At 63.7% G+C, this 56,662-nt stretch carries 53 protein-coding genes and 1 pseudogene (1 of these 54 cut by a window edge); 23 read left to right on the top strand and 31 right to left on the bottom strand.

Translation table 11 applies throughout. From position 1 onward, the window contains the following. A protein-coding gene (locus tag ACGLHR_RS17200) for a TetR/AcrR family transcriptional regulator (protein ID WP_400095430.1) crosses the window boundary here: on the top strand, positions 1 to 1,229 show its 3' portion. Its footprint begins 46 nt before the window's first position; only the last 1,229 of its 1,275 coding nucleotides appear in the window; its start codon lies beyond the left edge, outside the window; its stop codon occupies positions 1,227 to 1,229. Between the two features lie 924 nt (positions 1,230 to 2,153). Here the strand turns inward: ACGLHR_RS17200 and ACGLHR_RS17195 are convergent. The 7 genes from ACGLHR_RS17195 to ACGLHR_RS17165 form a co-directional block, all read right to left on the bottom strand. Continuing rightward, a complete protein-coding gene (locus ACGLHR_RS17195) occupies positions 2,154 to 3,134 on the bottom strand; it encodes an ABC transporter ATP-binding protein (protein ID WP_400095456.1) in 981 nt (326 codons plus the stop codon). 55 nt (positions 3,135 to 3,189) lie between these two features. Continuing rightward, entirely contained in the window at positions 3,190 to 4,173 is a 984-nt protein-coding gene (locus ACGLHR_RS17190; protein ID WP_400095428.1) for an ABC transporter ATP-binding protein, read from the bottom strand. A gap of 28 nt (positions 4,174 to 4,201) precedes the next feature. Next, positions 4,202 to 5,857, bottom strand: a complete 1,656-nt coding sequence (locus ACGLHR_RS17185; protein ID WP_400095455.1) for an ABC transporter substrate-binding protein — start codon at positions 5,855 to 5,857, stop codon at positions 4,202 to 4,204. 67 nt (positions 5,858 to 5,924) lie between these two features. After that, positions 5,925 to 6,869, bottom strand: a complete 945-nt coding sequence (locus ACGLHR_RS17180) for an ABC transporter permease (protein WP_400095426.1) — start codon at positions 6,867 to 6,869, stop codon at positions 5,925 to 5,927. Next, on the bottom strand, positions 6,869 to 7,825 hold the full coding sequence (locus tag ACGLHR_RS17175; RefSeq protein ID WP_400095424.1) for an ABC transporter permease: 957 nt from the start codon (positions 7,823 to 7,825) through the stop codon (positions 6,869 to 6,871). Before ACGLHR_RS17175 ends, ACGLHR_RS17180 begins: the two co-directional genes overlap by 1 nt. Positions 7,826 to 8,257: 432 nt before the next feature. Next, a complete protein-coding gene (locus tag ACGLHR_RS17170) occupies positions 8,258 to 9,397 on the bottom strand; it encodes an acyl-CoA dehydrogenase family protein (RefSeq protein WP_400095422.1) in 1,140 nt (379 codons plus the stop codon). A gap of 62 nt (positions 9,398 to 9,459) precedes the next feature. After that, entirely contained in the window at positions 9,460 to 10,644 is a 1,185-nt protein-coding gene (locus ACGLHR_RS17165; RefSeq protein ID WP_400095420.1) for an acyl-CoA dehydrogenase family protein, read from the bottom strand. A 238-nt stretch (positions 10,645 to 10,882) separates the two neighbouring features. On the opposite strand from ACGLHR_RS17165, the gene ACGLHR_RS17160 reads away from it, so the two are divergent. The 7 genes and pseudogenes from ACGLHR_RS17160 to ACGLHR_RS17130 form a co-directional block, all read left to right on the top strand. Further along, on the top strand, positions 10,883 to 11,818 hold the full coding sequence (locus ACGLHR_RS17160) for an alpha/beta fold hydrolase (protein WP_400095419.1): 936 nt from the start codon (positions 10,883 to 10,885) through the stop codon (positions 11,816 to 11,818). Beyond that, complete coding sequence (locus tag ACGLHR_RS17155; RefSeq protein WP_318234562.1) at positions 11,815 to 12,489, top strand: alpha/beta hydrolase; 675 nt, start codon at positions 11,815 to 11,817, stop codon at positions 12,487 to 12,489. The genes ACGLHR_RS17160 and ACGLHR_RS17155 overlap by 4 nt, the downstream gene beginning before the upstream one ends. Beyond that, the gene (locus ACGLHR_RS17150; RefSeq protein ID WP_400095416.1) at positions 12,486 to 13,823 is read left to right on the top strand and encodes an MFS transporter; all 1,338 of its coding nucleotides are present in this window, start codon (positions 12,486 to 12,488) and stop codon (positions 13,821 to 13,823) included. Before ACGLHR_RS17155 ends, ACGLHR_RS17150 begins: the two co-directional genes overlap by 4 nt. 55 nt (positions 13,824 to 13,878) lie before the next feature. Further along, positions 13,879 to 15,636, top strand: a complete 1,758-nt coding sequence (locus ACGLHR_RS17145) for a long-chain-fatty-acid--CoA ligase (protein ID WP_400095415.1) — start codon at positions 13,879 to 13,881, stop codon at positions 15,634 to 15,636. Between the two features lie 32 nt (positions 15,637 to 15,668). Further along, entirely contained in the window at positions 15,669 to 16,871 is a 1,203-nt protein-coding gene (locus tag ACGLHR_RS17140; RefSeq protein WP_400095413.1) for an acetyl-CoA C-acyltransferase, read from the top strand. Positions 16,872 to 16,936: 65 nt separating this feature from the next. Further along, a complete protein-coding gene (locus ACGLHR_RS17135; protein ID WP_400095412.1) occupies positions 16,937 to 19,018 on the top strand; it encodes a 3-hydroxyacyl-CoA dehydrogenase NAD-binding domain-containing protein in 2,082 nt (693 codons plus the stop codon). A 36-nt stretch (positions 19,019 to 19,054) separates the two neighbouring features. Then, positions 19,055 to 19,177, top strand: a pseudogene (locus ACGLHR_RS17130) (SDR family oxidoreductase); the annotation flags it as partial. 134 nt (positions 19,178 to 19,311) lie between these two features. Here ACGLHR_RS17130 and ACGLHR_RS17125 read toward each other — a convergent pair. The 7 genes from ACGLHR_RS17125 to ACGLHR_RS17095 all read right to left on the bottom strand — a co-directional run bounded on the left by ACGLHR_RS17125 (position 19,312) and on the right by ACGLHR_RS17095 (position 27,043). Then, positions 19,312 to 20,301, bottom strand: coding sequence for a lysylphosphatidylglycerol synthase domain-containing protein (locus tag ACGLHR_RS17125; protein WP_400095410.1), 990 nt, complete (start codon positions 20,299 to 20,301; stop codon positions 19,312 to 19,314). Then, entirely contained in the window at positions 20,298 to 21,122 is an 825-nt protein-coding gene (gene hpnK, locus ACGLHR_RS17120; RefSeq protein ID WP_400095454.1) for a hopanoid biosynthesis-associated protein HpnK, read from the bottom strand. The genes ACGLHR_RS17125 and hpnK overlap by 4 nt, the downstream gene beginning before the upstream one ends. Positions 21,123 to 21,169: 47 nt before the next feature. Beyond that, the gene (gene hpnJ, locus ACGLHR_RS17115) at positions 21,170 to 22,591 is read right to left on the bottom strand and encodes a hopanoid biosynthesis associated radical SAM protein HpnJ (protein ID WP_400095409.1); all 1,422 of its coding nucleotides are present in this window, start codon (positions 22,589 to 22,591) and stop codon (positions 21,170 to 21,172) included. Between the two features lie 41 nt (positions 22,592 to 22,632). Further along, entirely contained in the window at positions 22,633 to 23,865 is a 1,233-nt protein-coding gene (hpnI, locus tag ACGLHR_RS17110) for a bacteriohopanetetrol glucosamine biosynthesis glycosyltransferase HpnI (RefSeq protein ID WP_400095407.1), read from the bottom strand. 244 nt (positions 23,866 to 24,109) lie between these two features. Next, complete coding sequence (locus ACGLHR_RS17105) at positions 24,110 to 24,808, bottom strand: RraA family protein (protein WP_400095406.1); 699 nt, start codon at positions 24,806 to 24,808, stop codon at positions 24,110 to 24,112. A 12-nt stretch (positions 24,809 to 24,820) separates the two neighbouring features. Then, positions 24,821 to 25,795 (bottom strand): tripartite tricarboxylate transporter substrate binding protein, encoded by a 975-nt coding sequence (locus tag ACGLHR_RS17100; protein WP_318234550.1) that lies wholly within the window; start codon positions 25,793 to 25,795, stop codon positions 24,821 to 24,823. Between the two features lie 42 nt (positions 25,796 to 25,837). Continuing rightward, positions 25,838 to 27,043, bottom strand: coding sequence for a pyridoxal phosphate-dependent aminotransferase (locus ACGLHR_RS17095; protein ID WP_400095404.1), 1,206 nt, complete (start codon positions 27,041 to 27,043; stop codon positions 25,838 to 25,840). Positions 27,044 to 27,199: 156 nt separating this feature from the next. Here ACGLHR_RS17095 and ACGLHR_RS17090 point away from each other — a divergent pair, with 156 nt between their 5' ends. After that, complete coding sequence (locus ACGLHR_RS17090) at positions 27,200 to 28,117, top strand: LysR family transcriptional regulator (RefSeq protein WP_400095403.1); 918 nt, start codon at positions 27,200 to 27,202, stop codon at positions 28,115 to 28,117. A 90-nt stretch (positions 28,118 to 28,207) separates the two neighbouring features. Here the strand turns inward: ACGLHR_RS17090 and ppc are convergent, their stop codons facing one another. From ppc to nac, 13 genes are all read right to left on the bottom strand, one after another. Beyond that, entirely contained in the window at positions 28,208 to 30,982 is a 2,775-nt protein-coding gene (gene ppc, locus ACGLHR_RS17085; RefSeq protein ID WP_400095401.1) for a phosphoenolpyruvate carboxylase, read from the bottom strand. Between the two features lie 34 nt (positions 30,983 to 31,016). Further along, a complete protein-coding gene (locus ACGLHR_RS17080) occupies positions 31,017 to 31,859 on the bottom strand; it encodes an ABC transporter substrate-binding protein (protein WP_318234546.1) in 843 nt (280 codons plus the stop codon). A gap of 34 nt (positions 31,860 to 31,893) precedes the next feature. Beyond that, on the bottom strand, positions 31,894 to 32,628 hold the full coding sequence (locus ACGLHR_RS17075) for an amino acid ABC transporter ATP-binding protein (protein ID WP_318234545.1): 735 nt from the start codon (positions 32,626 to 32,628) through the stop codon (positions 31,894 to 31,896). A gap of 24 nt (positions 32,629 to 32,652) precedes the next feature. Then, positions 32,653 to 33,399, bottom strand: coding sequence for an amino acid ABC transporter permease (locus ACGLHR_RS17070; protein WP_400095400.1), 747 nt, complete (start codon positions 33,397 to 33,399; stop codon positions 32,653 to 32,655). Positions 33,400 to 33,402: 3 nt separating this feature from the next. After that, positions 33,403 to 34,104, bottom strand: coding sequence for an amino acid ABC transporter permease (locus ACGLHR_RS17065; RefSeq protein ID WP_318234543.1), 702 nt, complete (start codon positions 34,102 to 34,104; stop codon positions 33,403 to 33,405). A 13-nt stretch (positions 34,105 to 34,117) separates the two neighbouring features. Beyond that, positions 34,118 to 34,870: an SDR family oxidoreductase gene (locus tag ACGLHR_RS17060; RefSeq protein ID WP_400095398.1), complete on the bottom strand. Its 753-nt coding sequence runs from the start codon at positions 34,868 to 34,870 to the stop codon at positions 34,118 to 34,120. Between the two features lie 345 nt (positions 34,871 to 35,215). Next, positions 35,216 to 36,016 (bottom strand): LamB/YcsF family protein, encoded by an 801-nt coding sequence (locus ACGLHR_RS17055; protein ID WP_400095397.1) that lies wholly within the window; start codon positions 36,014 to 36,016, stop codon positions 35,216 to 35,218. 12 nt (positions 36,017 to 36,028) lie between these two features. Continuing rightward, positions 36,029 to 36,448: an acetyl-CoA carboxylase biotin carboxyl carrier protein gene (locus tag ACGLHR_RS17050; protein ID WP_400095395.1), complete on the bottom strand. Its 420-nt coding sequence runs from the start codon at positions 36,446 to 36,448 to the stop codon at positions 36,029 to 36,031. Between the two features lies 1 nt (position 36,449). Then, a complete protein-coding gene (locus ACGLHR_RS17045; protein WP_400095394.1) occupies positions 36,450 to 37,442 on the bottom strand; it encodes a biotin-dependent carboxyltransferase family protein in 993 nt (330 codons plus the stop codon). Then, entirely contained in the window at positions 37,439 to 38,098 is a 660-nt protein-coding gene (pxpB, locus tag ACGLHR_RS17040; RefSeq protein ID WP_400095392.1) for a 5-oxoprolinase subunit PxpB, read from the bottom strand. Before pxpB ends, ACGLHR_RS17045 begins: the two co-directional genes overlap by 4 nt. Before the next feature lie 12 nt (positions 38,099 to 38,110). Further along, positions 38,111 to 39,478, bottom strand: a complete 1,368-nt coding sequence (gene accC / locus ACGLHR_RS17035) for an acetyl-CoA carboxylase biotin carboxylase subunit (protein WP_400095390.1) — start codon at positions 39,476 to 39,478, stop codon at positions 38,111 to 38,113. A gap of 15 nt (positions 39,479 to 39,493) precedes the next feature. Then, entirely contained in the window at positions 39,494 to 39,946 is a 453-nt protein-coding gene (locus ACGLHR_RS17030) for an acetyl-CoA carboxylase biotin carboxyl carrier protein (protein WP_400095388.1), read from the bottom strand. A 90-nt stretch (positions 39,947 to 40,036) separates the two neighbouring features. After that, positions 40,037 to 40,978 carry a nitrogen assimilation transcriptional regulator NAC gene (nac, locus tag ACGLHR_RS17025; RefSeq protein ID WP_400095387.1) on the bottom strand — a complete coding sequence of 314 codons (942 nt, stop codon included), beginning with the start codon at positions 40,976 to 40,978 and terminating at the stop codon, positions 40,037 to 40,039. Between the two features lie 194 nt (positions 40,979 to 41,172). Here nac and ACGLHR_RS17020 point away from each other — a divergent pair, with 194 nt between their 5' ends. The 10 genes from ACGLHR_RS17020 to ACGLHR_RS16975 all read left to right on the top strand — a co-directional run bounded on the left by ACGLHR_RS17020 (position 41,173) and on the right by ACGLHR_RS16975 (position 50,915). Further along, complete coding sequence (locus ACGLHR_RS17020; RefSeq protein WP_400095386.1) at positions 41,173 to 42,381, top strand: aspartate transaminase; 1,209 nt, start codon at positions 41,173 to 41,175, stop codon at positions 42,379 to 42,381. 16 nt (positions 42,382 to 42,397) lie between these two features. Further along, positions 42,398 to 43,072 carry an RraA family protein gene (locus ACGLHR_RS17015; protein WP_400095385.1) on the top strand — a complete coding sequence of 225 codons (675 nt, stop codon included), beginning with the start codon at positions 42,398 to 42,400 and terminating at the stop codon, positions 43,070 to 43,072. A gap of 48 nt (positions 43,073 to 43,120) precedes the next feature. After that, a complete protein-coding gene (locus ACGLHR_RS17010) occupies positions 43,121 to 44,116 on the top strand; it encodes a 2-hydroxyacid dehydrogenase (RefSeq protein WP_400095384.1) in 996 nt (331 codons plus the stop codon). A gap of 8 nt (positions 44,117 to 44,124) precedes the next feature. Beyond that, positions 44,125 to 44,640, top strand: coding sequence for a gluconokinase (locus ACGLHR_RS17005; RefSeq protein WP_400095383.1), 516 nt, complete (start codon positions 44,125 to 44,127; stop codon positions 44,638 to 44,640). Next, on the top strand, positions 44,640 to 45,413 hold the full coding sequence (locus tag ACGLHR_RS17000; RefSeq protein ID WP_400095453.1) for a glucose 1-dehydrogenase: 774 nt from the start codon (positions 44,640 to 44,642) through the stop codon (positions 45,411 to 45,413). Before ACGLHR_RS17005 ends, ACGLHR_RS17000 begins: the two co-directional genes overlap by 1 nt. Positions 45,414 to 45,429: 16 nt before the next feature. Further along, positions 45,430 to 46,464, top strand: coding sequence for an L-idonate 5-dehydrogenase (locus tag ACGLHR_RS16995; RefSeq protein ID WP_400095381.1), 1,035 nt, complete (start codon positions 45,430 to 45,432; stop codon positions 46,462 to 46,464). Between the two features lie 59 nt (positions 46,465 to 46,523). Beyond that, positions 46,524 to 47,654: an NAD(P) transhydrogenase subunit alpha gene (locus ACGLHR_RS16990; RefSeq protein WP_400095379.1), complete on the top strand. Its 1,131-nt coding sequence runs from the start codon at positions 46,524 to 46,526 to the stop codon at positions 47,652 to 47,654. Between the two features lie 11 nt (positions 47,655 to 47,665). Further along, positions 47,666 to 47,989, top strand: a complete 324-nt coding sequence (locus tag ACGLHR_RS16985) for an NAD(P) transhydrogenase subunit alpha (RefSeq protein WP_400095377.1) — start codon at positions 47,666 to 47,668, stop codon at positions 47,987 to 47,989. Positions 47,990 to 48,000: 11 nt separating this feature from the next. After that, positions 48,001 to 49,425, top strand: coding sequence for an NAD(P)(+) transhydrogenase (Re/Si-specific) subunit beta (locus ACGLHR_RS16980; protein WP_400095452.1), 1,425 nt, complete (start codon positions 48,001 to 48,003; stop codon positions 49,423 to 49,425). Positions 49,426 to 49,808: 383 nt separating this feature from the next. Beyond that, positions 49,809 to 50,915, top strand: coding sequence for a porin (locus tag ACGLHR_RS16975; protein ID WP_400095375.1), 1,107 nt, complete (start codon positions 49,809 to 49,811; stop codon positions 50,913 to 50,915). Between the two features lie 989 nt (positions 50,916 to 51,904). On the opposite strand, the gene hfq is transcribed toward ACGLHR_RS16975, so the two are convergent. Together hfq and ACGLHR_RS16965 are read right to left on the bottom strand one after the other, a co-directional pair. After that, positions 51,905 to 52,234, bottom strand: coding sequence for an RNA chaperone Hfq (gene hfq, locus ACGLHR_RS16970; protein ID WP_400095373.1), 330 nt, complete (start codon positions 52,232 to 52,234; stop codon positions 51,905 to 51,907). Positions 52,235 to 52,294: 60 nt separating this feature from the next. Continuing rightward, on the bottom strand, positions 52,295 to 52,603 hold the full coding sequence (locus ACGLHR_RS16965; protein ID WP_400095371.1) for an acylphosphatase: 309 nt from the start codon (positions 52,601 to 52,603) through the stop codon (positions 52,295 to 52,297). Positions 52,604 to 52,991: 388 nt separating this feature from the next. Here ACGLHR_RS16965 and ACGLHR_RS16960 point away from each other — a divergent pair, with 388 nt between their 5' ends. Then, the gene (locus tag ACGLHR_RS16960) at positions 52,992 to 53,363 is read left to right on the top strand and encodes a PHA-granule associated protein 4 (RefSeq protein ID WP_400095369.1); all 372 of its coding nucleotides are present in this window, start codon (positions 52,992 to 52,994) and stop codon (positions 53,361 to 53,363) included. A gap of 273 nt (positions 53,364 to 53,636) precedes the next feature. Beyond that, on the top strand, positions 53,637 to 54,065 hold the full coding sequence (locus ACGLHR_RS16955; RefSeq protein WP_400095367.1) for a GNAT family N-acetyltransferase: 429 nt from the start codon (positions 53,637 to 53,639) through the stop codon (positions 54,063 to 54,065). A gap of 200 nt (positions 54,066 to 54,265) precedes the next feature. On the opposite strand, the gene ACGLHR_RS16950 is transcribed toward ACGLHR_RS16955, so the two are convergent. Continuing rightward, positions 54,266 to 54,862, bottom strand: coding sequence for a short chain dehydrogenase (locus ACGLHR_RS16950; protein ID WP_400095365.1), 597 nt, complete (start codon positions 54,860 to 54,862; stop codon positions 54,266 to 54,268). A gap of 291 nt (positions 54,863 to 55,153) precedes the next feature. Continuing rightward, positions 55,154 to 55,519 carry a tetratricopeptide repeat protein gene (locus ACGLHR_RS16945; RefSeq protein WP_400095363.1) on the bottom strand — a complete coding sequence of 122 codons (366 nt, stop codon included), beginning with the start codon at positions 55,517 to 55,519 and terminating at the stop codon, positions 55,154 to 55,156. A 243-nt stretch (positions 55,520 to 55,762) separates the two neighbouring features. Here ACGLHR_RS16945 and ACGLHR_RS16940 point away from each other — a divergent pair, with 243 nt between their 5' ends. Next, complete coding sequence (locus tag ACGLHR_RS16940; protein ID WP_400095361.1) at positions 55,763 to 56,206, top strand: GNAT family N-acetyltransferase; 444 nt, start codon at positions 55,763 to 55,765, stop codon at positions 56,204 to 56,206. A 157-nt stretch (positions 56,207 to 56,363) separates the two neighbouring features. Then, on the top strand, positions 56,364 to 56,662 hold a 299-nt coding region (locus ACGLHR_RS16935; protein ID WP_400095359.1), incomplete at its 3' end, for a transposase.

The raw sequence follows: 56,662 nt of genomic DNA, 5'->3' as shown, positions 1-56,662 counted from the left end.
AGAAACGCGAGGCGATCCTCGACGCCGCTGCCCGGCTGTTCAACCGCAAGGGCTTGCGCGGCGCCACGCTCTCGGACGTGGCGCAGGAAGTCGGCCTGAGCACCAACAGCATCACCTACTACTACCGCAAGAAGGAAGACCTTGTGGTGGCGTGCCTGATGCGCACCATCGACGAAATCGCGGGCATCGCCGACGCCACGGCCGGCGAGCCGCTGCCGCAGGCCAGGGTGCGCCGCTTCATCGCGCTTTTTTTCGAGCGGCTGGCCAAGACGGCAACGGGCGAGCGCCCCGAGCTGATGAGCTTTCGCGAAATCCGCTCGCTGCCCGACACCCACGCGGATGTCGCCTTCGCGGCCTACACGGACATGTTCCGGCGCATCCGCAAGGTGTTGCGCAGCGATACGCCCAAGGACCCCGCGCAACGCAGTGCCCTGAGCGCGGCGGCGCACTTGCTGCTGTCGCTGACCAGCGGCGCGATGACCTGGGTGGAGCGCTACGAGCCGGAGGACTATCCGAAGGTAGCGGACACGGTCGTGGATATCCTGCTCAACGGACTTGCATCGCCGTCAACCAGATGGGACAGCACCACCACCGGAACGCCGCCCCCTGCCGTCGCGGATACCACCCAGGAAGCCTTCCTGCGCGCCGCCACGGAACTGCTCAACGAGCTGGGCTATCGCGGCGCTTCCGCCGACCGCATCTCCGCGCGGCTCAACCTCACCAAGGGATCCTTCTATCACCACAACGAGAACAAGGACGACCTGATCTCCGCCTGCTTCGACCGCATGTTCTCGGTGATCCGGGACGCGCAGACCAAGGTGGAAGAAGGCCCCGGCACCGGCTGGGACAAACTCTGCGCGATCGCGCGCGCGCTGGTCAGCTATCAGTTCTCCAGCCAGGGGCCGCTACTGCGGCTGACCATCTACGGCGCGCTGCCTGAGGAGATGCGCAAGGAGAAGATGCTGACGATGAACCGGCTGTCGGCGCGGTTTGTGCGGTTCCTGGTGCAGGGCATGCAGGATGGGTCGATCCGGGCGTTGGATCAGACGGTTGCAGCGTTGCAGGTGAATGGGATGATCAATGCGGCGGTGGAGTTGAAGAGGTGGGTGCCGGATGCGTCTGGGGAGAATGCGGCGGATTTGTTTGTTCGGCCTTTGTTTATGGGGATAATGGGGGGGATATTGGGGGCTGATGAGTTGGAGGATTTGGTAGGCTTGTGGCCCCGCTGACGCGGGGAGTATCTCTTCTGGGCGGGGTTTTGGTGCTTCTAGCTGCTGTCGCGGCTGGGCGATTTTGATGGTTGATGGGCTGGACGTGTTTTGGCGCTTCTAGCTGCTGTCGCGGCTGGGCGGTGTTGCCGTTTTAGAACGTGTGAGATGTCACTTTTCTTTACTCGTAAAGAAAAGTAACCAAAAGAAAGCGATCCTTGCAGGAGGCTGGCTTATTGGGGTTACGTAGCCCGGTGGTTTCGTCGTCAGGCCCCGGGTTTTAATTGACTCATGCCGTTACCGGTTTGAATGGCCACGATCCTGTCAATGACGCTGGTTTCGTGGTGAGGCCCCCGGTAGCAGCATCCCTGCCCATTCACCCATCTGCCGGTACCGGCGCAAAGCGCCACGATATATCACGCCGTGATGGTTTCGTGGTGGGGTGGGCGCGGTGGTAATCTCCTCGGAATTATTTTTTCGGTGCCACCGCGCCCACGACGCAAACGGGACGCTTGCAACTTCGTGGCCGGTGACTCCGCGAGCGACAGACGGCCTGAAATTCGTGGTGGCCGCTACCGGGGGGACCACCACGAATCTCTGGGCATGGGCAGGGTCGTGGTGATCTAAACTGGTAACGGCACGAGTCCATTAGCACCCAGGGCCGTACGACGAACCCGTACGACGAAATCATTGGGGTCCCCAATGACGCCACGCCAGCCTCCTGCAAGGATCGCTTTCTTTTGGTTACTTTTCTTTACGAGTAAAGAAAAGTGACATCTCACACGTTCTAAAACGGCAACACCGTACAGCCGCGACAGCAGCTAGAAGCGCTAAAACATCACCCACTCACGCTATTCTGCATCAGCAGCTAGAAGCCTCAAAACCCCACCCACAAGCAACACCCCGCGTCAGCGGGGCTAGAAGCGCAAAAAACACTCCCAAACCCTAAACTTCCAAATGACATGCCACCATCCCCCCATCCCCCCTCCCCCTCAACACCGGATCCTCCACCCGGCAACGCCCAACAGCCCGCGCGCAGCGCGGATGAAAACGACACCCGGATGGCGGATTCAAGGGACTGGGCACCTCGCCCTTCAACACGATGCGCTGCCGCTTCTCCTCAGCCTCGACGCTGGCCACCGGCACCGCCGACAACAGCGCTTGAGTATAAGGATGCCGAGGATTGGCATATAGCGCATCGCGGCTCGCGATCTCGACGATGCGGCCGAGGTACATGACGGCGATGCGGTCGCTGATATGCCGCACCACCGCCAGGTCGTGCGCAATGAAGACATAAGTCAATCCGAGGCGCCGCTGCAGCTCCATGAACACATTGACCACCTGCGCCTGGATCGATACGTCCAGCGCGGAAACCGGTTCATCGCAAACGATGAGGCTCGGCTCGACCGCCAATGCGCGCGCAATGCCGATGCGCTGCCTTTGGCCGCCGGAGAACTCGTGCGGATAGCGGTCCGCCATATAGGGCAGCAGGCCGACCATCTGCAGCAGCTCGGCGATGCGGGCGCGATAGCGCTCACGGTCATTGGCCATGCCGTGCACTTCGAGCGGCTCGCCGATGATGTCGCAGACCTTCATGCGCGGATTCAGCGAACCGAACGGATCCTGGTAGACCATCTGCACGCTGCGGCGGAAGTGCTTTTCCTGCGCCTTGCTGAAGGTGGAGAAATCGTCGCCGTCAAAGGCGATCCGCCCGCCGCTGGCGGCCAGCATCTTGATGATGGCGAGGCCGGTCGTGGACTTGCCACAGCCGCTCTCGCCGACCAGGCCCAGTGTCTCCCCGCGCTTGAGCGTGAACGACACGCCGTCCACCGCCTTGACCGAGCCCACCTGCCGTTTGATGAAGACGCCCTTGGTGACGGGGAAATGAACCTTGAGGTTCTCGACGCGCAGGATCTCGTCGCCGATCTTGCCGTGCTGGCGCGCGGCGGAGGCGGTGGAGGCGGCGGACTCGGCCTGCGCCTCAGTGGTGGTCATGGTCATGGAGGAAGCATGCCTTGAAGTGGTTCGGGCGCACGGCGCGCAGCGCGGGGCGCGACTGGCCGCATTGATCGGTTGCGAGCTTGCACCGCGGCATGAAGGCGCAGCCCGGGGGCAGCGCCGTGAGGTCCGGCGGCTGGCCGTCGATGGGCACCAGCGGCTGGTGGGTATCGCCGTCGATGCGCGGCACCGAGGCCATCAGCCCGCGCGTGTACGGGTGCGCGGGATGGCCATAGAGCTCGCGCGCCGTGGCGGTCTCCACCATGCGGCCGCCGTACATCACGGCCACGCGATCGGCATAGCGGGCCACCACGCCCAGGTCGTGCGTAATCAGCACGAGCGCCGTATCGGACTGGCTGGCGAGGTCCTTGAGCAAATCGAGGATCTGCGCCTGCACCGTGACATCGAGCGCGGTGGTGGGTTCGTCGGCGATGATCAGTTGCGGCTTGCAGGCCAGCGCCATGGCGATCATGGCGCGCTGGCGCATGCCGCCGGAGAACTGGTGCGGATAGGCGCCCAGCCGGCTCTGCGGCTCGGGGATCTGTACCTTGCCAAGCAGCTCGCCGGCAATGCCGAGGGCGGTCTTCCACGGCATGCCCTGGTGCAAGTTGATCGGCTCGGCGATCTGCTTGCCAACCGTCAGCGCCGGGTTCATCGACGACATCGGCTCCTGGAAGATCATCGCGATCCGGTTGCCGCGAATCGCCCGCATGCGCGCCGGGCTCAGCTTGAGCAGGTCCTGGCCATCGAAGAGGATCTCGCCCGATTCGATGCGCCCCGCCGGGCTGGGAATCAGGCCCAGGATGGACAGCGCGGTCACGCTCTTGCCCGAGCCGGACTCGCCGACGATGGCCAGCGTCTCACCGGGGGCGACGTCGAACGAGACCTGGTCCACCGCCGTGACCACGCCGCGGTCGGTGCGAAAGCGCGTGGTCAGCTGGTTCACCTGCAGGATGGGTTGCGTCATGCGGGCCTCCTTGTATGGAGCAAGGGAATCAAAATCCCATCTTCTTCTTCATGTCCTGGTCGACCCACATCCGTGCGTAGATCGGGCCGGGACGGACCGCCCCCGCGCGCAGCTCGGCGTTGTAGTTCTTCACCCAGGGCCACCATGCGGTGTACACGTAAGGGGTCGGCAGCCAGATATACGGCGCATCCGCGAGCACATCGCGCGTGAGCGAGCGCAAGGCCTCCTGCCGGCGGCCGAGGTCGCGCATCTGGAAGGCTTCATTCACGCGCTGCTCGTACTTGGGGTCGCCCCACTGCGCGGCGTTCCAGACCTGGCCCTTCACGAAGCTCTTGCGGATCGTGGTGGTCGGGTTGGTATGGCCGTTGCTCATCAGGTAGCCGGGCGCATTGGTCTTGGTGGTCATGGCCGACAGGAACGCACCGTACTCCATCGGCTGGATCTCGATGCGCACGCCAACCTGCTCCAGGTAGGCGCCGATCAGCGGCAGCAGCTCCAGGTGCTCCGGCTGGCAGGCGCATACCTGCACCTTGAAGGTGAAGCCTTTCGCATATCCCGCCTCGGCCAGCAGCTTGCGTGCCTTGTCCGGGTTGTAGGTGAACAGCTCCTTCACCGACTCCGGCATGGCGCTCAGCGGCTCGAAGTAGCCGGCGTAATCCGGATGCTGCGGATAGGCGAACAGTTCGGCATTGCCGCCATAGAACTGCTTGACGATCTCCTGCTTGTTGACCGCCATGTTCAGCGCGCGCCGCACGCGCAGGTCGTTGAACGGCTTGGTATCGACACGCAGCGCCACGTACTGTCCATTGGTCGACAACCAGCGCGACCACTTGAGCGCCGGCGCGTTCTTCTTGAGCTCATCGACCGCGGTCCAGCGGACAGATTCGAGCACATCCAGCTTGCCGGTGCGCAGCATGGTGTTGCGGGTGGACTCGTCCTTGACCGTGCGCAGCACCACCTTGTCGACGAAGGGCAGCTTGTAGTCCTTGCCGCCAACCTTGTCGCTATCCCAGTACTGCTCGTTCTTCGTATACGTGCTGGCGGTGCCCTGGACGAAGTTGCTCAGCAAGAAGGGCCCGCTGCCGTTCACGTTCTTCCAGTTGCCGGCCCCGGCGGTCGCCACTTCCTTGGGCATGATGCCGGAGTAGTAGCCCCAGCCGAAGCGGTAATCCCATTCGGCGTTGAACTCATTGAAGCGGAATACCACGGTGTGCTTGTCCGTTGCCTCCACCTTGGTGAGGTGGTCGTAGTACGTGGGGATCTTCTTCGCGCTGGTGTTCTGGCGGTTGTAGCTGAAGACCACGTCGTCGGCCACCAGTTCGCGCTCGTCCATCACGCCCGTCTTGGCGGGAAATTTCACGCCCTTGCGCAACTTGACTTCGAGCGTCAGCGGGTCGACCCACTTCCAGCTCTCGGCCAGCTCGCCGCGTATGGCATCCTCGGGGAGCCACGCATCGGCCTGAAACGCGTACTTGCCACCATTGCGCTTCGCCTTGGAAAGATCAGCAACGAAGAGCTGCTCGTAGACCTGGCCGGTGTCGTAGTTCTGCTTCCAGTTCCAGTCCGCCAGGTCCCAGGACAGGGCGGAGATGGTGGGATACATCGAGCCGATCTCGAGATTGCCGCCGTACTTCGGCGCTTCGGCCTGCGCGCAGGCCGCGCCGGCGCCAAGCGCCAGTGCCATGCCCGCCACCACTGAAGATATAGTCCGGTTCAAGCCGCGTCCCTCCATCGTTGTCGTCCGTTGTTGGTTATCGCGATCCGCGCATGCGCGGGTCGAGCAGGTCACGTAGCGCGTCGCCGTAGACGTTGATGGCATAGACGACAACGGTGAGGCAGATGCCGGGGGCCAAGGCCAGCCAGGGCCCCTGGAACATGAAGGTGCGGCCGTTGCCCGAGAGCATGCCGCCCCAGGTCGGCGCCGGCGGCGGCACGCCCAGCCCGAGGAAGGACAGGCCGGACTCGGCCAGGATCGCGGTGCCCACGCGCGTGGTGAACAGCACGATGATGGGCGGCAGCACGTTGGGCAGGATGTGGCGCCACAGGATGCGGCCAGTGGATGCGCCCATGGACTGCGCGGCATGCACATACATGTTCTCGCGCACCGAGACCACCGCGCTGCGGATGATGCGCGACCCGCCCACGCCCAGCAGCAGGCCCAGCGTGCCGATGATCTGCCAGCTGCCCGGGCCGAGCACGGACACCACCACGATCAGGATCACCAGGTCGGGAAAGCTCATCCACGCATCCACCATGCGCTGCACGATCAGGTCGAACTTTCCGCCCAGGTAGCCGGTCAGGATGCCGATCAGCACCGAGATGGCGGTGGCCAGCGTGGCGGCCGACAGCCCGATGATGACCGAGAGCTGCGCGCCGTACAGGCAGCGCGAGAGCATGTCGCGTCCGAGGTTGTCGGTGCCGAAGGGGTGCGCCCACGAGGGTGGCTGCAGCCGCTTCATCATACTGATCTCGTTGACGCCATACGGCGCCAGCCAGTCCGCAAAGACACCGCAGAACAGGAAGATCAGGCAGATCACCGCGCCGGCGGCGCCCAGCGGCTTCTCGCGGAACAGGCGGCCCACCAGCGCGAAGGCCGCCCCGAGCCGGCCAGGGCCGGACGTGGACTGCACTGCTTGCGCGGATTGCGCGGATTGCGCCGTCTTGAGTGTCGGGGCGTTTGCGATCGGACGTGCCATCAGCGGTGCCTCACTTTCGGGTCGAACAGCCCGTAGCTCAGGTCCACGAGCAGGTTGATGAGCATGACAGCCACGCCGACCACCAGGAACACGCCGGTGATCACGGGATAGTCCCGCTGGTTCACCGCATCCAGCAGCAACAGCCCCATGCCCGGCAGCGCGAAGATCTGCTCGATCACCACGGCCCCGCCGATCAGCAGCGGCGCCTGCAGGCCGATCAGCGTCACCACCGGGATCAGCGCGTTGCGCAGCGCATGGCGCAGGATCACCAGGCGCTCGTTCAAGCCTTTGGCCCATGCCGTGCGGATGTAGTCCTGGCGCAGCACCTCCAGCATCATCGTGCGCGTCATGCGCATGGTGACGGCCGACAGCGCCATGCCAAGAATGATGGCGGGCACCAGCATGTTGCTGATGTGCTGGAGCGGGTCTTCCAGGAAGGGGACGTAGCGCACCTCGGGCGACCAGCCCCACCACACGGAAGGAAACACCATGATCATCGTGCCCATCCAGAAGCTGGGCACCGCCAGCATCAGGATGGAAAACGAGCGCGCCACGTGGTCGGCCGCGGTGTCCTGCCGGATCGCCGACAGCACGCCCACGGGCAGCGCTACCGACAGCGCCACGAACAGGGCAAGCACCCCCAGGGAGAAGGTGGCGGGCATGCGCGCCAACACCATCTTGAGCACCGGCTCGCCCTGCCACAGGGACTGGCCAAGATCCCCGTGCAATACGATATTGCCGATCCAGTGCACGTACTGGAACCACATCGGCTGGTCAAGGCCCAGCACGCGGATCAGGTCCTCGCGGCTCTTGGTGTCGGCGCTGATGTCGTTCTGGCTCAGCATCAGGTCCACCACATCGCCCGGCACCATGCGCACGATCACAAAGACGATCAGGCTGGCAAACAAGAGCGTGGGCAGCAGCGCCAGCAGGCGGCGCAGGATGTAGGCACTCATGGTGCGCCCGCCTCGGTGACGCCCGGCAAGGTCATTCCACGCGCCCTGGGAAAAGATACCGCAGATACGATAAAGAGTGTCGCCCCGACCATGCCGTCTCCTGTTCGGTGCTTCTTGTGATCGCCCAACGCATCGGATAAGAATCACCTAACGCGCAAATCAAGCGATATCTGGTGAGAATTCGGAATACTTCCTAAGAGCCTTCCACCAAGCTGCTGTTTGTGCAGATAGCCCATTCAGCATACCCAGAGTTCTAATTCATGACAACCGAACCAGCCCTTGAATGCCTAGTGGATTTACCTAGGTCGGCGCCGCCGTGGCGCGCTGCTTGTGCAGCGCAAACAAGCGGCCGCAAACGCGAGGGCGAGCGCAGGCCCCACGCCTGCGCGTGGAAGGCCCGCAATAACGGCTGGGGATGGTGCGGCGCGGCGCTCAGTAGCCGCGCAAGGTCGCCCAACGCTGGGCGTGGAAGTTGGTGTCGCCGAGCAGGATCTGCGCGGCGCAAGCGCGCTTCATGTAGAAGCCGATCTCGAACTCGTCGGTCATGCCGATGCCGCCGTGCATCTGCACGCCCTCCTGCACCGCCAGCATCGCCGTGGAGCCGGCGCGCGCCTTGGCGGCGGACACCAGCGCGACGGGCTGTGCCGGGCCATCGTCGAGCAGCTGCTGGCTGCGCAGCACCGCCGCGCGCGTGATCTCGATCTCGCCAAACAGGTGGGCAGCGCGATGCTGCAGCGCCTGGAACTCGCCGATGACCTTGCCGAACTGCTTGCGCTCTTTCAGGTATTGCAACGTGCGCTCGAATGCTTCGTCGGCAATGCCGACGAGCTCGGACGCCAGCGCCGCGCGGGCGATATCGAGCGCGTGCTCAAGCATGGCCGCGCCACCACCGAGCTCGCCCAGCACCGCGTCCGCCGCCACGCGCACCTCCCGGAACTGCACGCGCGCTGCATTGCGGGTGTCCGCCATCACGGTGCGCTCCACGACAATGCCATCGGCACCGCGCGGCACCAGAAAGAGCGTGACGCCATCACGGTCGCTGGCATTGCCGCTGGTGCGGCCCACCACGATCAGCGTATCGGCGATATGCCCGTCGATGACGAAGACCTTGGCGCCATTGAGCACGAACCCGCCGTCCTGTTGCACTGCGGCGAGCGCCTGGCGCTCCGGGCGGTGCGCGGCGCTTTCGTCGATCGCCAGCGCCGTGAGGTGCTTGCCGGCCGCGATGGCCGGCAGGAAATGCGCCTTCTGCGCTGCGCTGCCGCCCCGGGCAATCAGCGAAGCGCCCAGCAAGGCGGTGGAGAAGAACGGCGTCTGGGCCAGCGTGCGGCCTAGCGCTTCCATGAGCACGCCCGCCTCCACCACACCGAGCTCGCTGCCACCGTACTGCTCGGGGATCAGCACGCCGGCAAAGCCCAGCTCGGCAAACGCTTTCCAGAGGGCGGGCGAGAAGCCCGTGTCGTCCCGCGTGTCGCGCAGCTTGCGCAACATCGAGATGGGTGCGCTTTCGCGCAGGAATGCCAGGGCGCTGTCCCGCAGCATATCCTGGGTCTGATTCAATACGATTGCCATAGTCGTTCCGAAGCGTTGAAGCGTGGAGTCGAGGCGCGCAGTGGACGCAACCGAGACGGGTGTCAGGCGCCGGGCAGGCCGAGCAAGCGCTTGGCAACAATGTTGAGCTGCACTTCGCTCGTGCCGCCCTCGATCGAGTTGGCCTTGCTGCGCAGCCAGCCGCGCGCGGTGGCGCCGTCGTTGCTGCGCTCGCTCTCCCACTCCAGCGCCTCGCTGCCGCCAATCGACATCAGCAACTCATAGCGCCGCTTGTTCAGCTCCGACCCGTAGTACTTCAGCACCGACGAGAACGCGGCAATGCCCTCGCCCTGCCGGGCCAGGTCCATCGCGCGCTCACCCGCCAGCGCAAACGCCGCTTCATCGATCTCGAAGGTAGCGATCTGCGCGCGCAGCATCGGCGCGTCGACTTCGCCGCGCTCGTTCTGGCCGAGCGTGTCGCGCGCAAGCTTGCCCATCGGCGGGCGCTGGCCGCGCCCGCCGATGCCGCTGATCATCTCGCGCTCAAAGGTCAGCAGGTACTTGGCGATGGCCCAGCCGCCGTTTTGCTCGCCCACCAGGTTGGCGCGCGGCACCACCACATCGTCAAAGAAGGTCTCGCAGAACGGCGACTTGCCGGAGATCAACACGATGGGCCGCGCCGTCACGCCCGGCGTTTCCATGTCGAACAGCAGGAAGCTGATGCCGGTGTGCTTCTGCGCCGAAAAGTCGGTACGCACCAGGCAAAAGATCCAGTCCGCCTTGTCGGCGTATGAGGTCCACACCTTCTGCCCATTGACGACAAAGTGATCGCCGCGCTCGTCGGCGCGCGTTTGCAGCGAGGCCAGGTCCGACCCCGCGTTGGGCTCCGAGTACCCCTGGCACCAGCGGATCTCGCCACGGGCGATCTTGGGCAGATGCTCGCGCTTCTGCGCCTGCGAGCCAAACTTGAGCAAAGCCGGGCCAAGCATCCAGATGCCGAAGCTTTGCAGCGGCACCCGGCAGCCGAGCGCTTGCATTTCCTGGCGCAGCACCTTGGCCTGCTCGCGGGAGAGACCGCCGCCGCCATACTCGCGCGGCCACTCCGGCACCGTCCAGCCCTTCTCGCCCATGCGCGTGAGCCAGAGGCGCTGCGCCTCGGACTGGAAGCGGAACTTGCGCCCACCCCAGCAGATGTCGTCTTCGTTGCGCACGGGCTGCCGCATTTCGGGCGGGCATTGCGCTTCCAGCCAGGCACGTACCTCCTGCCGGAAGGTTTCCAGGTCATCCACGCTTGCCTCCTGTTTTTGGCTTGTCTTGTTTTGATTTGGTTTCGTTATATAAGCCCGACCCCGCAACGTCAATACTCCATTTCCTAAAACGGCAACAGAACACCGCAAGCAGCTCAAGAAGCGCGCACTGCCAGCATTTTCCGCCGATGTGATAGGATTCTCGAAAACATACCGTAACCACTAAACCGGCAAGAGCACCAAGCCGGTCGGCGCCCGCGTGGCGCAACCAGGAGACAATGTGGAGGCTGAAGCCACCAGCGCGCCGCGCTGTGCCATCCCTGCCTTCCCCGGCGCCCGGGCGCCGGATCGCTCGCGCGCCGTCAGCGCGGACGGCATCCGCATCGCCGTCCATGAGTGGGGCCCGATCGACGCCACGCCGGTCCTGCTGGTGCATGGCGCCATGGATTTCGCGCGCACCTTCGATGTCTTCGCGCCGCTGCTGGCCGATGCCGGCTACCGCGTGGTGTCTTACGACCAGCGCGGCCACGGCGACTCCGAGCATGCCGACCTGTACAGCTGGGTCGCGGACGAACGGGACCTGCTGGCCGTGGCCGACTCGATCACGCGCGCGCCGCTGATCGCAATCGGCCATAGCAAGGGCGGCTCGTTGCTGGTGCATGCCATCCAGGCGCTGCCGCACCGGTTCACCCGCTTTGTCGCCATCGATGGCCTGCCCTTTCGCAATCCGCACGCGGACAGCGCCGTGCGCGACAAGAAATCGATGACCGCGCCCATCATCACGCGCTGGCTCGATACGCGCCGGCAAAGCCCGGGCCTCACGCGCAAGCCCGGCACCCTTGAAGATCTCGCCCAGCGGCGCGCCCGGATGAACCCCCGGCTCGCCCATGCGTGGCTGTGCTACCTGGCCGCGCTCGGCGCGCGCCAGGATGCGGACGGCTGGCGCTGGAAGCTCGACCCGGTGATCGGCTCCTCCGGCTTTGGCCCCATGCGCGCGCGCTGGATGACCGACCGCCTGCCGGGCTTTCCCATTCCCATGCTGGCCATCTTCGGCACCGAGCGCGAGCCCATGGGATGGGATGCCACCGCGGCCGACCTGGCGCCGTACTTCCCGCCCTCGACCCAGGTGCAGGTAATGGCCGACACCGGGCACTTCATCCATATCGAGCGCCCGCGCGAGACCGCGGCGCTCGTCCTGCCCTTCCTTCGTTCATGACCGTCTACCTGCGCCACAATCGCCTGCGCCTTGCCCTGCATCCGCTCAAGCCTGGCAGCGGGCCCGCGTTGCTGTTGCTGCACGGGCTTGGCGAGCGCTCGCCGGACACGCTGCCGGCGGAGTACGCCGGCTGGCCCGGCACCGTGCACGCGCTGGATTTCACCGGGCACGGGCTCTCGGACATGCCTCGCGGCGGCGGCTACAGCTGCGAGTTCCTGATGGCGGACGCGGATATCGCGCTGGCGCACCTGGGCCCGTCGACCGTGGCGGGGCGCGGGCTGGGTGGCTATATCGCCTTGCTGCTGGCCGGCGCGCGCCCGGAACAGGTGCGCGGCGCCATCCTGCGCGACGGCCCCGGCCTGGCCGGTGGCGGCACCGCCGCGCGCAATCCGTATATCCCGGTGGTCGACACCACGCGCACCGGGCCGCCCGACCCTTACGCCATTGCTGACCTGGCGACCGACGTACGCCCGCCGAGCTACGCGGCCAACTACGCGATGCTGGCCGCGCAGCATGCCGACACGCCGCAGCCGATCTCGATCTGCACCCGTGAGCGCCCGGATTGGCTGAAGGCGGTGACGGAACTGCTTTCGCTGGAGAAGGTGGAACTGGGCCAGGCGCTGCAACACTACGCATCCCAGGCGACCGTGCGCGGGGGCTCGCCGGCATGAAGGCGGAACTCGCCGCGAACGCCACCCTCGGCACAAATGCCGGACATGGCTATGCGCACGCGCTGGCGGAGCACAACTTCCACGCCCACGTAAAGCAGCACCTGCCGCGCAACGCGCGGGCCTACCTGATCCACGGCATGCTGGGCATGACCGGCTTCCGGCTGGTTACCGCCCCCACCTTCGTGCCGGCCTATATCTACCTGCTGTCCGGCTCTAAGCTGGTGGTGGGATGCGTGCTGTCCGCGCAGTACGCCGGCATGGCGATGTCCTCCATCTGGGGCGCGACGCAGATCGAGCATCGCCAGCGCGTGATGCCGCTGATCTACCTGGTGGGCTGGCTGGTGCGCCTGCAGATCCTCGGCCTGGGCTTGTCCGCCTTCCTGCTTTCTGGCGACGGCGCACTGGCCGCCGCCACCGTGTTCCTGCTGCTGTTCGGCCTGTTCAACGGCGTGCAGAACGTGACCTTCAACTACCTCACGTCCAAGATCATTCCGCTGGGGCGACGGGGCGCGCTGAGCGCGTTGCGCAATTTCCTCGGCGGGCTGATCGCCGCCGCCGTGGCCTATCTCGGCGGCCGCTTCCTGGTGGGCGGCAATGTGTTCGGCAATGGCTACGCCACCACCTTCCTCGCCGCCTTCGTGCTCACCAGCCTGGGCATCTCCGCGCTGACCCGCATGCGCGAGCCGGTGCTGCACGATGTGCGCGTGCAATCGGGCTTTCGCAAGCGCCTGCGCGAAGTCCCGGCGCTGCTGCGCGCGGACAAGCACTACGTGCGCTTCTTCGTTGCCCGCGCGCTGGTGGCGTTCAGCATGATGGCGGTGCCGTTCTACGCCATCTACGTTGGCAGCCATCTGCCGCTCTCTGGCGCCACACTTGGCTACCTGAGCATTGCCTACCTGCTGGCGCAGACCACCAGCAACCTGATCTGGGGCCGCCTGGCCGACCGCCACGGATATCGGCTGGTGTTCCTGTGCAGCATCGGGCTGTGGGTGCTGTCCACCGCCGCGCTGCTGCTTTGCAATGGCCTGGGCGCGTTCCTGCTGGTGTTCTGCGGGCTGGGCGCCAGCTTTGGCGGCTACTTCCTGTCCGCGGACAACTTTGCGCTGGAGTTCGGCAACCGGCGCGACCGTCCCATGCTGCTGGCCGTGTCCGATACAGCCACCTACGCGATGATGGCGTGCGGGCCCATCCTCGGCGGCATGCTGGCCCAGGGGGTGCGTTTCTCGCTGGTGTTCGTCGCGGCCATCGTGGTGATGAGCATCGCCTTTGTGCTCGCCCTGCGGGTGGAAGAGCCACGCCGCCGCCCGCGGCCGCAGCGGGAGGGCAACGAGTAGCGCCAACCAAAAGCGTACAGGCTCACCAGGCTCACGAGAATAATCAGGAGACAGGATGACAACCAGGACCTACCCGGAATTCAGCACGCACTACCCGCTTGTGCTCACCACGATCATGAAGCGGCCGGTGCGCATGTACCCCAACGAGATCGGTGTCGTCTACCGCAACCACGTCACCGGGGCGTATTTCCGCTTTACCTGGATGCAGTGGTATCGGCGCGTGGCGCAGCTGGCCAACGGCCTGCGCGGCGAGCTCAAGGTACTCGCCGGCATGCCCGGGGAGCCTGGCGAGCGCATCGCCACGATGGCGCTCAACACCCACCGCCACCTTGAGCTGTACTACGGCGTGACAGGCATCGGCGCCACGCTGCACCCGATCAATGTCCGGCTTTCTCCGCAGCACATCGTCTACACCATCCGGCACGCGCAGGACAAGATCCTCTTTGTCGACGACACGCTGATGCCGCTGCTCGAAGGCATCTACGACCAGATCAAGGATGTGGTCGAGCTGGTGGTCTATATGTCGGACAAGCCGGGCCTGCCGCCGACCCGCATCCCCAACATCGTCGAGTACGAAACGCTGATCGCCCGCCAGGCCGAGACCATCGACTGGCCCGTGCTGCACGAGGACGTCAACGCCACGCTGTGCTACACCACCGGCACCACGGGCCAGCCAAAGGGCGCCACCTTCACGCATCGCCAGCTCTACCTGCTGACGATCCACATGATGGCGCAGCTCGCCATCGGCAACACGCCGGACCATGATATCGCCGACGGCCTCGGCACGCGCCTGGGCGAAGGCGCGGTGCCGTTGCTGAACACCCCCATGTTCCACATCCACGGCTGGGGCCAGCCCTTCGTCGCCGTCTACAGCGCACAGAAGATCGTGCTGCACGGCACCTTTACCGTGCAGGGATTCTGCGAACTGGTGGAGCGCGAGAAGGTGACCTCGGTAGGGATCGTGGCGACCATCGCTGCCATGCTGCTCGAATACCCGGACCTGAAGCAATACGATCTCAGCAGCCTGGTGCGCGTGAGCGTTGGCGGCGGCGCGCTGCCGCTCGGGCTCAAGCGCAAGCTGGAAGCCCTGATCCCCACCTTCCGCATGAGCTCGGGCTACGGCATGACGGAGACCGCGCCCACCATCGTCGGCTCGTTCATCAAGAAGACCATGGTCCACCTGGACCGGGACGAGACCGATGCGGTGCTGGTCAAATCCGGGCTGCCGATCCTTGGCGTGGAGGTGGAGGTCGTGGACAACGCAGGCAAACCGGTGCCCCAGGACGACCACACGGTTGGCGAGATCGTGGTGCGCGCGCCCTGGACGACCGAGCAGTACTACCGCAACCCCGAGAAAAGCGCGGAGCTCTGGCAGGACGGCTGGCTGCATACCGGCGACATCGCCAAGGTGGATGCCGAGGGCTATATCACCATCGCCGACCGCATGAAGGACGTGATCCGCAGCGGCGCGGAGATGGTGCCCACGGTGCTGCTGGAGAACCTGATCGCGATGGCGGATTTCGTGCGCGAGGCGACGGTGGTCGGCGTGCCCGACCCGGTGTGGGGCGAGAAGCCCCTGGCGCTGGTCAGCGTGCGCACCGGCTTCGAGGCCAGCGAGGACAGCGTCATCGATTTCCTGAAGGTACACGGCGTCGATACCGGCAAGATCACCAAGTGGATGCTGCCCAAGCTCGTCGCCATCACGCGGGACATCCCCAAGACCAGCGTAGGCAAGTACAACAAAAAGCAGATCCGCGATGACCTGGAACGATTCCTCGCCATCGCCAAGGACGTTTCGCACCGCCATGGTTAAGCATTCCATCCCAACACAGCAGGAGCATTCCAATGCGTGAAGCCGTCATCGTTTCCACCGCACGTACGCCGATCGGCAAGGCCCATCGCGGCGCGTTCAACAACACGCAGGCGCAGGAACTCGGCGCCCACGCCATCGCGCACGCCGTGCAGCGCGCCGGCATCGATCCGGCGGAGATCGCCGACGTGATCCTGGGCTGCGCGGTGCAGCAAGGCTCGAGCGGCGGCAACGTCGCGCGCCAGGCGCTGCTGCGCGCGGGGCTGCCCGTCACGGTGTCGGGGATGTCGATGGACCGCCAGTGCGCCTCCGGGCTGATGGCGATTGCCACGGCCGCCAAGCAGATCATCGTCGACGGCATGCAGGTTACCGTGGGCGGCGGGCTGGAGTCGATCTCGCTGGTCCAGAACGACAAGATCAACCGCTATCGCGCGCAGGATCCGCAGTTGGTGCAGACCCTGCCGCAGATCTACATGACGATGCTGGAGACCGCCGAGATCGTGGCGCAGCGCTATGGCGTGAGCCGCGAGGCCCAGGATGCGTACTCGCTGCAGTCGCAGCAGCGCACCGCCGCCGCGCAGGAAGCCGGCCGCTTCGACGCGGAGATCGTGCCGATCACCACCACCATGCTGGTCACCGACAAGGTCAGCGGCGCCGTGAGCGAGAAGCAGGTCACGCTGGCCAAGGACGAAGGCAACCGCCCCGGCACCACGCTGGCCGACCTGCAGGCGCTCAAGCCGGTGTTCAAGAACGGGCAGCGCGTGGCGCAGGGCAGCTTCATCACCGCCGGCAATGCCTCGCAGTTGTCCGACGGCGCGTCCGCCATGGTGCTGATGGAAGCCAAGGAAGCGGAACGCCGCGGCCTGCAGCCGCTGGGCGCATATCGCGGCATGGCCGTCGCGGGCTGCGATCCGGACGAGATGGGCATTGGCCCTGTGTTCGCCATTCCCAAGCTGCTCAAGCAGCACGGCTTGTCGATGAACGACATCGGCATCTGGGAGCTGAACGAGGCGTTCGCCAGCCAGGTCCTGCATATCCGCGACACGCTGGGCATTCCGAACGAGCGCCTGAACGTCTCCGGTGGCGCGATCTCCATTGGCCATCCCTACGGCATGTCCGGCGCGCGCATGAGCGGTCACCTGCTGCTGGAAGGCAAGCGCCGTGGCGCCAGGTTCGGCGTGGTGACGATGTGCATCGGCGGCGGCATGGGCGCGGCCGGGCTGTTCGAGATTTTCTGAGGCTGGCGATAGCGCTCGCTTCAAGCCGCCTACACTCACACACCGACATTCTGGAGTCCACACGCATGACCGCCATCAACGCAGTCGCAGATCTCGCCATTGAAGGCGACATCGCCATCCTTACGCTCAACTCGCCGCCGGTCAACGCCTTGTCCGCCGCGGTCCGCGCCGGCATTCTCGATGGCGTCAAGCTAGCCATCGCCGACAGCAACGTCAAGGGCATCGTCCTGACCTGCGCGGGCAAGACCTTTATCGCGGGCGCCGACATCACCGAGTTCGGCAAGCCGCAGGTTGGCCCGTCGCTGGCCGACGTGCAAGCCGCGATCGAAGGCTCGCCCAAGCCCGTGGTCGCGGCCATCCACGGCACCGCGCTGGGCGGCGGGCTGGAAGTCGCGCTGGTCTGCCACTATCGCGTGGCGGCTCGGTCGGCCAAATGCGGCCTGCCCGAAGTCAACCTCGGCCTGCTGCCCGGCGCCGGCGGCACGCAACGCCTGCCCCGCATCGTCGGCCCCGCCAAGGCGCTCGACATGGTGACCTCCGGCGCCCACGTCGGTGCGGCCGCCGCCGCGGAGATGGGGCTGTTCGACCTGGTGACCGATGACGCAGCGCTGCGCGCCGACGCCATAGCCTTCGTCAAGCAGGTCAATGCCGAGCAGCGCCCGCTGCGCAAGGTGCGCGACCTCAACGAAAAGGTGGAAGCCGCGCGCGGCAAGCCGGAGCTGTTCGCCGAGTTCCGCCGCGCCAACGCCCGCAAGTTCCGTGGCTTCGACGCGCCCGAATACAACATCCGCTGCATCGAGGCCGCGGTCAACCTGCCGTTCGACGAAGGCATGAAGGTAGAGCGCAAGCTCTTCATGGAGTTGATGAACGGCACGCAATCCGCCGCGCAGCGCTATTACTTCTTCGCCTCGCGCCAGGTCTGGAACCTGCCCGACGTGCCGGCCGACACGCCGACCATCGACGTGAAGAAGGTGGGCATCATCGGCGCGGGCACCATGGGCGGCGGCATCGCCATGAACATGCTCAATGCCGGCATTCCCGTTGTCATCGTGGAAACCGCGCAGGAAGCACTGGACCGCGGCGTGCGCACCATCCGCGCCAACTACGACAACACCGCCAAGAAGGGCCGCATCACCGCCGCCGATGTCGACAAGCGCATGGCGCTGCTGACCCCGACGCTGGAGCTCGGCCAGCTGGCCGACGCCGACCTGGTGATCGAAGCCGTCTATGAAAACATGGACGTGAAGAAGGACATCTTTGGCAAGCTCGACAAGATCGTGAAGCAGGGCGCCATCCTGGCCACCAACACCTCCGCGCTCGACGTCAACGAGATCGCCTGCGCCACGTCGCGCCCGGAATCCGTGATCGGCCTGCATTTCTTCTCGCCGGCCAACGTCATGAAGCTGCTGGAAGTGGTGCGCGGCGACAAGACCGCCAAGCCCGTCATCCGCACCTCGATGGAGCTCGCCCGCAAGATCGGCAAGATCGCCGCGCTGGTGGGTGTGTGCCCGGGCTTTGTCGGCAACCGCATGCTCGCCCAACGCCAGCGCGAAGCACAGAAGCTCGTGCTCGAAGGCGCGCTGCCGTGGGACATCGACCGCGTGCTGTACAACTTCGGCTTCCCGATGGGCCCGTTCGCCATGAGCGACCTGGCCGGCCTGGACCTGGGCTGGATCCGCGAGAAGTCCAGCAGCTCCACGCTGCGCGAGATCCTGTGCGAGATGGACCGGCGCGGCCAGAAGACCGGCGCGGGCTACTACGACTACGACGAGAAGCGCAATGCCATCCCCTCGCCCGTGGTCGAGCAGATCATCCGCGACTTTGCCGCCAAGCAGGGCAAGACCAGCCGCGTGGTCTCCGAGCAAGAGATCCTGGAGCGCTGCGTCTACCCGATGATCAACGAAGGCGCGAAGATCCTGGAAGAAGGCAAGGCCATCCGCGCTTCCGACATCGATGTGGTCTGGGTGAACGGCTACGGCTGGCCGGTGTACCGGGGCGGCCCGATGTGCTACGCGGACACGATCGGGCTGGACAAGGTGCTGGCAGCCATGAAGAACTTCGAGACTACGCTCGGCGCGGACTTCAAGCCGGCCAAGCTGCTGGAGGACCTGGTTGCGCAGGGCAAGAAGTTCGGCGACCTGAAGTAAGCCGTCGGGGCACTACCTGTAGGTGTGCCCCCCTGGCCGCTACGCCGCGTGACCGCGTCGCAGGAATTCGCCGATGCCGTGGTGTTCTTCCTGTCGCAGTGGGCGCGGGCCGTCACTGGCCAGAACCTGATTGCGGATGGCGGCCTGGTGAAGGGCTAAGCCCCTTGCCCGGTCGTCAGCTGGCTTGCCAGGCGGTCGCGGGCAACCAGCGCGGAGCCTGCGGCCTGATGGGAGGCATGCTACCGGCGCGCTTTGCTACCGTGCCACGACTGCGCGACTACACTACCAGGCGGCTACGCGGCTGCGCGCCGCCAGCGCCGCAGCTCCAGCCACTGCCAGGACAACAGCGCCGGAATGCCGAACAGCACCTCGCGCGCGCGCTTGACCAGCGCCAGCGACAACGCCACCTGAGGATCGACGCCTAGCAGGTGGCCAAGCAGCATCACTACCGCCTCTTGCACTCCAAGGCCGGCCGGCACGAAGAAGGCCACGTGACGCACTGCCTGGGTCAGCGACTCGATGGCCAGCGCCTGCCAGAACGGAACGGGATGGCCCAGCAGCCATAGCGCGAACCAGACCTCCGCCGCGCCCACCGCCAGGCCGGCGAACTGCCAGCACAGCGCGGCGAGCAGTTCGCTGCGGCGCGCATTCAGGGCTCGGATCTGCGCGTCCAGCCGCGCGCCATCGATCATGGCGACCAAGCGGTGGTCTGTCCCGAACAAGCGCCGCGCGGCGCCTTCGAGCCGCTCGAACAGCGCGCTGTGGCGCAGCGAGAGCGCAAACATCACGGGCACCGGCAAGGACAGCAGCAAGCCGGCCAGCACCGCCCAGGCCTGGCCGCCGCCACTACCAAGTGCCAGCAGCAACAGCACCACGCCGAGCGCGGAGAACAGGTACTGCGCGAACAGCGTCACCATGACTTCCACCACGATGCTGGCGGTCACGGCAGTGGTATCCGCGATGCGCAGGCGGCTCAGGCGGATGCCAACCAGCTCGCCACCCACGCCAACCGTAGGCAACAGGCGGTTGACCGCCTCGCGCACGGTGGCCACCCACCACAGGAAGGCAAGGCTGGCGGACTCATCGGGATCGGCCGAGGTCAGCAAGACCCGCCAGCCTTGCGCGTCCAGCAGCAGCGGCAGGCCGTGAAAGGGTACGAGCAACAGCAGCGCCCAGCCCGCCTGGCCAACCATGCGGCCAATGTCGGCCGCGCCTTGGTGCAGCACGAGCGCGGTCAGGGCGAGTATGCCGAGCAGGCCGGCCAGGTAGATCAGGCGCTTCATGCGGGAGCCAGGGCGCCGGGCGCGCCAAAGATGTCTGTGAAGCCGCCGCGGCGCACGCCGGCGCGCTCGAGCGCCTCGCGCACGCGGGGCGACAGCAGCGCGGCCAGCTCGTCGGCATGGCGATAGCCACGCATGCTGGGCGCCACCTCGGCACCGGAGACCACGCCGGGATGCAGGTAGATCTCGCCCACGCCCGCCGGCAGCTGAGCCAGCGCGGCCAGCAAGGCGGCTTCGTCCATGCCGCCGCTATTGGCGATGCCAAGCACGTAGTCGTTGTGGGCGATGCCGGCCAGGTCCAGCCGCCTGCGCAGCAAGGCCAGCCAGGGCCGCAGCAGCAGCGGCGCCGCAGGCTCGCTGGGCAGGCGCATGGCGTGCAGGCCGAACTCGCGGCCGATCTGCAAGATCAGGGACAGCACGGTGGGATGCAGGTGGAAATGCTTGTGCGTGTTCACGTGGTCCAGCGTCAGCCCGGTGGCCGCGAACGCCTCGAACTGGGCGCGGATCTCCGCGGCCAGCTGGCGCCGCACATGCGGCAGGAAGAAAAAGCGCAAGCCGTCGCGCGCCATGGCCGAGCCGAAGCGGCCGTGCGCATCCACCAGCGCCGGGATGGCAGCCGGAGCCAGCACGGCCGGGCCATCGGCCAGCACCACATGCAAGCCCACGCGCAAGCGCGGCAGGCGCCTGGCGCGCGCCACCGCGTCGGCGGCCGCGCTCGCGCCCACCATCAGGCTGGCGGCGTTCAGCACGCCGTCGCGGTGCGCCAGCTCCACGGCTTCGTTGACGCCGCCATGCAGGCCGAAATCGTCGGCGGTGATGATCAGGGCACGCCGCTCCGCAGGGTCAGACGCCACAGGATCGCGCGCCAGGGTCAGGCCTCATGCGAGCGCAGGAAGCGGAAGAACTCCACCCCTTCGCGCAGGCGGCGCTTCATCATGTCCCAGCTGCCCAGCATCTCGCGCACGATCTCCCAGATCTTGCCCGGACGGAAATAGAAGCGCTTATAGAAGGTCTCCACGCCGTGGTAGATCTCTTCCTTGGACAGGTGCGGGTAGCTGATCGCGGCGAGCTGCACGCCCTTGTCGTTGACCAGGTTGATCACCTTGTTGTCTTCCAGCCAGCCGTTGTCCACCGCCTGCCGGTACAGCGTGGTGCCGGGATACGGCGCGGCCAGCGAGACCTGGATGGTGTGCGGGTTGAGGTCCTTGGCGTACTGGATGGTTTTCGCGATGGTCTCGCGCGTCTCGCCCGGCAGGCCGAGGATGAAGGTGCCGTGGATGATGATGCCGAGCTTGCGGCAGTCCTCGGTGAAGCGGCGCGCGATATCCGTGCGCAGGCCCTTCTTGATATTGAGCAGGATCTGGTCGTCGCCAGACTCGTAGCCCACCAGCAGCAGGCGCAGGCCGTTTTCCTTCATGATCTTGAGCGTGCTGTAGGGCACGTTGGCCTTGGCATTGCAGGACCACGTCACACCCAGCTTGCCCAGCTCGCGCGCGATCTCTTCCACGCGCGGCTTGAAATCCGTGAAGGTGTCGTCGTCGAACATGATCTCCTTGACCTCGGGCATGTTCTCCTTGATCCATTTGACCTCGGCGATCACGTTCTCCGGGGACCGCGTGCGATAGCGGTGCCCGCCCACGGTCTGCGGCCACAGGCAGAAGGTGCACTTGGAGCGGCAGCCGCGCCCGGTATAGATCGAGACGTAGGGGTGCTTCAGGTAGCCGATGAAGTAGTTGTCGATCTTCAGGTCGCGCTGGTAGACCGGCGCCACGAAGGGCAGCTCGTCCATGTTCTCGATCATCGGGCGCGGGCCATTGTGCTCCTGCGAGCCGTCCGGCAGCTTGTAGCTCAGGCCAAGCACATCCTTGAGCGGCTTGCCGGCAGCCACCTCCTGGCAGGTGTAGTCGAACTCCTCGCGGCACACGAAATCGATGGCGGGGCTGGCGCCGAGCGTGCCGCTGGGATCGACCGCGGGCTTGGCGCCTACCATGCCGATCATCACGCCAGGGTGGCGAGCCTTGAGCTCCTCCGCGAACTTGGCGTCGGTGGGAAAGGACGGCGTGCTGGTGTGGATGATGACGAGTTCATAGCCGGCGGCGATATCCAGCGTTTCCTGCACGCCCAGGCCGTCGGCAGGCGCGTCGAGCACGCGGCTGCCCGGCACCAAGGCGGCGGGCTGCGCCAGCCACGTCGGGTACCAGAACGATTTGATCTCGCGCTTGGCCTGGTAGCGCGAGCCAGCGCCGCCGTCAAAGCCATCGAAGGAAGGCACCTGGAGGAACAAGGTTTTCATAGCAGCCTCGGGGGATTCAAGCCGTTTGTCGAAAGGGAAGACTAGCGTTCCGGCACGCCATTGTCCGTCCCCTCCGTCATCAAGGGAAGGGGGCGAAGCGTGGCGCCAGCACCCTGGTAAGGTTCCATGCCCGCGCGCGCCACCGGCGCGCGCGGCTGCGGCGGCGCGTCGGGGGTGGGAGGGTCGCGCACCGGCAATATCCGATCGCGCCAGCGCACCTGCGAACCGGCCAGGGCGACGGCCCACTCCACAATCAGCAGCGTATCGCGCAGCGGCGACATCAGCGCGGCGCCGAGGCCGCCAGCCAGGATGCTGCGCGCCAACCCGCCCACCAGCACCGCGGCCAGCACAAGCGGCTGCGGCGAGAGCCAGGCGGCCAGCGCCAGCATTGGCCAGGTGAACGTGATGAAGGTGAAGGCGAAGCCAGCCGGGTTCAGCGAGCGGATGGTGCGCATCCACCGCAATTCATGCGCCCACAGCTCAGCAAGACTGGATTCCGTCACATCGGTGCTGACCATCTCATCCGACAGCACCGTATCCAGCCCCTGGCGCCGAACCAGCTCGCCCAGCCAGAAATCGTCGGCCAGCCGGTTAGAGAGCGCTTCGAACCCGCCAATTGCGGCCAGCGCGTCACGCCGCAGGGCAATCGTGGCGCCAAAGGAAAAACTGCGGGAGCCGCCCGCGTGGGCGACTCGCACCGATGGCGCAAACCACTGATCGATGAAGCCGACCCCCAGGCGCGACCAGAAGCCGCCGACCGGCTGGCCGCGATACAGGCAAGTCACCACACCGACCCGGGCATCGGCCAGGGGGGCGGTGACGCGGGCAAGATAGTCCGGCGCCACGGCAATGTCGCTATCGGCGACCACCAGCCATGCGTGACGCGCGCTGGCGCACAGATTGATCAGGTTGCTGGCCTTGAGATTGCTGCCATGCACCCGTGGATCGATGACCAGGTCGATCTGGCAGGCGGGAAAATCGGCGCGCAAGCGCTCCACCACGCCGATGGCCGGATCGTCGGCAGCACGCACACCAAACACGATCTGGTAGGCGGGGTGCTGTTGTCGGCACAAAGTGGCAAGGTTTTCGTAGAGACGGGGCTCGGCGCCGCAAAGCGGCTTGAGCACGGTCACCGGGCGAACGCTCGCACTATCCGGGACTACCCCGGCGGCCATAGGGCCGGGCGAGGACCTTCGGCTGACCCATGCCGCCACCACGGCATATGCTGCCGAGAGCCATGCCACTGCAGGACCAGCGAGCGCGTCCAACGTCATTTCGGCCAGCCCTCGTTTTAGGGTGTTGACTAAAGCCGTACGGTATAGCGTGAATACTTAAGGAAGTATTAAGAGGAAATATGACGCAGGGAAGTAATTTAGTCTACTAGGGAGATGGCCAATGGCGTGGGGACAACGTGGGGTACTCAAATTGAACAAAAAAGATATTGACAACAATTCTTGTTGATTTTATCTATATCGGAAGCGTCAGGGCCGGGGACCGGGCCCTGCCCGACCACTACGATCAGAGCGCCTCGCCCGCCTTGAGCACGCCCGCCACCTGCAAGGACGTGTCAAGCCAGGCGGGGCGCAACGCCTGGCCGGACCGGATGCCGTCGATCCGCTTACGCTCCGCCTCCACTTTCTCTGCTGCCAGACCGATCAGCCCAGCCACCTTGTCGCGCTCGACCACCACCACGCCGTCGGCGTCACCGATGACGAGGTCCCCTGGCCTGACGGTGACGCCCCCGCATTGAATCGGATGGTTCACGCGGCCGGGTACGAGCTTGGTGGGACCGTTTGGATTCGTGCCCACGCAATACATGGGAAAACCCAGCTCGACAATCTCGTCGGCGTCGCGCGATGCCGCGTCCAGCACCACCGCTGCCACGCCAAGCGCCTTGCACTGGTTCGTCATGATGCTGCCCATCAGCGCGCACGACTGATCGCCCTTCCCGTCCACCACGATCACATCGCCAGGCTTTGCGAGCGCCATGGCGGCGTGGATCATCAGGTTGTCGCCCGGCCGGACTTCGACCGTGAGCGCGGGCCCGCAGAAGCGGCTCGCGCGATCGAGCGGTGCGATGCGCCCGTGCATGCCGCCGCGGCGCCCCGCCACATCCGCGAAGATCGAGGCGGCGAACCGAGATGCTTGCGCGATCAGGTCCGGGCGAACGCGTTCGAAGTCCCGGACCATATCCGGCAGGTTGCTCTCGTTGTCCATGTCGGGTTCCTATCAATTCAGCGTGACGTTGGCTTCTTTGATCACGCTGACCCATTTGCGCTTATCCGAGACCAGGAACTCGCGGAATTTATCCGACGTGCTGCCAACCACCTCCATGCCGTCCTGGCTCAGGCGCTGTGCGATCTCCGGCTGGCGCAGCACCTGCGCCACGTCGTGCTGCAAGCGCGCGACCACGCTGGCGGGGGTACCCTTGGCCGCGCAAAGCCCGGTCCACGCCACGGGGTCAAACCCGGGTACGCCAGACTCCGCGAATGTCGGCACGTCGGGCAGCGACTGCAGGCGCTGCAGCGACGCCACGCCAAGCACGCGCAGCTTTCCGGATTTCGCGTAAGGCAGGGAACTGATGGGCTGGTCGAAGATCAGGGAGACCTGGCCGCCGAGCAGGTCCGTCATGGCCTGGCCCGTGCCCTTGTAAGGCACATGGACGATGTTGATGCCGGCGCGCAACTTGAGCATTTCGCCAGCGAGGTGGCCCGCCGTGCCATTGCCGGACGAAGCGAAGTTCAGCTTGCCCGGATTGGCCTTGGCGTAGGCAATCAGTTCCTTGACGTTGTGGATGGGCAGCGCTGCGTTGACCAGCGCGATGTACGGCGTGTTGGCAATCAGGGACACGGGAATGATGTCGGTCTGCGGATCGTAGCTGACCTTCTGCAAGGACGGCTGGATGGACAGCATCCCCGTGGTGCAGATCATCAGGGTGTGGCCATCGGCGGGGGCTTTCAGCATGGTATCGGCAGCGATGTTCCCGCCGGCGCCCGGGCGGTTGTCGATAAGCACCTGCTGGCCCAGGACCTCGGACAGCTTGGGCGCCAGCAGGCGGGCGACGATATCGTTCGAGCCACCAGGAGAAAAGCCCACAAGGATGCGGATCGGCCTCGAGGGATACGCGGGCTCGCCATGGGCGGCCGTGGCAAGCAGCGGCAAGCCCGCCGCGACGAGGCGAAGACACTTCAGCAGAAAGTTCATGGTGCGCCCTGGTGGATGGATGGAAGGAATGTCGTGCAATGCCTAGCGAATCAATGCTGCGGCTGCAGCCTCGATCCGGCGGCAGCCCTCGTCCAGCTGCGCCATGCTGGCGGCAAACGAAAGCCGGAAATGCGTATCGACGCCATAGGCGGAACCCTGCAGTACCGCGAGGTCCTGCGAGTCCAGCAACCAGTTGACCCAGTCGTCGCTGGACCGGATCACCGTGCCGCGCGGCGTGCGCGCGCCGATCAGCGATGCGCACGACGCAAAGACATAGAATGCGCCGGCCGGCGCCTGGCAGTGAATGCCGTCGACCTGCCCGAGCGCAGCAACGACCCTGTCCCGGCGCGCCTGGAAGACCGCCTTGTTGGCCGCGATGAAATCCTGCGGGCCATCCAGCGCAGCGATCGCCGCGGCCTGCGCCACCGAATTGGCGCCGGAGGTGCTTTGCGATTGCAGTTTCACCATCGCCTTGATGAGCGGCGCCGGCGCGCCGGCGTAGCCGATGCGCCAGCCCGTCATCGCGTAAGCCTTCGAGACGCCGTTGATGGTCAGCGTGCGCGCCTTCAATGAAGGAGCGGCTTGCACCAGCGTGACAAAGGTGGCGTTGTCGTAGGTGAGGTGCTCGTAGATGTCATCCGTCATCACCCAGACGTGCGGGTGACGCTCCAGGACCTCGGCAATGGCGACCAGCTCCGCGCGGGTATAGGCGGCACCGCTGGGGTTGTTCGGCGAATTGAGGATCAGCCAGCGGGTCCGCGCGGAGATGGCCCGCTCGAGATCCTCGGGCGTGAGCTTGAACCCGTTCTCCGGCTGGCACGCCACGAACACCGGGACGCCACCGGCAAACAACGTGATATCCGGGTACGACACCCAGTATGGCGCGGGCACGATGACCTCGTCGCCCTGCTGCACCGTGCACATGAGCGCATTGAAGATGACCTGCTTGGCGCCGGTGCTGACGATGATCTCGCTGGCCGCATAGTCGAGCCCGTTCTCCCGCTTGAATTTTTGCGCGACGGCGTGGCGCAGCTCGGCGGTGCCGCCCACATCGGTGTAGCGCGTCTTGCCGGCGTTCATCGCGGCCCAGGCTGCCTCCCGGATGTGAGCCGGCGTCTCGAAGTCCGGCTCGCCGGCAGTGAGGCCGATCACGTCGCGTCCCGCCGCGCGCAGCTCGCGCACGCGTTGTCCCGCCATGGAGCTGGGAGAGGGCTTGATTCGGTTAAGTCTGTCGGTGAGCTGGAGCATGAAGCGTCGCCATGGAAAGGATCTTGGGAGAAAAGTATCCGCCACCCCGGCGCTCCGGCAAAACGAGAAATCGGATTGCGCAGGTATTCCATTTTTTCGTGAGGATGGCATCGTTGGTGCGAGAATATGTCGCCGCGCAGAACCATCGGAATTCAAATGTCTGTCACGTTCAAGCAACTCGAGGCCTTCTACTTCTGTGTGACGCATGCGTCCTTCAGCTCAGCGGCCACCAAGCTCCACGCAACGCAATCGGCCATGTCCAAGCGTGTTGGAGAGCTGGAGGCGGTCCTGGGCGTGCAACTCGTCCATCGCACGCCAAAGGGCCTCGTGCCCACGCATGCCGGAAGCCGGCTCCTGATCCTCGCCGAAGAAGCCATGCGGCTGCGCGAGCGGATCGATGCGGAGGTGGGACAGGTCGACAAGCTCACCGGGACCTACCGGATCGGTGTCACCGAGCTCATCGCACTGACCTGGCTGACCAAGCTGCTCAAGGAACTGAAGAACCGGCATCCGGAGCTTCAATTGGAGCCCGTGGTCGATGCGGGCATGAACCTGTTCGAGAGCCTGGAGGCAAACAAGATCGACCTGGCGATCCTGCCGGGCACGTTCTGGGGCGAAGCCTACAAGACGGTGGAGGTGGGCCGCGTGGAAGACCTGTGGATGGCAAGCCCTACCCTCGCGCTACCCGACAGGCCGCTGCAGCCGGAAGAATTTGCCCAGTATCCAGTGCTGGAGCAATCCATCGGGTCCGCGAAGAACACCTTTTACGGCGCCTGGCGCCGCGAGCATGGATTCAAGTTCAAGAAGGTATTTGCGACCAACAGCCTGACCGTATTAAGAGCGCTGACCATCGAAGGACTCGGCATCAGCCAGCTTGCGCTGGACTACTTTGCCGCCGATATCGAGCAAGGGCTCTTGCGCGTGGTGAAAAGCGACCCCATGCCGCCGCCGCTGGTTTATTCCGCCGTGTACCGGGACGATGCCTTCAGCGCGGCGCTGGATGTCATTGCCGAGGTCAGCAGGCTTGTGTGCGATTTCTCGCGTGGCCCGCATGATCTTGCGGTTGCGCGGTGAGCGCATCGCGCGCACATTGAATCGCAGTACGCATCGTGTCGGGGAGCGGCGCAATAAGAAGATGCGCACGGCGCCCCGCGCACGCCTCGGTCACCCAGTGTTGCGCAGGCCTGCGGCCACGCCATTGATTGACAGATGAATGCCACGTTGCACTCGCTCGTTCGCGGGATCGCCATCCACACTGTTCCGATATCGTCGCATCAGCTCCACCTGCAGGTGATTAAGCGGATCGAGGTAGGGGAAACGGTGCTCGATCGAGCGCGCCAACGTGGGATTATCGGACAGGCGCCGCTCTTCACCGGTAATTTGATATAGCGCCTGCCCAGTGCGTGCGTACTCGTCCTGGATCAGCCCGAAGATCGTCTGACCCAGATGCTGGTCCTCGACCAACTCCGCGTATCGGGATGCGATGCCGAGGTCCGTTTTGGCCAGCACCATGTCCAGGTTGGAAAGCATGGTGCGAAAGAACGGCCATTCTGCCTCCATGCGCCGAAGCAGCGATAAACGATCGGCATAGCCATTGCTGCCCAAGTCTCCCAGGTAGCGGTCAATCCCGCTCCCAAACCCGTACCAGCCCGGTATCGCAACACGGCACTGGCCCCAACTGAAGCCCCACGGGATGGCACGCAAATCCTCAATCGTCCAACTTGCCTTACGGGAGGCTGGCCGTGAGCCAATGTTGAGATCGGATATCTCCCGGATTGGCGTCGCGGTGAAAAAGTAGTCAGAAAAGCCAGGGGTTTCATAGACCAGCTTTCTGTAGGCCATCATGCTGGCTTCAGATATCGCGGCCGCGGCCTGCAGGAAGATCGTGGGCGGGCCCTTTGAAGTCGGTAAAAGTGTCGCCTCCATGGTGGCGGCTACCAGGGTTTCCAGGTTGCGTATGCCGATCTCCGGATTGGTGTACTTGGAAGCGATCACCTCACCCTGCTCCGTCAATCGTATCTGGCCGCCTACCGTGCCAGGCGGCTGAGCCAGAATGGCCTGGTACTGTGGCCCGCCGCCACGGCCCACCGTACCGCCACGGCCGTGAAAAAGCCGCAGCGTGATCCCGTGCATTGCCTTCAGGGCATCGAAATGCTCCACCAATGCCAATTCCGCCGTGTATAGCTCCCAGTTGCTGGTGAAAAAGCCACCGTCTTTGTTGCTGTCGCTGTATCCCAGCATGATGTCCTGCTCGGCCCCGGAACGCTTCACCAGGTCAGTGACACCAGGCAACGCATAGAAGGCCCGCATGATGGAAGCCGCATTGCGCAGGTCAGCAATCGTCTCGAACAGCGGCGTTACGATGAGGTCACAAGTTGCCGTCGGACTATCGAGCCCTCCGCGCATCAGCCCCGCTTCCTTCTGTAGCAGCAACACCTCCAGCAGGTCGCTGACGTCCCTGGTATGCGAGATGATGTAGTGCCGGATTGCTGGGCGGCCGTACCGCGCCAGAATCTCGCCGGCGGCTTCAAAAACCGCAAGTTCGGATCGAACCAGGTCCGAGTATTGCGCGCCCAACACCCGTAGCGGCCGAGCCTCCTTCAGCAGCCGCAGGAGCAATATACGGCGGGAGGTCTCGTCGAGCGCCAGGTAATCGCTCTCCACCTGGGCCACCTTGAGGAGTTCCGCAAGCACGGCTTCGTGTTGCTCGGAACTCTGCCGCAGGTCGACTGTGGCCAGGTGGAAACCGAAGACCTTCACAGCGCGCATCAGCGGCGCCAGGCGGGCCGCGATCAATGCCTCGCCCCGATGATCGCGCAGCGAGGACTCGATGATCCGCAAGTCAGCCAGGAAATCCTCGGCGCCGGCATAGGGGTTCTGGGGCGGCAGAGCGTGGCGTAGTGCTTCGGTGCCGGTGCGCTCCCGCAGGGTCGCGGCCAAGCGAGAATACATGCCCGCCAAGGCGCGCCGGTAGGGTTCATCGTTGCGGTGCGGGTTTTGGTCCCCGGAGCGCTGGGCAAGCGCCGCCATCTCGTCCGTCACCGCCACCAGCATGTCGGACATCGATAGTTCGGCGCCAAGCAAGTGCACTTCCGTCAGGTAGTGGCGCAAGGCGGTCTCGGATTGCCGCGATAGTGCATAGCGAAGCGTCTCCGCATTGACGAACGGATTGCCATCCCGGTCGCCACCGATCCAGTTGCCCATGCGGAAAAAGGTGGCGATATCCTGGCCGGGCAGCGCCTTCTCGATGCTGCGATAAAGCCGCGGAATCTGAAGCAGGAAGGTGGAGCGGTAGTAGCCCAGCGCGTTCTCGATCTCATCCGCAACGGTGAGCTTGGTATAGCGCAACATCCGCGTCTGCCAGAGTTGCGTCACCCTTGCCCTCAGGCGTTCCTCGTTGTCGTCACGCTGAGCCTCGATGTGCAGCTGGTCTCGCTCCCTGACCAGGTCGGCGATGGCGCGCTCGGCATCCAGGATGCTCTTGCGCTGCACCTCGCTTGGATGCGCGGTAAGCACCGGCGAAATGTAGGCCCGGTTCAGCATGCTCGCAATGTCGGCGGCGCGCAGATCGGCCTGGGCAAGGCGCTTGAAGCTCAGGGCAAGGGAGCCAGTCTGCAAGTCGCCCCGGCGCTCATGAACATCGCGACGGCGCACATGGTGCTGGTCCTCCGCAATGTTGGCCAGGTGCGAGAAGTAGCTGAATGCGCGGATCACGCTCAGCATCTGTTCGTTGGAGAGGCTCTTCAATAATTGGTCGAGCCCTTTGCCGGCGCCTTCGTCACGCTTGAGCCGATATGCCACCGAGAGCTGGCGCACCCCTTCCACCAGATCGTAGACCTCCTTGCCCTCCTGCGCGCGGAGCACCTCGCCCAGGATACGCCCCAGCAAGCGAATGTCCTCAACGAGGGGGCGGTCCTTATCGGTAGCATCGTTCGTCATAGAGATAAGCGGGACTTCAGCGTCGAAAGTGATTTCAAGGAATGGGCGTGAATTTCAGTTCGCTCAAGGGGACGACCTTGTCTTCACGCACCATCTTGTATTCGGTGTTAGGGCCCAGCCACTTGTTCCAGAGCTGGTTGATCTCGCCTGCCTTGTCCATGGCCAGCAACGCCTCGTTCACCTTGGCCAGCAGCACCGGTTCGCCCTTCTTCATACCCACGCCGATCGGCTGATAGGTCATTGGCTCGGCGATCATCTTCAGCTCGATCCCACCGCTCTTCGACTGATTCACCAGCTTCGTGACCGTCATCGTGTTGGACACGATGCCCAATGCCTTGCCCTGCTGCACAGCCATATAGGCGGAGCCCGTATCCTGGAAGGTCACCGGGTCCGACCCGTTCATCTTGATCGACAATTCGGACGTCGAACCTTTGGCCGCCGCCAGGCGCTTTCCCTTGTAGTCGGCCTTGCTCGTGCCCGGATCGCTAGCCTTCACGGCTAGCATTTCCTTGGCGAGGTAGTAAGGATCGCTGAATTGGATCTGCTCCGCACGACCGAGCGTGTAGGCCAGGTTCGCCACCGTCACGTCGACCCGGCCCATCTTGACTTCGGGCACGCGTGCCTCGACCGACAATGGGGTGATCTTGGCTACCACACCCAGGTGCTTTGCCAGCGTTTGGCACATCTCAACGTCAAAACCCACCATCTCCCGGGTTTTCGGATCCGGTGCAGCGAATGGAGGCACATCGGCGAAGGTGCCACAACGCAACTCCTTGTTCTTCTGTATCTCCGCCCATTGGTCGGCCAAGGCCGCAAAAGGAGCAGTGCCCAGGCAGGCGAGGACAGCCAGGCGTGCAGCGGTGGAATAAACCGACATATCAGACTCCTAAATATTAGGGAACAGGGATGATTCAATGCGAGCGCAGGTCCGACAAAAAGCGTTTTGCGCGGGGGTGCTGCGGGTCACGAAAGAAGGCATTCGGCTCGGCGACTTCCAGGATGGAACCGGCGTCCATGAACCACACGCGGTCGGCGACCTCTCGTGCGAAGTTCATTTCGTGCGTCACGCACATCATGGTCATGCCTTCGTTTGCCAGACTACGCATCACGGCCAGCACCTCGCCGACCATCTCCGGGTCGAGCGCGCTGGTCGGCTCGTCGAACAGCATGGCGGGTGGTTCCATTGCCAGGGCCCGTGCAATGGCCACTCGCTGCTGCTGGCCACCGGAGAGCTGCGTCGGATAGGCGTCAGCCTTGTTTGCCAGGCCAACCCGTTCCAGCAGCTGCATCGCCTTGTCCCGAGCCTCGGCGCGACGGACCCCGCGTACTCGCATGGGCGACAGCACGATGTTCTCGAGCACCGACAGATGGGGAAAGAGGTTGAAGCTCTGGAACACAAAGCCAATATGGCTGCGCACCTTGTTGAGCGCGTCGCTACTCATTGGCGCATGTACGTTATTTCCGTCGAACAGTATCTCGCCGGACCTGATTTCCTCCAACCGGTTAACCGTGCGGATGAGGGTAGACTTGCCAGAGCCTGAAGGCCCGCAGACGACAACGACTTCACCCTTCTTGACCTCCGCGTTGATATTGTTCAAGGCACAGTAGTCGCCGTACCATTTGCAGACATTAGAGAACTTGATCATGTCGATGACTCAATTAGTGAGCACTTATGGTTCAACGGCCAACGGCTGGGGAGCAATCGATGTCCGAGTGGAGGCTTTCCCTGCCCGCTTGGCCGCGATTCGAAGCTCCAGTTCGCGAGCTGCACGCGTCAAGCTCCAGCACACGACGAAATAAATCACCGCCAGCAGGAAGAAGACATGGAAGGGCTTGGTCAGCAGCGCATTGTTGATCTGATTGGCCGCGAAGGTCAGCTCTGGCACATTGATCACATAGCCGAGCGTTGTTTCCTTGATGGTCGAGACGAACTGCGCCAGCATGCTCGGCAGCATGTTGTAAAGCGCTTGCGGAAGGATCACCAAGCGCATGGCCCCAAGGTAGCTATGCCCCAGAGCCCGCGCCGCCTCCATCTGCCCTTTCGGCAGTGCCTCGATACCGGCTCGCACCACCTCGCAAAGGTAAGCGCCTTCGTAGATGACCAGCGTGCACAGCATCGTGGTAAAGCCTGAAACGTTGTGCCCGATCAGTAGTGGAACGAGGAAGTACACCCACAGGATGATCATCAGCAGAGGCACGCCCCGCACCACATACACCAGCGCCGTGGCCGGAGCACGTAGCAAGCGCCAAGGCGACAGTCGCGCCAGCGCCAGCAGTACGCTCAGCGGAAACGCAAGCAGGATACCGAGCACCGATAGAATCAGCGTGCAAGCGATCCCGCCCAAGGGTCCATTCGGGTACTGGCCAATCAGCAGCAGCAACCAGTTTTCGCGCAGGATGTCGATCAGTGTCGTCATGGTTCACCTCCCTGCTACGACGCGGAAGCGGCGGGCCAGCCAAGCACCGGCGGCCATGATAAGGAGCGAGAAGGCCAGGTACATTACTGTCGCAAGCAGGTAGGATTCGAAGGCGCGGAAACTGGTGTTCTCGATCTCCTTGACCGCATGGGTCATCTCCGACACGCCGATGGCCATCGCCAGGCTACTGTTCTTGAAGAGCGAAACGCTGTGGTTGATCAATGCCGGCAGTGCATTGCGCACAGCCTGCGGCATCAGCACATAGCGCATGGCGCCAAGGAAGCTATTGCCGAGTGCCCGGGCGGCCTCCTCCTGCCCCGGGGGGATCGCGCGAAGGCCGGAGCGCAGGTCCTCGCTAAAGTAGGCGGCCTGGCACAAGCCTAGTGCGACGATGGAAAACAAGACCTCGGCGTGATGCTCTCCAACCCACGCCTGCATCGGGTCAGGCAGCAGGCTGGAGATGCCGAAGTACCAGAGCATCAGTTGGACCAACGTCGGCACGTTACAGTGGTACGAGACATAGCCGGCAACGAAGCGCTCCGCCAGCCGGTTGGGCGTCAGTCGCAGCGTCAGCAACAGGAAGGCCAGCGCCATCGCCAGCGCCCAAGAGCCGCCGGCGATCAACAGCGTCATCTTTACGCCCTCAATCAGCATACGGCTGAACTCGGGGTTCAGCAGGATCGCCATCAGATCGAAGCCATGCATGATTCGGCCCCGCTCAGTCTTGCAATGGTTCGGGGCGCATCGTAGAGAGGCCACCGGGCACCTGCAGCGTCGGCGTGATCTCCATGTGCCCGATATTGACGGCGACCGGCGCGGCAATGGCAAAGGCGATTGCATCGGCGATATCGGCGGCCTGCGGCAGCTCGAAGCCCTTGACGAAGCGCTCATAGGTTTCGGCACTGTCGCCATGCACGTGGGCGAAGATGTCGGTGGCGACGCGCCCCGGGCAGATCTCGGTGACACGCACGCGCTTGCCGTAGGCATCGATGCGCAATTGCCGCGACAGCATGCTCACCGCTGCCTTGGTCGCGTGATAGGTGGAGTTGCCGCCGAAATTGTATGCGCCGGCAATCGAACTGATGTTGACCACATGGCCGCGATCGCGCGCTACCATGCCCGGAAGCACCAGTCGGCACAGATGCAAGACCGCCCGCAAGTTCACGTCTACCAGGAGATCGATGCCATCGGCATCGGCGTTGAGCAGGGAGCCGGGGCGATCCACGCCAGCGTTGTTGACCAGGACGTCGAAGCTCACCTCCTTCGCTAGTCTTGTGATGCTGGCCAAGTCAGTCACGTCGATCGCATGTGGGATGCAGCCCGTACGCCCGGCCAGGGCGGCGAGCGCGTCTGCGCCACGTGCCAGGGCATGCACCTGCAGGCCTTCGCGACACAAACGTTCGACGACGGCGGCACCGATGCCGGAAGAAGCGCCGGTGACCAAGGCTGTTTTGTAGTCTGAGAAAGGCATATGAATCCTGTACGATGGCTTGATGTCAATTTATCGAGCGCTGGCCTTTTACGCCAAGATGGAATGTCTTTGGCGAGATAGGACCCTCTTATGTCGGGGTAACCCTAATACGAAGACCAGATACTACTAGCTGGAAATGCGGCTGCAAAAGCATGATGACCAGCTGTGCCGCTGCAAAATAACGCACCATTGCCGTGCGGCCATGCACGGTCAGGCGAGCCAAAATGGTGAAGACTTGGTGACCCGGACAGATCACGATCCGTAGATGTCGGTCCGGGCCTGCGCTTTCGTTCTGGCCATGCCACAAAATGGCGTGGGCACGACGCTATTCGGATTGGCGACCTATCAATACTGTTTAGATGTTGTTGCACCGGGAACGTGCGCGAGCTGCTGCGAGATCGGCACAATGCGGCCGCCAAGGGACTCGATTTCTTCTCGCAAACGTAGTGTGAGCGCTACAGCCCCGGGCGTGTCCCCATGGACAAGGATTGAACGCGGCCGCATCGGCAACGTGTTGCCGGTGTGCGTCACGACCGTGCCTTCCGTCAACAGGCGCCGCACGCGGGCCAGGACCCGCTCTTCGTCGTGGATCACAGCCCCGGGCAGGGCCCGGCTTACGAGCAAGCCTTGGTCGTCGTAGGCGCGGTCTGCGAGGAAGCTGACGGCGACGGGCAACCCGAGCCTGGTGGCCGCACCTTCGATCGCCTGGCTGCTGGAAGTGCTGACAATGAGGGTTGAATCAAAAGCCGCTACCGCATCCAGAAGTGGATCGGCCCACGCTGGATCGGCTGCTGCCTTGTTGCCCAGAGCGCCATGAAAGCTCATGTGCGTCATCCGGCTGCCCCGCGCGCGGGCGATGCCGGCCAATGCCCCGAGCTGGTACGTGACCATCGCTGCGAGATCAGGCAAATCGATCTGCATCAGCCGCCGCCCGAAACCCTGCCGATCGGGGAAGCCCACATGGGCGCCTACATCGACGCCGCGCTGAAGCGCCAGGCGCACGGTACGGTCCATGATGAGCGGGTCACCGGCGTGGAAGCCACACGCCACATTGGCCGAAGAAATCAGCGACATCAGCGCCTCGTCGTCGCCCATGCGCCACGGGCCATAGCCCTCGCCCAGATCGGCATTGAGATCAATTTCCATGTAAACCCCAGGTCAGGAAGCACTAAGTACCACGAGCGGCGTGCCCCAGCCCACCACCGCGCCGTCGGGCTCCGGGATGTCCAGCACCACCGCCTCGTGCGGGGCCGTCACCGGCAGCAGCAACGGCCCGATCTGCAACAGGCCCAACGCCTGCGACGCGCGCACCGCAGAGCCCACGGCAGCGAGCGGGGCGCTGCGCTGGGGGTGCCGGTGACGGAACACACCTACGGAGGCAGCACGCACGATTTCGGGCAACGCGAGACTGCCGGCCGCTGTTGGCGTCGGCGTCGGCGTCGGCAACGCGACGATCTCCTGCACGGTTGCACCTTCGCGCCGCAGGCAAAGATGGACGCCCGGGCCTTGCAGATCGAGCTCGGCAATATCGGTTGCCGCGAGCCATGCGCAGAGTTGGCGAATGTGTTCGAGTTCCATCTCAGCGCCCTCCTGTTGCGCTATGCAAGCCGACCAGGCGCCGTACGTCGGCTAGCCACCCCTCGACTTCGCCCAAGGCCGCGACGGCCTCGTCCCACGTGGTTTCGATAAAGCGCACGTGGCTGCCGATCGGCGCCTGCCCCAGCCGCCACAGGTCCGCTTCGATCACGGTGCCCAGCTTGGGGTAGCCGCCCGAGGGCTGGGCATCGCGCATCTGCACGATGGGCTGCCCGCCAGGCGGCACCTGGACGACGCCGGGGACAATGCCATGTGAGCGCATTTCGATCGGTTGGCGCGCCGCCAACGACGGGCCGGCGAGCCGATACCCGTAACGGTCGCTCTGCGCGGTGATCTTCCATGGCTCGGACCAGAAGCTGCGCTGCGATGCCTCGGTGTAGAGTCCATACTCCGCGGCAGGCAGCACGCGCATCGCCGCAGCGCCGTCCACCAACAGCGGCAAGCAGAAGGCCGGCGGCACCAGGCCGATGCCGGCGCTGCCAGCCCCCTTGCCAAGCCCCGGCGAGATTGCCTGCAGCACGTCGCCACGCTTCAGCGCACGCCCGTCGAGACCGCCGAAGGCACCGCGCAATTGGGTACTGCGTGACCCCAGGGCTACCGGCACGTCTACGCCGCCAGCCAGACAAAGATAGGCCCGGCAGGCGGGGATGGGCCCAAGCTGCGGCACGCCCAGGCGCAGGGTCTGTCCGGCTCGGGCCTCATGCACCCACCATGGCAGCAGCGGCTGATCGTCAAGCTGTGCGGCACAATCCGCACCGGTCAGCGCGAAACGGCAGTCGTGTGTAAAGCGCACCAGGAATGGGAAGACCGGCACTTCGATGCCTGCCGCTCCCTCGTCGTTGCCCAGCAAGAGGTTGCCGGCGGCCAGCGCAAGCGGGTCCATTGCGCCCGAAGTGCCGACTCCCCAACGGAGCGCACCCAGGCGGCCCAGATCCTGGACGGTGGCCAGCGCGCTGGCAGAGAGGATCTCGATCATCGAATCACCTTCTCGACACGAAAGCGCAGTACGTCCCCCGGCTGCAGCAACGCGGGCGGGTTCCTCTGCGGGTCAAAAAAACACATCTCGGAGCTGCCAATGGTGTTCCAACCGCTAGGCCCATCGGAGGCCGAAACGCCTGTCTGCGCCCCGCCGATGGACACTGCGCCGCCGGGAATGCTCAAGACAGGCACCTTGCGTCGCGGCGTGGCAATGCGGGGATCCATGCCGCCGAGATAGCAATAGCCCGGATGGCTGCCAAGCGCAAAAACGTGATAGAGCGGCGCGCTGTGACGCTCAACGATCTCATCCACGGACAGACCCGTGTGGTTCACCACGTCGGCCATATGCGGGCCCGGTGCTCCGCCATAGATCACTGGCAGCTCGATCAGGCGCCCGTCGCGAGCCAGCGGCGTGACGGCAAGCCAGGCCTCGCGCAGACGGGTTTCGATTTCCGCCAGCCTTGCCGGCGGGCGCATGAAGCTCAACATCAGGTTATTCATGCCGGGCACGGCTTCGCGCACCTCGGGCCATGCTTCGGCCTCCTGCGCCAGCGCCCACAGGCGTTGCTGGGTAGTCAGGCTCAGCTCACCTGGCGCTTCGAATAGCAAGGCAGTGGTGCCCAGGAGGCTGATGGTCCCCGTCTCGATGGTCATGCTCAAGATCCTTCAGTGCGTCTCGGCAGGCCGCGCGGCGCGCGCCTGCAGCCAACGTTCCAGGTGATGGATGTCGACCCCACCCTTTTCAAAATCCTCGTCCCGAACGATTTCCCGGTGCATGGGCAAGTTGGTGGCAATGCCCCCCACCTGCATCTCGTCCAGTGCCAGGCGCATGCGGGCCAGCGCATCCTCGCGGGTGGCGCCATGCACGATGAGCTTTGCAATCATCGAGTCATAGTGCGCCGGGACCCGATAGCCGGGGCCGGCATGACTGTCAATGCGTACGCCATAGCCGCCAGGCAACTGCCAGTCGATGATTTTCCCGGGCGCGGGGGCGAAACTGTCCGGGTGCTCCGCATTGATGCGGCACTCCAGCGCATGCCCCCGGCAAGCCACCTGGGCCTGTGGCAGTGTGAGGCGCTCGCCGCGTGCCACGCGGATCTGCTGCTGGACGATGTCGATGCCGGTGGTCATTTCGGTGACCGGGTGCTCGACCTGCAGCCGGGTGTTCATCTCGATGAAATAGAATGCCCCGTTCTCGTAGAGAAACTCGAAGGTACCGACGCCGCAGTAGCCAATTTGCCGGCAGGCCGCGGCGCAGCGCTCGCCAACCGCTGCGATCAGCGAGGGATCGATGCCAGGCGCCGGCGCCTCTTCCAGAACTTTCTGGTGCCGGCGCTGCAGCGAGCAGTCTCTGCTGCCAAGCCATAGCGCCTGGTTGTGGCCATCGGCCAGTACCTGGATTTCGACGTGGCGCGGGTGGGTCAGGAACTTCTCGATGTAGACCTCCGGATTGCCGAAGGCACGGCGCGCCTCTTCGCGCGTCAGCGCCAGCGCATCCAGCAGTCCCGCCTCTTGGTGCACGACCCGCATGCCACGTCCGCCGCCACCGCCCGCAGCCTTGACAATGACGGGGTAGCCGACATCGCGCGCGATCGCCAACACCTCGGCCGGATCATCGGGAAGGGACGTGTCGGGACCCGGTACGCAGGGCACACCGGCTTCGCGCATTGCGCGTTTGGCACTTACCTTGTCACCCATCGTGCGAATACAGGCGGCGCTGGGGCCGATGAAAGTGAGACCCGCGTCAGTCACACGTTCGACGAAGCCAGCGTTCTCGGACAGGAATCCATAGCCGGGGTGGATGGCCTGGGCCCCACTGACGCGCGCCGCGGCCAGCAGCGCTGCCTGGTTAAGGTAACTATGGGTGGGAGACGCTGGGCCAATGCATAGGGCCTGGTCGGCCTGGCGCACGTAGACGGCTTCGCGATCAGCCTCCGAATACACGGCCACCGTGCGCAAGCCCAGCCCGCGACAGGCGCGCTGGATACGCAAGGCAATCTCGCCGCGATTGGCAATCAAGACAGTGTCAAACATGACGAACCTCGGCGCTCAAGCGAATCGGATCAAGGGTTGGCCGGCGTCCACTTCGTTCCCGGACTCGACCAGCACGGTCTCGACCATGCCATCGCGCTCGGCGAGCACGGCGTTGAAAACCTTCATCGCTTCGATGACGCACACGGTCTGGCCGGCCTCCACGGTCTGGCCCGGCTGCACGAACGCCGGCTCGTCGGGCGCGGGCCGCAGGTGCACGATGCCGAAAAGTGGAGCCAGCAATTCACGCCCCTCCGGTACGGGAGAAACAGGCTCGGAGGGCGGGGAGGGCTGCCCCAGTGGCCGGGGCTGCGTACAGGGAAGGGTCGGTGGGGGAGCGGGATCACCGCTAGCTCCCCCGGAAATATGCCGCGCCAGGCGCAACGTCCATCCGTGCTGACTGAAGCTCATCTCGGCCATGTCGGAGGCCGCCATGACGTCGATGAGCTGTTTGATGTGCGTGAGATCCATGTGCGTTCACTTCATAGCTGTTGGTGAACACAGTATCGGCCTCTGCCCTTCAGTACCAAGACGGTTTGTCTGTGCCCCGATAGGAACGTCTTATGACGCCTCCCGGTTCTCCGCCCGGTCGCAGAGAAGCAGGTTGCCCGCCAGCCCGGCGACCAATTCCAGCAGAATCTCCTTGATTGCCTGGGCCGGCTCGGACAGTGGCTGGTGGCCAGACTGGCACAACGCCAAGGGCGCCTCGATCACCGGCTCGACGATGCGGCACTGCCAGGCGTCGCAGGACATCGCCACCTCCCGCGCCATCGAGGCTGGCAGGATGGTCGCCCCCAGCCCGTCCGCGACAATCGCCTTCAGCGTGCTGGCCGATTCGATTTCGGCCAGCACGCGCGGCGCCATGCCGATCGCATTGAACGCTTCATCGACCAGCCTGCGCACCACGTTGTAAGGTCGCGCCAGGTACAGATCGATGTCCCCGAGCATAGGCAGCGGCACCTCATCCGGCGGCGCCGGCATGCTTTCGGGGCCGACCACATAGAGCGGTTCCTTCAGCAGCGGCAGGAACGAGAGCCCATGGACAGGCGTCTTGCCGCCGTAGAGGACTGCCATGTCCATGCGTCCGTTCATGATCAGTTCCGACAGCGTGCTGCCGTAACTCTCATTCAGGTAAAGCAGGATCCCGGGGTGGCGGGCCCGGACCGTGCGCAACAACGGCAAAGCCAGCGCTGCGGCGGCGGTTCCGGGCGCCAGCCCTACCGAGACTGCGCCCGAGAGGCCCTGTCCAGCCGTCTTCATCTCCACCTTTGCCTGATCGACCTGGCGCAAGATCGCCTGGGCATGCCGGTACAGCACTTTGCCCGCTTCGGTGGGGATCACGCCTTGCTTGGTGCGCAGCAGTAGCTGCTGGCGCACCTCGCCTTCCAGCGTTGCCATTTGCTGGCTCAAGGAGGGTTGTGCGACATGAAGCAAATCGGCTGCCTGCGTCACACTGCCGATGTCGACAATCTTTACGAAATACCTCAATCGCCTGAAGTTCAAGTTACCTCCTATCCGCGGGGATTTACAACCCCATTATCTTCTTGCTCGCAAGGGCTGAATACAGGAGGTTAGGGCATTAGCAGGTCCGCACCTATAGGTGTTTCCTATCTGGACATACTGGAGTCATCTTGGCCTTCCGCGGCCGCCGCGGCTACTGTTGCGCTTACCCTCCTTAATCGCAGCAAGGAACCCTCGTGAATACGTCCCGTATCGCCGCACGTGTCAGGCGCATCAAACCCTCACCCAGCACTTCCGCAGCGGACCGCGCCAACGAGTTGCGCCGTCAGGGCAAGTCCATCGTGAACCTTGTGGTCGGCGAACCTGATTTCGACACGCCGGAACACGTCCGCCAAGCCGCAGTGCGGGCCATCGAGCAGGGTGCGACCCGCTATACGCTGATGGCCGGCACGGTGGAGTTGCGTCAGGCCATCGCCGACAAGCTTGCGCGCGAGAATGGCCTGGACTACGCGATGAACGAGATCATCGCCACCAACGGCGCCAAAAGCGCGATCTACAGCGCTTTGGCGATCTCCCTGGAAGCGGGAGATGAGGTACTCATCCCCGCCCCGTACTGGGTCTCATATCCAGATATGGTGCTTGCCTGCGACGGCATCCCGGTCACGCTAGCGTGCTCGGAAAGCCAAGAGTTCAAGCTCACGCCGGCCCAGTTGGAAGGCGCCATCACCGAACGCACTCGCTGGCTCATCCTCAATTCACCGAGCAACCCGACCGGCGCCAGCTACACCCTGGCCGAGTATCGGGCGCTGGCCGATGTACTGGCCCGCCACCCGGACGTGCTGGTGATGACGGACGACATCTATGAGCATATCCGCTTCGACACGGTGCGCACGCCCCACCTGTTGAATGCCGCCCCTGAACTGCGCGAGCGCACGCTGGCCATCAATGGCGTTTCCAAGACCTACGCGATGACGGGCTGGCGCCTAGGCTGGGTGGCCGGTCCACGTGACCTGATCCAGGCGCTCGACACGTTCTTGTCGCAATCAGCTGGAAACTGCTGCTCAATCAGCCAGGCCGCCGCAGCGGCGGCCCTGAACGGCGACCAGCGCTTCGTCACCGAGAGCGTGGCCGTCTACAAACAGCGCCGCGACCAGACACTCGCTCGTATCAACGCCATCCCCGGGCTCAGCTGCCGCGCGCCAGATGGGGCGTTCTACCTATACGTCAACTGCGGCGGACTGATTGGCAAGACCACATCGGAAGACAAGAAGCTGCATGACGATGCCGATGTCGTCATGTACCTGCTCGAGCGCGAGGGGGTGGCGCTCGTCGCCGGAACGGCCTATGGCCTTTCGCCCTACTTCCGCCTGTCGATCGCCACCTCGCTGGACACACTCGAAGAGGGCTGTCGTCGCATCGAGCGCGCAGTCCTGGCCCTGTCCTGACCTACAAGAGAACGTGATGAGTACCTACAAAGCCATCCGCAAGAACCCCTCCGCCCCCCAGGCTGACGCCGCCCTGCTCGCCGCCTTGCGCGATCTGCCGGTCGCTGCGCTCAGCGACAGCATGCATCGCAACACGGGCACAGTCGGCCTTCAGCCCTTCCACAAAGCGGTCGCCACCACGATGGTCGGCACTGCGGTGACCGCGCGATCGCGCGGTGGCGACAACCTCACCTACCTGCGAGCGCTTGAGTTCTGCCGGCCTGGCGACGTGCTGGTGATCGACGCCGGAGGCGACCTGCAGAACGCCGTCGTCGGCGGCATCCTCTCCTACTATGCGGCCAGCATCGGCGTGGTCGGGGTGGTGGTCGATGGCGCGGTACGGGATGTCGCCGAGCTGCGGGAGCGCGAGTTCCCGGTCTACGCGCGCGGCGTCACCCATCGCGGCCCGTACAAGGACGGGCCAGGCGAGATCAACGTGCCGGTATCGGTCGGCGGCATGGTTGTCCGCCCTGGGGACGTACTGGTGGGTGACCAGGATGGCCTGCTTGCCATACCGCCCGGGGATGTGCCACTGCTGATTGAAAAAGCGCGCGCCGTACTCGCCGCCGAAGCCGAAACCATACGCGCCATGAAGGAAGGCCGCTGGGACCGCGCCTTCATCGATGCGTTGGAAGCCCGGTGCAACAACTGACCGCTGACTTCTTTCCCGCCCCAACAACCATAGAGCAAGGAGACCCGTATGCGCCCTTCCGTCCTCCTCACCCGTGCGACCTTTCCCGACATCGCTGACCGGCTGCGCGAACATTTCGAAGTCACGGCCAATGCGGCCGACACGGTCTGGACCCCCGCCGAATTGATCGAGCGGCTACAAGGAAAGCAAGGCGTGATGAGCACTGGCAGCGAGCGAATCGACGCGGCGCTGCTTGACGCCTGTCCTGGACTCAAGGCGGTATGCAACGTGGGGGTGGGCTACAACAATGTCGACGTGGTCGCCTGCACCGCGCGTGGCGTGCTGGTCACCAACACGCCGGACGTGCTCACGGAGACCACCGCGGACTTTGGCTTTGCGCTGATGCTCGCCACCGCCCGGCGCATCACCGAGTCCGAGCGTTTCGTGCGGCGGGGCGAATGGAGCAAGACGGGAATCTACGACCAGATGGTCGGCAACGACGTTCATGGGGCCACCCTGGGCATTCTCGGCATGGGGCGGATCGGCCAAGCCATCGCGCGGCGCGCTGCATTGGGCTTTGACATGCAGGTGATCTATCACAATCGCTCGCCGCTCGCTCCTGAGACCGCGGCCAGGACACGTGCCCGCTACGTAGACAAGGCCACCCTGCTGAAAGAAGCAGATCACCTTATCTTGGTACTTCCATATTCCCCGGAGGCACATCACACAATTGGCGCAGCCGAGCTTGCACAGATGAAACCTACCGCGACGCTGACGAACATCGCGCGCGGTGGCATCGTCGATGACGCCGCCTTGGCGCAAGCGCTGCGCCAAGGCACCATCGCAGCGGCGGGGCTTGACGTCTTCGATGGAGAGCCTCGGATCCACCCGGATCTGCTGACTGTGCCCAACGTCGTGCTGACACCGCACATTGGCAGCGCCTCGGTAAGCACGCGTCGGGCCATGGCTGCACTGACCGTGGACAACCTGATCGCTGCCCTCGGCCGCGGGCCTCGGGCCGGCCAGCCGCCGACGCCGGTGAACCCGCAGGTTCTGCAGCAGTAGAGGTCACCATGCCGATCAATAAGCTACTGGTGATGGGGGTCGCAGGCTGTGGCAAGTCCACGCTGGCTGCGCTGTTGGCCAAGGCGATGGATGCTGAATGGATCGAAGGCGACGACCACCATCTTGAACACAGCAAGGCGAAGATGCGCCAGGGCACTCCCTTGCAGGATGCCGACCGCGAACCCTGGCTGGACAAGCTGGCAACCTTGCTGGCCGCGGCGCCCGGCGATGCCATCCTCACCTGCTCCGCCCTTAAGCGCTGCTACCGGGAACGGCTGCGAGAAGCGGTCCCGCACCTGCGCATAGTGCACGTCGACATTACGCTCTCGGAAGCGATTGCGCGGGTGTCCGCGCGCAAAGGGCATCTGTTTCAGCCAAGTTCGGTGGTCAGCCAGTTCGCCATCCTGGAAGCACCGGCAGGGGAACCTGGTGTGCTTCAAATCCCGGCCGACCAGCCGCTCGATGCGCAAGTCAGGCAGGTGCTGTGCTGGATCGCAGAAGAAACCTCGAGGCAAGACAAATGATGAACCCAGATCTCAAGATGTTTGACCTGAGTGGCCGCACCGCTCTGGTTACCGGCGCAAGCAGCGGCATTGGCCTGGCGCTGGCCGGGGGCCTGGCTCGCGCCGGCGCACGGGTGGTACTCAATGCCCGCCGGAAAGACAAGCTGGACCAGGCAGCCGAAAGCCTGCGAGCGCAAGGTGCCGACGTCCGCACGGTCTCGTTCGACGTGACGCAAAGCACGGCAGTGGCCGAGGGCATCGCGTCGGTGGAAGCCGATGTGGGACCCATCGACATCCTCGTCAACAACGCTGGCATGCAGCGCCGCGCGCCGTTGGAGCAGTTTGAAGAAGCCCACTGGCACGAGTTGATGAAAACCAATGTCGACAGCGTCTTCCTTGTCGGACAGGCAGTGGCTCGCCACATGATCCCGCGCGGCCGCGGCAAGATCATCAACCTCTGCTCGGTGCAGAGCGAACTGGGGCGCCCTGGGATCGCCCCCTACACCGCCAGCAAGGGCGCGGTAAAGATGCTCACGAAGGGCATGGCGATTGACTGGGGTCCTCACGGGATCCAGGTCAACGGCTTGGGCCCGGGCTACTTCAAGACCGAGCTGACCCAGGCCTTGGTGGATAACGCGGAGTTCACCGCCTGGCTCGTGGGGCGCACGCCGTCGCGCCGGTGGGGCGACGTTGAAGACCTCATCGGCGCGGTCGTATTCCTGGCGAGCAATGCCTCCGATTTTGTCAACGGCCACATTCTCTACGTCGACGGCGGCGTGACCGCCACTCTGTAACTCACTGGAATTCACCATGGACGCTCTTGTCATCCACGGCGCCAACGATCTGCGCATCGAAGACGTTGTCACCCCCGATGTGCAGCCGCACGAGATACGCGTGCATGTCCGCTTTGGCGGCATCTGCGGCTCTGACCTGCACTACTACAACCACGGTGGCTTTGGTACCGTGCGTGTTAGCGAACCGATGGTGCTCGGCCATGAGGTAGCCGGCCGCATAGAGGAAGTCGGGCAAAACGTGCGCAACCACGCCAAGGGTGATCGCGTCGCGATCAGCCCAAGCCGCCCCTGCGGCCTGTGCCAATACTGCCAACAGGGTCTGCAGAATCATTGCCTGGACATGCGCTACTACGGCAGCGCCATGCGCACGCCACATGTACAAGGTGCATTCCGCCGTGAAATCGTTATCGAGGAAAGCCAGGCCCATCGCCTTGCCGATACGCTGAGCGACCAGGAAGGAGCAATGGCCGAGCCCCTGTCGGTGGCGCTGCACGCCGTTCGCCGCGCCGGTCCATTGCTGGGCAAGCGCGTCCTTGTGACCGGCTGCGGCCCCATTGGGGCGTTGATCGTGGTGGCGGCGAGGCGTGCTGGCGCGGCGGAAATCATCGTCACGGACATGGGTGCCTACCCTCTGCAGGCCGCCCTCGCGGTGGGCGCGGATGTGACGCTCAACGTCGCCGAACAACCCGAAGCGCTTAAGCCGTACACGGTCGACAAGGGTCAGATCGACGTGCTGTTCGAGGCCAGCGGCAATGAACGGGCATTGCGTGGCGCCATCGACGCCATGCGTCCCCGAGGCATCATCGTGCAAGTGGGCCTGGGCGGCGAGATGACGTTGCCCGTCAATGCCATCGTCGCAAAGGAACTGGATCTGCGCGGCGCCTTCCGATTCCATGAGGAGTTTGCGATGGCCGTCGAACTGCTGAACAAGGGACTGGTCGACGTGAAACCGCTGATCTCCGCCACCGTGCCGTACCAGGACGCAGGGCGCGCATTTGCGTTGGCGGCTGACCGCACGCAGGCGATGAAAGTCCTGCTGGACTTCCAATAACACCACCTCGGGCGCGCCGGCAGCGGCGTCGATCCCGAGACGCTTCCCTGGAGACCTGGATGTTGATAGGCATTCCGCTGCAAACCGCGGAGGGCGAGACTCGTGTCGCCCTCACGCCGGAGACAGCAAAGAAACTGAAGGCGCATGGCCACGTGCTGCGTGTGCAGACTGACGCAGGCTGCGGGGCCTCGATCCCCGATCTGGCCTATGAGTCCGTTGGCTGCGAGATCACCGATGCGGCCGGTGCATTCGGCTCCGACCTGGTGCTGACCGTTCGCCCGCCCGCGCTGGCAGACCTGTCCTTGATGAAGCCAAGTGCCGTACTGGTAGGCATGCTCGATCCCTTCAACAAGGACAACCTTGCTCGTCTGGCGGCGGCCGGCCTTACCGGCTTCGCGCTGGAAGCCGCCCCGCGCACCACCCGGGCACAGAGCATGGACGTGCTCTCATCGCAGGCCAATATCGCCGGATACAAGGCCGTCATGATGGCTGCCGACCGCTACCAGCGCTTCTTCCCGATGTTGATGACGGCTGCCGGCACCGTGAAGGCAGCCCGGGTGGTGGTTCTTGGCGTCGGCGTGGCCGGCCTGCAGGCCATCGCCACGGCCAAGCGCCTTGGCGCGGTGGTCGAAGCTTCGGATGTCCGGCCCTCGGTGAGGGAACAGGTTGAGTCCCTGGGTGCCAAGTTCATCGAGGTTCCCTACGAGACGGCCGAGGAGAGGGAGGCGGCCGAAGGCGCAGGCGGCTATGCCCGCCCCATGCCAGCCTCGTGGCTCGAGCGCCAGAAGGTAGAGGTCGCCAAGCGGGTGACCCAGGCCGACGTGGTGATCTCCACTGCGCTGATCCCAGGGCGAGCCGCACCGTTACTGATCACCGAGGAAATGGTGCAAGGCATGAAACGGGGCTCGCTGATTGTAGACATTGCCGCTGGCAAAGGTGCTGATGGCGTGAGCGGAAACTGCCCACTCACCGAAGCGGGCAGGACGGTGGTCAAGCATGGCGTGACCATCGTAGGCGAGACAAACCTGCCCGCACTCGTGGCTGCCGATGCATCGGCCTTGTACGCCCGCAACGTGCTCGACTTCCTGAAGCTGATTCTGCCCAAGGACGGGGGGCTCACGATCGATGAAAGCGACGACATCGTCGCCGCCTGCCTGGTCACCAAGGACGGAACGGTACTGAGAACCTGAGGAACATCACTATGGAAGCGGTCTCGCACACCATCATCAATCTCACCACCTTCGTGTTGGCCGTCTATGTTGGCTACCACGTGGTATGGAACGTCACGCCGGCCTTGCACACACCACTGATGGCCGTGACCAATGCCATCTCGGCCATCGTGATTGTCGGCGCCATGCTGGCAGCCGCACTCACCGAGACCACGCTGGGCAGGGTCATGGGGGTACTTGCCGTCGCCTTGGCCGCCGTCAATGTCTTCGGCGGCTTCCTGGTAACGCGCCGGATGCTGGAGATGTTCAAAAAGAAGGACAAGAAGCCTGCGGCTATTAGAGAGGGGGCAAAGTGAACCTGGATTTCATCAGTCTGAACGTGGTTACCCTGCTTTACCTGGTGGCCAGCGTCTTCTTTATCCAGGCCCTGAAGGGCTTGAGCCACCCCACCACTTCGATCCGCGGAAACCGCTTCGGCATGACCGGGATGGCCATTGCCGTGCTCACAACCGGCACACTGATCCTCAAGCTTGCCGGCGGGAGCCCGCTAGGCCTTGGCTATGTTCTGCTTGGACTGGTGATCGGGGGCGGTGCCGGCGCATTCATGGCCCAGCGCGTCGAGATGACCAGGATGCCGGAGCTGGTGGCCTTCATGCATAGCATGATCGGCCTCGCGGCTGTGTTTATCGCGGTGGCTGCGGTTGCGGAACCGCATGCTTTCGGCATTTCGCCCAAAGCCCACGCGATTCCGACCGGCAACCGGCTGGAACTCTTCCTTGGCGCTGCGATTGGCGCGATCACCTTCTCCGGTTCGGTCATCGCCTTCGGCAAGCTATCCGGCAAGTACAAGTTCCGCCTGTTCCAGGGCGCCCCGGTGCAGTTCGCGGGCCAGCACATGCTCAACCTGCTGCTGGGCCTGGCCACCATCGGCCTGGGGGTCGCATTCATCGCCTCCGAGAGCTGGCCGGCGTTCATCGCGATGCTGGCACTGGCCTTCCTCATGGGCGTGCTGATCATCATTCCCATCGGCGGCGCCGACATGCCGGTCGTGGTGTCGATGCTCAACAGTTATTCGGGCTGGGCGGCCGCGGGCATCGGCTTCAGCCTCAACAACAGCATGCTGATTATCGCGGGTTCGCTGGTGGGCAGCTCCGGCGCGATCCTGAGCTACATCATGTGCAAGGCGATGAACCGCTCCTTCTTCAACGTGATCCTGGGCGGCTTCGGCGGTGAGGCAGGCAGTGTGCAAGCGGGCACGATCCAGCAGCGTAGCGTCAAGAGCGGCAGCGCCGACGATGCCGCCTTTATCCTGGGCAATGCCGAGACAGTGGTGATCGTGCCAGGCTATGGACTAGCCGTAGCCCGCGCCCAGCATGCGGTCAAGGAACTGGCCGAGAAGCTCACGCACAAGGGCATCACGGTGAAGTACGCCATCCACCCCGTGGCAGGGCGCATGCCGGGCCACATGAACGTGCTGCTGGCTGAAGCTGAGGTGCCTTACGACCAGGTATTCGAGATGGAGGACATCAACAGCGAATTTGGCCAGGCCGACGTGGCAATCATCCTGGGCGCCAACGACGTGGTGAACCCCGCAGCGCAGCAGAAGGGCAGCTCGATCTACGGCATGCCCATTCTGGAAGCCTACAAGGCAAAGACCATTATCGTTAACAAGCGATCGATGGCCGCTGGCTATGCGGGCCTGGATAACGAACTGTTTTATCTGGATAAGACCATGATGGTTTTCGGCGACGCCAAGAAGGTGGTCGAGGACATGGGCAAGGCCGTGGAGTAACTGCGCCACGGACAGAAGAGCGGGCCTCGCGCAAGCATAAGCCGACACTATTTCCCCATAGGCAAGTCGTCTTGGTCAGCAAAGGCGGCAAGGCGTTTAATTTCGAACAAGGCAAGTTACTTTGTTTTCTCGGCCCAGTCGTCACCACCGCAGGAATCATCAAGTAAAGGCCGCGTTCGCTTCGCCAACACCATCGCGGCACTGAAGTAGAGCGAACGCGGACAGTCCCAGGTGCGCACTGCGACCAGCGGGCTTCCAACCCCATTTGGCCAGACACTCCGAATGTCAGCCACCCTTGCGCGCAAGGCGGCTGGGAGCGGATTCGTGCGTCCGGCAACCGAGCATCACAACAATGGCATGTAGCACACTGAAAGGGAGTGAAAATGAAAAGATCGCTTATGACCGCCGCTGTTCTCGGGACCATTTCCGGTGCGGCGCACTCGCAAAGCAGCCTGTCGCTATACGGCGTCATCGACGTCGGCATACGCTACAACACGCATCAAAATGCCGCCGGCGACAGCAAGATCGGCATGGGCAACGGCGGCCCGCTGTCGGGCAGCCGTTGGGGCATGATCGGCACCGAAGACCTGGGCGGCGGCAATAAGGCACTCTTCCAGCTCGAGTCCGGATTCACACCCGGCACCGGGGCGACCCAGCAATCGACACCGTCCGGCAATGCGCGCCTGTTCGGCCGAACCGCGCTCGTCGGCCTCTCGTCGCCAACCTACGGCGACATCACGCTGGGCCGTCAATACACGCTGGTCCACGAGATGGCGTTCCTCCATGACGTGTACGCCCTGTCAAACTATGTCGGCACACTCGGCTTCCAGGGCGCGGGACTTACCGGCGGCGGCCGGCTGGACAACACCGTACGCTATTCCTCTCCCACCTTCGGTGGCTTCAGTTTCAAGGGCGCCTACACGTTCGGCGAAATCGCTGGTGACGCCAAGCGGTTCTCATCTCCCGGCGTGGCGGCTTCCTACGACAATGGCCCACTGAGCGTCGGCGCGGCATTCCAGATCATCAACAATATCGGTGGGCTTACGCCAGCTACGACAGCCTATGGCAGCACGTACTTCGGCATCCTGATCCCCGACAGCACCCAAAAGGTGTTCACCGTAGGCGCGACCTACAAGATCGGCGCGGCCAAGCTATACGCCTCCTACATCTATAGCAACGTCTACCCGGCGGGCTACCGGAACGATTCGTTCTCTGCGGCGGTAAGCTACGCACTGACTCCCTCGCTTGAACTGAAACTGCCCGTCTACGTGGATTTGCTCAAGCACGGTGGAAAGAACGGCACACGCATCACCGGTGGCCCGCTGCTGGACTACAGCTTTAGCAAGCGCACCGATGTCTACGCGGGCGTCGACTATACAAAACTGACGGGAGCGTGGCGGACGCTGGCGGGTACACCGGGATTCACGCTGCCGGTCAGCGGACGCGATTCCGTGTTCGAAGCCACGGTCGGCTTGCGGCATAAGTTCTGACCAAACGGTGGCCTGGGATCGGCGTTCATTGCGGTGCCATGCCATTCATCAATTCTGGTTTGGTATAGCGGCCCCGCTGACGCGGGGGTGTCTTTTTTGGGCGGGGTTTTGATGCTTCTAGCTGCTGTCGCGGCTGTACGGGGTTGGCCGTTTTGGAACGTGTGAGATGTCACTTTTCTTTACTCGTAAAGAAAAGTAACCAAAAGAAAGCGATCCTTGCAGGAGGCTGGCTTATTGGGGTTACGTAGCCCGGTGGTTTCGTCGTCAGGCCCCGGGTTTTAATGGACTCGTGCCGTTACCGGTTTGAATGGCCACGATCCTGTTAATGACGCCGGTTTCGTGGTGAGGCCCCCGGTAGCAGCATCCCTGCCTATTCACCCATCTGCCGGTACCGGCGCAAAGCGCCACGATATATCACGCCGTGATGGTTTCGTGGTGGGGTGGGCACGGTGGTAATCTCCTCGGAATTATTTTTTCGGTGCCACCGCGCCCACGACGAAAACGGGACGCCTGCGACTTCGTGGCCGCCCGCGCCGCGAGCGACAGACGGCTTGAAATTCGTGGTGGCCGCTACCGGGGGGACCACCACGAATCTCTGGGCATTGGCAGGGTCGTGGTGATCTAAACTGGTAACGGCACGAGTCAGTTAGAACCCAGGGCCTGACGACGAAACCATTGGGGTCCCCAATGACGCCACGCCAGCCTCCTGCAAGGATCGCTTTCTTTTGGTTACTTTTCTTTACGAGCCGCGAGTAAAGAAAAGTGACATCTCACACGTTCTAAAACGGCCAACACCGTACAGCCGCGACAGCAGCTAGAAGCGCTAAAACACCGCCCACTCACGCTATTCTGCATCAGCAGCTAGAAGCATAAAAACCCCGCCCACAAGAGACACCCCCGCGTCAGCGGGCACCTCGCGCTCCACTGCGGGGACGGGGCGCGTTCATACCATCCTTTCTTTACGAGCGGCTGTAAAGTGCACAGGAGAGCTACTCGTTTCCGCTATCGCCCCCCGTGACACGGCGCTTTCGCGTGACTACAACAGCTTCCTTCGACTCACTGCCGACGTTCGTGCGCCCTTCGGGACGAACGCCTGAACCCGACGGACGCGTACTAGTCGCTACTTGAATGGTCGATATCGCTCGCTTGTAGACAATCTGCATGCCACCGGGCCCGCTGAGCATCACCACGAACTGGTCGAATGACGCGATTGAACCGGTCAGCTTGATTCCGTTGACCAGGTACACCTCGACACGCTTCCGCTCTTTGCGCGCTGTGTTCAAGAAATCGTTCTGCGAATTAGTGGGGATAGACTGCATTGTTTAGCGCAGATTGAGGGCAGCAGCCGTCATTGCTTTAGTGAACGACGCCTGCCACCGTTACAAGGTGGACAAAAGCTCGAAACAGTTGAACCGTGGAAACGGAGGCTCTACCTCTGTCACCTGAATGTCAGCCACGAGCGCGGCCGCATAGCCATCGCTCATCCAATCGTACATCTCTGCGAGCACCGCTGGTGAGCCCTGCAACATTGCCTCGACCGACTCGTCCATGCGGTTCCGAACCCAGCCCGTGATTCCCAAGGCCCGCGCCCGCTGGATGCACGCTTCGCGGTAGCCGATGCCCTGCACTCGGCCGCTCACCCGCACTAACCACGTCTCTAGCGTGCCGCCCTCATTGATTGATTTCACGCTCGCCCTCCAGTTGCACCCGATGCACAACAATGGCCAGACCCTCGTAGCGCCCTATTTCCTCCGCCGGCGAGGTAGGACTCCAGTATGACCTCAGGCTGCTGAACACAGGCCAAGCGGGAATGTCCTCCATGTCACAAAGCGGTAACGCGAGCATGGAAGCCGGGGAGCCCAAGCGCGCTTCGTGAGAGCAAGTCACGCCGCATCCTGGTGGAAAGTGTGAAGCCGAGCTGACTTTCCATGAGGGCCGATTGCTGGTGGGACAGTATTTTCTGGATTGCAGCGCGAAGTAGCACGATTACTTCCATCGCGCGCAGCTTCCGGTTGCGCCGACCTACAGTTCTCGATATATTTTATGGGACCCCGACTCCACCGACTAGGTACGCCCATGACCGTCTATGTCGCACACAATCGGACCAATGCGGTTGAACGCATCAATTCTCGGATGGAGGGTACGGTAGACCTCGACTATGAGAGCGCCTGGGAGGATGCCTTCGAGCTTGGAAGGCTAGGGCAGCAATATGGCGTCGCCGTGCAGTTCCGCACCATCGAGCATGTCGCTGTGCGCTCTCCGGAAGCCCTTGTTCGTGGATTACGAGCACCGAAGCTCACATTCAGGCAGCGGCACCTATATTGCATGTTCGATTTGACCGCGCTGCCGGAGGCCTGCCTGTGCGAACTGGAGGCACGCGCCATTCAGCATGGTGACTACATTCTGGCTGGGCACCTGCTGAAAGAATCTACGCTCTCCTGGGAGTGACCAGAAAGCCCTGCTGAGCCCGCCACCAATATGCTGCGCAAGCGCCAGCCGCCTCATCACTCCTCAGGTGGCCTTGGTCCAGCATCACGAGGTTTTTCGCGCTCGCATGCATTGCAAGATAGGCGCCCCGGCCACATGCAATGCGGCACGCTCGGCACGCCTATTCGTTCTCCTGCGGGGGATAATCGGTTCTACCTACGAACAATCCCTACGCGCTAAAGCGCGAGGACAAACGTAGGATACGGGGACAAGCTTGGCATGAAGGAGTGCCTCATGCGCCCCCGCTACGCGACTGAAAATGATTTCCCCGAGGTGGAGGCGCTCCTGCGTGCTTGCGCACTACCCATCGAGGGCGTGCGCGCACATATCGAACGGTACATTGTGGCGCGGGACAACGCAGGCCTTCTTGGATGTGCCGGTATCGAGCAATATGGTGCGGTCGGTCTCCTGCGAGGGCTAGCCGTTGCGCAACGCGCGCGGTCTGCTGGCCTCGGAGAGCTTCTGATTTCCACCATCGTCGCTGATGTCCGGCAACGCGGTGTCGAGTCGATTGTATTGCAAACCACGTCCGCTTCTGCCTACTTCGCGCGCCTCGGGTTCGCGCCAATCACCGCGTCAGAAGTGCCTCGAGCCTTGCCCCCATTGAAGGAATTTCCGCTAGGCAATGCGGCTGAAGGTACCGTGATGCAAATTGCCTTATAGAGACCTGTGGTGTCGATGCAGGCACGTTTTAGGCCAGCTTCCCGGCATCGGCTGCGAATTGCTTGACCCGATCTCCTAATCTGAGGGTCCCGCGGTGTGAGGCAAGCCGAGCAGTGATGGTGGTCCATCCAAGTCGACACACACGCGAGAATCTTCCTTGATTGTGAAGCACCTGCAAATCAGCCGCACATCGATGCGATTCAGTGGGTGACCGACACCACCTGCCCGGAAATGTCTTCCAAGATACATTTTCTGTAGACCTGTGCGACCACCGCCGCCCGAACACCCTTGGTGGGGTCGCGTCCTATCGCCTCGAGCGTCTCCCATACCCATCCCGGGCTGACGACATTCACGCGAATCTTGCCCTGCAATTCAAGGGCCGCTGCCCGAGCGAACGCCTCGATGCCGGCGTTCACGATGCTCACTGCAGCGCTACCGAGCGTCGGATGCTGCGCGAGCACGCCGCTGGTGAGTGTGATCGAGCCGCCCTGGGTAATGTATGGGACCCCATACCGGACAAGATTGGCCTGCCCCATCAGTTTATTGGCAAGGCTGAATGCAAAATCATCGTCGGTCAGGGCATCCAAGGGGGCGAATTTCGCAGTGCCGCCTACGCAGACCACCGCGTCAACCGTACCCACTTGTTTGTACATCGCCAGAATCGACTGCTTGTCGGAGATGTCCGCCGAGACCGCCGAACCGTTACGACTGGCCCCTATCAGGTCATGCTCTGACGACAGCAAACCCACAATTTCTTTCCCAAGGAGCCCTGTGGCTCCAACGACCAGTATGCGCATACGTCCTCCTGATGACAGATCATGAGGGTAGCCAATGGCTCACAGCACCCAACTCGTTGTCAAGACGAAATAGCCTGTAGCAGAGCATGAACTTACCGCAACTGCGCGGGGGCAGTTAGTGGTTGAGCACCGAGCGGCAAGGAATGGCCACACTCTCGCAAGCGGTCGCCCTGCCATTTCCGCAACCTGCGCATTTGCGGTAGCTATTAAGCATAGGACACTCCTCGAAACGGAGGGTGCAAAGGTGTAGCCGTTTTCCCGCGCCGGCCGGCAGATTGTTCCCACGCACGACTATGTCTTTCCCGCTTCTGATTCGCCGCCAGCAGCGTCTGATTGCCGGTCCAAACGTCGAAGACGAACGGTCATTTCCTTCTCAACTTGTTTGTCGCCGTGGTCTCTTGCGACCTCGATTCCCTTCTGAAACGCAAGACGCGCCTTCACATCCTCGCCAAGCTCCACATAGAGAACACCGAGTGCACGCCAAGCGCCCGAATAGTGCGGGTCTAACTCTGTAGCTTTGACCAGATGGGGAACCGCCGCGGCCAAGTCTCCTTGTTGCTGGTACGCCAATGCAAGCGTGACTCTAAGCAGTGCGGAGTCCTGGCCAGCTGCGAGTCTTCGCTCCAGTGGCCCTATCGAGAACTTTGGCGTGGTCATGCCCCCCCCTTTCCGTCTACGCCCGTCAAACCGACGCTTGAGTGTACCTCTCGCTGCGGTCTCACAATCGCTTACAAGCCGATTGCGTGTTCGGTGATAGGCTCACCACCATGACAGCCGATGGTGGTGCATGACCATCGCGCTGCTAAGTGAAGAAGAAGACAAACATATGCCTTCAGTATCACTAGAGCGTGCCGCAGGCTTCTCTTAGCCTAAGGAAGCGCAAGTTGGAGTCACTTCATCATGTTGACCGACGTTCAACTACGTTCGGCCTCTCATTCCGATTGGGAGCAAGTCGTTGCACTGCTTGAGCGCTGCAGGCTACCTGCCGCGGATGTTGTCGAAATTATCGAGAACTTCCACGTCGCGCTGTGCGACGGCCACATCGTTGGCTGCGCAGCGGCAGAACACCATGGAGAGTCCATCCTCATCCGCTCGGTAGCAGTTGAACCTGAATACCGCGAAAGGGGCATCGCCAGCCGATTGGTTGAGGCCCTCTTGATGCGGGCCCGCGGCAGGGAGGCGCGAGACGCCTATCTCCTGTCTACTGTGGCCCCAGCCTATTTCGCGCGCTGGGGATTCTCCCTTACCCCTGCTGAAGAAGCACCGCCGGAAGTCAAGGCATCATCTGCGTTTCAACGTGCTATTCAAACGTCCGCGCTCTGCATGCGGTGCGAGTTATGCTAGCCCAGAGAAAGCCGATTGACGGCCACGTTACCTCACGATGGCGGCGTGCATGTATCTGCGGCCTCGTCAACTTCCAGCACCGCCTTGTTACAGGTCGTAACTGGAGATGACCCGCTTTTTCGGACAGTGCCTATCTTGAGTAAACAGGAGGTGCACCATGCCGAAACCGCGCCCACCGTACAGCGCTGTCTTCCGTCAACAAATGGTTGACTTGGTCCATGCCGGTCGCCGCCCCGAAGATCTGGCCAAAGAGTTCGAACCCACGGCTCAGACCATTTACAACTGGGTTGCACAGGCCGAGCGTGACGCAGGCACACGTCATGACGGCCTGATCAGTGCCGAGCGCCAGGAGCTCACACGGCTACGCCGTGAGAATCGGCAGCTCAAAATGGAGAGGGAGATACTTGCAAAAGCCGCGGCCTGGTTCGCCCGGGAGACCGACTCGCTGCCCGACAA

The sequence above is a fragment of the Cupriavidus sp. CuC1 genome, from assembly GCF_044627735.1.
Lineage (GTDB): Bacteria > Pseudomonadota > Gammaproteobacteria > Burkholderiales > Burkholderiaceae > Cupriavidus > Cupriavidus ulmosensis.
Note: the sequence above shows the minus strand (reverse complement) of the source record. Positions and strands in the feature narration are given on the sequence as shown.

What these genes read in the sequence shown, in the direction of transcription:
- ACGLHR_RS17190 (WP_400095428.1), bottom strand. Translation starts at nt 4,173, where the DNA reads ATGACGCAACCCATCCTGCAGGTGAACCAGCTGACCACGCGCTTTCGC.
- ACGLHR_RS17185 (WP_400095455.1), bottom strand. Translation starts at nt 5,857, where the DNA reads ATGGCACTGGCGCTTGGCGCCGGCGCGGCCTGCGCGCAGGCCGAAGCG.
- ACGLHR_RS17180 (WP_400095426.1), bottom strand. Translation starts at nt 6,869, where the DNA reads ATGGCACGTCCGATCGCAAACGCCCCGACACTCAAGACGGCGCAATCC.
- ACGLHR_RS17175 (WP_400095424.1), bottom strand. Translation starts at nt 7,825, where the DNA reads ATGAGTGCCTACATCCTGCGCCGCCTGCTGGCGCTGCTGCCCACGCTC.
- ACGLHR_RS17170 (WP_400095422.1), bottom strand. Translation starts at nt 9,397, where the DNA reads ATGGCAATCGTATTGAATCAGACCCAGGATATGCTGCGGGACAGCGCC.
- ACGLHR_RS17155 (WP_318234562.1), top strand. Translation starts at nt 11,815, where the DNA reads ATGACCGTCTACCTGCGCCACAATCGCCTGCGCCTTGCCCTGCATCCG.
- ACGLHR_RS17150 (WP_400095416.1), top strand. Translation starts at nt 12,486, where the DNA reads ATGAAGGCGGAACTCGCCGCGAACGCCACCCTCGGCACAAATGCCGGA.
- ACGLHR_RS17145 (WP_400095415.1), top strand. Translation starts at nt 13,879, where the DNA reads ATGACAACCAGGACCTACCCGGAATTCAGCACGCACTACCCGCTTGTG.
- ACGLHR_RS17140 (WP_400095413.1), top strand. Translation starts at nt 15,669, where the DNA reads ATGCGTGAAGCCGTCATCGTTTCCACCGCACGTACGCCGATCGGCAAG.
- ACGLHR_RS17135 (WP_400095412.1), top strand. Translation starts at nt 16,937, where the DNA reads ATGACCGCCATCAACGCAGTCGCAGATCTCGCCATTGAAGGCGACATC.
- ACGLHR_RS17125 (WP_400095410.1), bottom strand. Translation starts at nt 20,301, where the DNA reads ATGAAGCGCCTGATCTACCTGGCCGGCCTGCTCGGCATACTCGCCCTG.
- hpnJ (WP_400095409.1), bottom strand. Translation starts at nt 22,591, where the DNA reads ATGAAAACCTTGTTCCTCCAGGTGCCTTCCTTCGATGGCTTTGACGGC.
- hpnI (WP_400095407.1), bottom strand. Translation starts at nt 23,865, where the DNA reads ATGACGTTGGACGCGCTCGCTGGTCCTGCAGTGGCATGGCTCTCGGCA.
- ACGLHR_RS17105 (WP_400095406.1), bottom strand. Translation starts at nt 24,808, where the DNA reads ATGGACAACGAGAGCAACCTGCCGGATATGGTCCGGGACTTCGAACGC.
- ACGLHR_RS17100 (WP_318234550.1), bottom strand. Translation starts at nt 25,795, where the DNA reads ATGAACTTTCTGCTGAAGTGTCTTCGCCTCGTCGCGGCGGGCTTGCCG.
- ACGLHR_RS17095 (WP_400095404.1), bottom strand. Translation starts at nt 27,043, where the DNA reads ATGCTCCAGCTCACCGACAGACTTAACCGAATCAAGCCCTCTCCCAGC.
- ACGLHR_RS17090 (WP_400095403.1), top strand. Translation starts at nt 27,200, where the DNA reads ATGTCTGTCACGTTCAAGCAACTCGAGGCCTTCTACTTCTGTGTGACG.
- ppc (WP_400095401.1), bottom strand. Translation starts at nt 30,982, where the DNA reads ATGACGAACGATGCTACCGATAAGGACCGCCCCCTCGTTGAGGACATT.
- ACGLHR_RS17080 (WP_318234546.1), bottom strand. Translation starts at nt 31,859, where the DNA reads ATGTCGGTTTATTCCACCGCTGCACGCCTGGCTGTCCTCGCCTGCCTG.
- ACGLHR_RS17075 (WP_318234545.1), bottom strand. Translation starts at nt 32,628, where the DNA reads ATGATCAAGTTCTCTAATGTCTGCAAATGGTACGGCGACTACTGTGCC.
- ACGLHR_RS17070 (WP_400095400.1), bottom strand. Translation starts at nt 33,399, where the DNA reads ATGACGACACTGATCGACATCCTGCGCGAAAACTGGTTGCTGCTGCTG.
- ACGLHR_RS17065 (WP_318234543.1), bottom strand. Translation starts at nt 34,104, where the DNA reads ATGCATGGCTTCGATCTGATGGCGATCCTGCTGAACCCCGAGTTCAGC.
- ACGLHR_RS17060 (WP_400095398.1), bottom strand. Translation starts at nt 34,870, where the DNA reads ATGCCTTTCTCAGACTACAAAACAGCCTTGGTCACCGGCGCTTCTTCC.
- ACGLHR_RS17055 (WP_400095397.1), bottom strand. Translation starts at nt 36,016, where the DNA reads ATGGAAATTGATCTCAATGCCGATCTGGGCGAGGGCTATGGCCCGTGG.
- ACGLHR_RS17050 (WP_400095395.1), bottom strand. Translation starts at nt 36,448, where the DNA reads ATGGAACTCGAACACATTCGCCAACTCTGCGCATGGCTCGCGGCAACC.
- ACGLHR_RS17045 (WP_400095394.1), bottom strand. Translation starts at nt 37,442, where the DNA reads ATGATCGAGATCCTCTCTGCCAGCGCGCTGGCCACCGTCCAGGATCTG.
- pxpB (WP_400095392.1), bottom strand. Translation starts at nt 38,098, where the DNA reads ATGACCATCGAGACGGGGACCATCAGCCTCCTGGGCACCACTGCCTTG.
- accC (WP_400095390.1), bottom strand. Translation starts at nt 39,478, where the DNA reads ATGTTTGACACTGTCTTGATTGCCAATCGCGGCGAGATTGCCTTGCGT.
- ACGLHR_RS17030 (WP_400095388.1), bottom strand. Translation starts at nt 39,946, where the DNA reads ATGGATCTCACGCACATCAAACAGCTCATCGACGTCATGGCGGCCTCC.
- ACGLHR_RS17015 (WP_400095385.1), top strand. Translation starts at nt 42,398, where the DNA reads ATGAGTACCTACAAAGCCATCCGCAAGAACCCCTCCGCCCCCCAGGCT.
- ACGLHR_RS17010 (WP_400095384.1), top strand. Translation starts at nt 43,121, where the DNA reads ATGCGCCCTTCCGTCCTCCTCACCCGTGCGACCTTTCCCGACATCGCT.
- ACGLHR_RS17005 (WP_400095383.1), top strand. Translation starts at nt 44,125, where the DNA reads ATGCCGATCAATAAGCTACTGGTGATGGGGGTCGCAGGCTGTGGCAAG.
- ACGLHR_RS17000 (WP_400095453.1), top strand. Translation starts at nt 44,640, where the DNA reads ATGAACCCAGATCTCAAGATGTTTGACCTGAGTGGCCGCACCGCTCTG.
- ACGLHR_RS16995 (WP_400095381.1), top strand. Translation starts at nt 45,430, where the DNA reads ATGGACGCTCTTGTCATCCACGGCGCCAACGATCTGCGCATCGAAGAC.
- ACGLHR_RS16990 (WP_400095379.1), top strand. Translation starts at nt 46,524, where the DNA reads ATGTTGATAGGCATTCCGCTGCAAACCGCGGAGGGCGAGACTCGTGTC.
- ACGLHR_RS16985 (WP_400095377.1), top strand. Translation starts at nt 47,666, where the DNA reads ATGGAAGCGGTCTCGCACACCATCATCAATCTCACCACCTTCGTGTTG.
- ACGLHR_RS16975 (WP_400095375.1), top strand. Translation starts at nt 49,809, where the DNA reads ATGAAAAGATCGCTTATGACCGCCGCTGTTCTCGGGACCATTTCCGGT.
- hfq (WP_400095373.1), bottom strand. Translation starts at nt 52,234, where the DNA reads ATGCAGTCTATCCCCACTAATTCGCAGAACGATTTCTTGAACACAGCG.
- ACGLHR_RS16960 (WP_400095369.1), top strand. Translation starts at nt 52,992, where the DNA reads ATGACCGTCTATGTCGCACACAATCGGACCAATGCGGTTGAACGCATC.
- ACGLHR_RS16955 (WP_400095367.1), top strand. Translation starts at nt 53,637, where the DNA reads ATGCGCCCCCGCTACGCGACTGAAAATGATTTCCCCGAGGTGGAGGCG.
- ACGLHR_RS16950 (WP_400095365.1), bottom strand. Translation starts at nt 54,862, where the DNA reads ATGCGCATACTGGTCGTTGGAGCCACAGGGCTCCTTGGGAAAGAAATT.
- ACGLHR_RS16945 (WP_400095363.1), bottom strand. Translation starts at nt 55,519, where the DNA reads ATGACCACGCCAAAGTTCTCGATAGGGCCACTGGAGCGAAGACTCGCA.
- ACGLHR_RS16940 (WP_400095361.1), top strand. Translation starts at nt 55,763, where the DNA reads ATGTTGACCGACGTTCAACTACGTTCGGCCTCTCATTCCGATTGGGAG.